Origin of the sequence: Neorhizobium tunisiense, assembly GCF_039631515.1 — a bacterium.
GTDB lineage: Bacteria > Pseudomonadota > Alphaproteobacteria > Rhizobiales > Rhizobiaceae > Neorhizobium.
In genome coordinates, this window is sequence record NZ_JBDIUU010000009.1 from 55,847 (window position 1) to 112,398 (window position 56,552).

A 56,552-nucleotide genomic window follows, 5' to 3' on the forward strand; every position below is an offset into this window, starting at 1 on the left:
CGGGACCGCCGAAACGGGCGCGCACGGCGACGAAATGCTCGGGCGAGACGATCTCCTTGAATTTCTGGAGGTTGACCGAAGGCTTGCGGCCGGCCGAATGTTCGAAGGCCTTGAGGAAGGGCTCGTAGCCGTCATTCGGCAGGTCGCCCTTGGCCGCGACGACGCTCTTTGCTGTTGCTGCGGCAATCTCATGCGCTTCGCGGAATGAAAGGCCTTCGATGCGAACCAGCGAATCGGCAAGTTCGGTAATGGTGATGCAGGACCGGCGGATATTCTGGTCGACCCGCTCCGGATCGATGCTGATCTGGCTGATCAGGGCGGCGAGCAGGTCGAGCACGCGGCCGGCGGAGGCAAACGCCTCGTAGCCCATCCCTTGTGTTTCGCCTTCGCTGTCGTTCATGTCGGTGAAGGGCGTGTTGTGCATCACGTCGAGAACGGTGCGCGCCCGGCCCATCGTCTGGCTGGAAAGATGGCGCAGGTGTTCGATCGGCACAGGATTGCGCTTCTGCGGCATGATCGAGGAGATCTGCACCAGCGCGTTCGGTACGTAGATCTGGCCCACTTCGAAGCTCGTCCAGAACTGGAAGTCCTGGATCAGGCGGCCGAGATGCAGGAACATCAGCTCGATCGCCGAATAGGTCGAGGTCGTGTAGTCCACGGCTGCGATGCAGGAATAGGAATTGCGCAGCGGGCCTGAGAAGCCCAGCAGTTCGGCGACGCGGGCGCGATCGATCGGGAAGCCGGACGTGGTGATCGCGGCAGCGCCCATCGGCGACAGGTCGACGATTTTCCGGGCCTCGGCGAACCGCTCGATATCGCGGATCAGCACTTCGATCGCGGCCGAGAGATAATGCCCGAACGTCGTCGGCTGGGCCGGCTGGCCATGCGTATAGGCAACGATCAGCGTCGCCTTCTCGCGCTCGGCGGCATCGATCATCGTGGCGAGCAGTTTGCGGGCCTTGCCCATCAGCGCATCGATCTTGTCCTTCAGGCCGAGCTTGAAGAGCGTGTGGTCGATGTCGTTGCGCGACCGGGCGGTATGCAGACGTCCGGCGATATCGACGCCGATGCGGGCCTTCAGCTCCTTCTCGATCAGGAAGAAGAAGTCCTCCACCTCGCCGGTATAGACGAGCGTCGAGGGATCGATTTCCGTGTCGATCGCCTCCAACGCGCCGGCGATCTTTCCGGCGATTTCCTTGTCGAGGATGCCGGTCTCGACGAGCATCACGAGGTGGGCGCGGTCGATCCGGCGGAAACCGTCAACGTGGTGGCTCTTGGCGCCGTCGAAGAGCGGCCGGAGCACGGTTTCCTTGTAGACCGGATCGGGGAAGGTGCTGGTGTCGGAAAGGCGCGGGTTGATGTCGGCCATGGCTTTATCCTTTCAGGCCCGCCAGCATCACACCGCGGACGATGTAGCGCTGCAGGACGAGGAAGACGAGAAGAGTGGGAAGGGTGGCGATCGCCGCCCCCGTCATGATCATTTCCCACTGGATGGACTGCTCGACCGCGAAGCTCGAAAGCCCGACCGGCAGCGTATAGAGTTCCTTGCTGGTGGTGACGATCAGCGGCCAGAAGAACGCCGTCCAGTTGCCGAGGAAGGTGAAGATCGCGAGCGCCGAAAGCGCCGGCGTCACCAGCGGCAGGGCCACTTTCCACCAGATCTGGAATTCGTTGAGCCCGTCGACGCGCGCCGCCTCGATAAAATCGTTCGGCACGGTTTCGAAGAACTGCTTCATCAGGAAGGTGCCGAAGGCCGTCATCATGCCGGGAAACATGATGCCCCAGTAGCTGTCCAGCCAGCCGAGCTGGCTCGACATCAGATACCACGGGATGACCAGCATCTCGGTCGGGATCATCAGCGTCGAGAGGATCGCGATGAAGATGAAATAGCGCCCGCGGAACTCGAACTTGGCGAGCGTATAGCCGACGAGGCTGTCGAAGAAGCAGTTCGACACGGTGACGAGGACCGCGATCAGCGTCGAATTGAAGAACCAGCGCATGAACCGCCCGTCGGCAAGCACAGAGATATAGTTCGCAAGCGTCGGCGCGGCGGGGATCAGGCGCAGGTCGTAGATCTGGTCGGCCGTCTTCAGCGATGTCGAGAACATGAAGGCGAGCGGCGAGACCATGATCAGGCCGCCGATGAACAGCACGGTCCAGGTGACGATCAGGCCGGGGCGGATCCTGCCGTGGCTGAGGCGAGTGGCTTCGCTCATTTCTTTTCCCTCAGGATCCAGAGCTGCAGCAATGAGACGATCAGCAGGATGGTGAACAGCACCACCGTCTGCGCCGCGGCGTAACCCATTGCGTAGGAGTTGAAGGCGGTCTGGTAGATCATCAGAACCAGCGGCTTGGTCGATCCGAGCGGCCCGCCGGGATCGTTGGTGGTCATGTTGTAGACCTGGTCGAAGATGCGCAGGAAGCCGATCGACGAGAACACCACGAGGAAGACGGTGGTCGGTTTCAGCAGCGGCAGGGTGATCTTGCGCAGGATCGCCCATTCGCCGAGCCCGTCGATGCGGGCCGCCTCGTAGAACGTGCCCGGAATGGCGCGCAGGCCGGCCATGAAGATGATGATCTGGAAACCGAGGCCCGCCCAGATCGCCGTCACCATGATCGAGAACAGCGCCTGGTCGGTCGAGCGGATGAACGGCTGCTGTGGAATGCCGAGCATGCCGAATACGTCGTTGATGACGCCGATCGGCGGCGGCTGGTAGAACCAGCGCCAGACCCAGGCCATCGCCGCCGCCGTGGTCAGGAACGGCAGGAAATACAGCGCCCGGATGAGATTGTGCATGAAGCGGACGCGATCGAGGAAAAAGGCGATCGTAAACGCGAGCACGAGGCTGATCGGCGTGCCGATGATCAGGTAGGTGAACGTGTTCTTGAACACCTTCCAGAACTGCGGGTCCTTGAAGAGCTTGATATAGTTGGCGAACCACACGAGCTTCGGCGGCCGCACCAGATCCCAGCTTGTGAGCGACAGGTAGAAGGCCTGAAAGGTCGGGTAGAAGCGGATGATCGTGTAGAACAGGATCGGTACCGCCAGAAAGCTCCAGACCCAGAGGAGCCGTTTCGTCCGCATGGACAGTCCGCCACCGGAGCCGGGGCGGCCGGATGCCGCCCCCTGTTGTTCAATCGCTGCCATGACCGGCTCCGCTCGGCTTGATCAAGGGATTACGGCTTGGCCGCGTCGATCATTTCCTGCTCGGCTTCGGCGGCCTGAGCGAGCGAATCCTTGGTCGACTGACCTTCGAGCAGCACGCGGTTGACCATGTCGATCGCGTTCTGGCGCTGACCCTGCTCATCCTTGAAGAGCGTCGTGTGGGCATATTCCAGGCCTTTCAGGAACGGCGCGTAGATCGGGTCCTTCAGGTTGGCGTCCGTGAGCGCGGCAGAGCGCAGCGCCGGCAGCTCGCCGACCGTCTTCAGCCAGATCTCCATGGCGGCAGGCGAGGTGATGTAGGCGAGGAACTTCTTGGAAGCTTCCAGTTCTTCGCCCTTGGTCTTGGCGCTGATGCCGTTGGCGAAATAGCTCGCATAGTTGGAGCGCACGCCTTGCGCATTTGCCGGCAGTTCGGTCACGCCCCATTCGAAGTCCTTGATGGACTTGAACGAACCGAGGCGGAAGGTCCCGTCGATGGTCATGCCGGCCTTGCCGCCGCGGAAGGCGGCCTGGCCTTCGTCCATGAAGCCTGCCTTGCCGATCTTCTTTTCAAGCTGCAGGCTGGTGTAGAAGTTGAGCGCCTTGAGGCCCGCCTCGTTGTTGTAGTTGACCTTGGTGTCGCCGTCCTTGTAGGGCTCGCCGCCGAACTGGCGGATCAGCACTTCGCGCCACCACTGGTGATCCTGGCCGCCCATGTCGACCGTCGAGCCGGCAACCACGATATTGCCCGAGCCGTCGAGCTTGGCGATCTTCTGGCCGGCGGCGACAAATTCATCGAGCGTCTTCGGCGGGTTGTTCGGGTCGAGGCCGGCTTCGGTGAAGAGTTTCTTGTTGTAGAACAGGGCGAGCGAGCGCACGGCCGTCGGCAGGCCGTAATATTCGCCGTCGCGCTTCATGGCGGAAACGATCGGGAAGAAGTCCTTCTCGATCTTGTCATGCGGGAAGGCGTCCTTCGGCAGCGGGGCAAGAAGGCCGCCGGCGACGAATTTGTCGAGCCAGCCGTAGAAGAGCTGCATGACATCCGGGGCGTTGCCGGCCATGTTGGCGGCGATCACGCGCGTCTGGTAGTCGGCATAGGGGAAGGTGACCTGCTTGACGGTGATGCCCGGATTGGCCTTCTGGAACTCGGCGATCAACTGGTCCATCGCCTTCACACGCGTATCGAAGACATACTGCCAGTATTCGATTTCGACCGCCTGCGCGGCATTGAATGCGAACGTGCTGAAACCGGCGACGAGTCCGGCGAACAAAGTTGCCTTGCGCATGTGAGCCTCCATTTGCCCCGCCGGGTGCACCGGTCTTGGGGTCTGATTGTTCCCTGCATTCGGACGCGACCTGCAGCCCGACGCGTTTATTGGTTTCGGGAGACGAACCTCCCTTTCAAGCGCTGCGGCGCTTTGCCCCAGCCCTCCCCTTACGCTTTCCTGAGTGAGGTCGTTTGTCAATAAGATAATTTACTTGAATTATTCTATTGCGGGATGCCGTTTTCCGGCGTTATGAATTCTGCCAACCTAAGGTGGGCGAGATGACCATACACACGATCGGCACACACCCGGTGGCTATCGGCAAGAACCCCGAACGGAGCCGCGAGCATAATCGCCGCGTCGTGCTGGATGTGGTGCGCCGCCACGGTTCGCTCGGCCGCGCCCACATTGCCAAGCTCACCCAGCTGACGCCCCAGGCGGTCGCCAATATCGTCGACGAACTCGCCGGCGAGGGCCTGCTGATGGAAATGGGCCGGCTGAAATCCGGCCGCGGCCAGCCGCCGATCCAGTTCGCGGTCAATCCGGAAGGCGGCGCGACAATCGGCGTCGAAATAGCCGCCGACCACATGGTGACCGTGGCGCTCGACCTGTCCGGCGGGCTCCGGGCAAAGCGCATCACGCCGCTGAAAGATACCACCCCCGGGCACATCCTTACCGCTTTCGCCGCGGAGCTTGCAGCGGTCACGGAACTGGTCGGTGCAAAGCTGCTCGGCACCGGCGTCGTCATGCCGGGCCCGTTCGAGATCGACGGCATGACTTCGGTCGGCCCGACGACGCTGCCGGGCTGGGCAGGGCTCGATGCCGCCCAGGCGCTCAGCGAAGCCTGCGGCCATGCGGTCATCGTTGAAAACGACGCGACGGCCGCCGCCGTCGGCGAGCGGCTGTTCGGCGCGGGTCTGGCGATCTCCAATTTCTGCATGATCTATTTCGGCGTCGGTATCGGCCTCGGCATCATCCAGGACGGCGCGCCCTATCGCGGCGCCTTCGGCAATGCCGGCGAAATCGGCCACGTCACCGTCGTACCGAAGGGCAGGCCTTGTCCCTCCTGCGGCCAGCTCGGCTGCCTGGAAGGTTATGTTTCCGCCTATGTGCTCAAGGAAAAACTGAGCTGCGTCGGCATTTCCGACACTGAGTTTTCCGATCTCGAAAAGCTCCATGCCGACCGCCATCCGGTCGTCGAGGAATGGATCGACGAGGCGGCGACCTATCTCGGCCCGATGGTCGCCATGCTCGAAAACATTCTCGATCCCCAGACCGTCATCCTCGGCGGCGCGCTGCCGGATGCGATCATCGAGGACATCGTTGCCCGCATGGGCAACCTGCCGACCTCGGTCGCCAGCCGCAGGCAGCGCGATCTGCCTCGCGTGTTGCGCGGCCAGACGGGGCAATTGACCGCCGCCCTCGGTGCCGCCGCCCTTCCGCTTTTCGACATGGTGACGCCCAAGCTTGAAACCTCGCTTGCAGCACTCGCCGATATTCCTGCCTGACCTATTGGAGAACCTTTCATGCTGACCGCCCGCGAACGCATCGAACGGCAGATGGCCGATCCCTCGCTCGTTAGGCTCCATCGCAAGCTTTCGCGATTGAAGTCGACGGTCACGATGATGAACACCGGCGCCCATCCAGACGACGAGCAGAACGGCATGCTCGCCTGGTTCCGTCTCGGCCTCGGCATGCGCGTCATCATCGCCTGCTCGACGCGCGGCGAGGGCGGCCAGAATGCGCTGGGGCCCGAACGTCTCGGCCCGCTCGGCGTCATCCGCTCCCGCGAGCTGGAAGAGGCGGCCCGTGCGATCGACGGCGACGTTTCCTGGCTCGGCCACGGCCCCACCGACCCGGTCCACGATTTCGGCTTCTCCAAGGATGGCGACGCCACCTTCACCCGCTGGGGCGAGGCCCGCACAGTGGAGCGGCTGGTGCGCGCCTACCGCATGGAACGCCCGGATATCGTCATCCCGACCTTCCTCGACGTGCCTGGCCAGCACGGCCACCACCGCGCCATGACACGGGCCGCCGAGACGGCGATTACGCTCGCAGCCGACCCCAATGCCTATCCGGAACATTTCACCGAAGGCCTGAAGCCCTGGAAGGTCGCCAAATATTACCTGCCGGCCTGGTCGGGCGGCGGCGATACCTATGACGACGAAGTGCCGCCGCCGGATACGACGGTCACGGTTCTGGCCAAGGGTCGCGACCCGGCCACCGGCGCGGACTATGACCGTATCGGCGAATGGTCGCGTTATTACCACGCGTCCCAGGGCATGGGTCACTGGCCGAAACGCCCGGAAAAGGACTGGCAGCTGCATCTGAAGCTCTCCGCCACGCGCTTGAAATCCGAGCAGTCGGTGCTCGAGGGCCTGCCGGCATCGCTGACCGTGCTTGCCGGTTTCGCCGGCCTGCCCGCCAATGTGGCGGAAGCCCTGCGCTCCGCAGACGCCGCCATTGCCGTGGCCTGCGCGGCCTTCCCGGACCGCGATGCGATCATCAGGGCGCTGACCGAGGCCGCCGGCTGGCTGGACATCGTAGCCTCCGCCGCACCGGAAGAATTTGCGACCCTGCAGGGCCACCGCATCGCCCGCAAACGGACGGAAGTCGATGCCGCGATCCTCGATGCGGCGGCGATCTTCGAACGCGCCTATGCCGATCCCTCCGCCATTTCTCCAGGCGGTGCGGCGGCGCTCACCGTCGAGCTCGGCGAAGGCGCTTCGACCCACAAGGTCGATGTTGTTCCGGTTCTGCCGGCCGGCGTCTCGTCCTCGGTCCAGTCGCTCGCCCATGACCGGGTGTTCGCGCTGATTGCGGCATCGGACGCGCCGCTCTCCGGCCTCTATTTGCCCGCCTGGTCTGCACTCGGCGGCAATGGCCATGCGCATGTAAAAATCTCGGCCGAGATCGGCGGACGTTTGGTCTCCGGCACATTCGATCTCGAAGAGCCGTTTGCCGTAACGCCCGCCCAGTCACTGACCCTGCTGCCGGATGCGCTGCTCGTTCCCCTGGGTAGCAAGCAGACGGAGTGGCCGATCAAGGCCAACGTCTCCGGCGTCAACGCGCCGGTCTCGTTCAAGACGCCTGCCGGCTGGGTGATGAAAAAAACCGATGACGGCTGGACTGCTTCTTCGACCGATGCGGCCAAGCCCGGCCTTGTCGAGCTCGAACCGCAGATCGACGGCCGACCGGCCTTCCAGGTCACGCCGATCGCCTACCGGCATATCGGCCGCACCAGTTTTCGCGCGCCCGCTACCTTAAAAATCCTGTCGGTCGATCTGAAGCTGCCTGAAGGCGCGCGCGTCGGTTATGTCGGCGGCGGTGCCGACCGGGTTGGCCTATGGCTCGCCCGCATGGGCCTCGACGTCACCGAGCTCGATGCACAGGCGCTAACCGGCGATCTCTCACGCTTCACCACCATCGTCGTCGGCATCTTCGCCTTCGGCATTCGCAAGGATCTTGCGGCTGCGACCGAGCGCCTGCACCGTTTCGTCGAAGAGGGCGGTCACCTCGTCACCCTCTACCACCGCCCGACCGATGGCTGGGACCCGAACGGGACGCCTGTCCGCCGCATCGAGATCGGCTCGCCGTCGCTGCGCTGGCGTGTCACCGATCCGAGCGCCGAGGTTACCGTGCTTGCACCCGACCATCCGCTGCTCAAGGGACCGAATGTCATCGGGCCGGAAGACTGGCAGGGATGGGACAAGGAACGCGGCCTCTATTTCGTCTCCCGCTGGGACGATGCCTACGAACCGCTTCTGGCCATGCACGATGTCAACGAACAGCCCCTCAAGGGCGCGCTGATCTCCGCTGCCATCGGCCGCGGCCGCCACACCCATACCAGCCTTGTGCTGCATCACCAGCTCGACAAGCTGGTTCCCGGTGCCTTCCGGCTGATGGCGAACCTCGTGCAGCCGGCGTGAGCACGGAGGCAGCGCCAGAACCGGAAGGCGTGCGGGCCTCGAATGCCCGCACCGGCATCGGCTGGCTGCTGCTCGACATGACGCTGGTTTCCGGCGGCATGACGGCGCTGGTGAAAGCGCAAGGGGCGACCTATCCCGCCTTCCAGCTCGTCTTCATCCGGGCGATGATCGGGCTCCTGTTCATCCTGCCGCTGATCTGGCAGCACCGCGCCGAAATGCGCCGCGTCAAATACCCGTGGCGCAACATTTTTCGCATTTCCTGCAATGCCGTGGCGCTCACCAGCAATTTCCTCGCCATCACCATGCTGCCGCTCGCCATGGTCAATGCAGTCGGTTTCTCCCGGCCGCTGATCACCATGGCCATGGCGGTCGCGATGCTCGGCGAAACGGTGAGCCGTATCCGCTGGCTCGGCGCCGGTTTCGCCTTCATCGGCGTGCTGATCGTCATGGCGCCCGGCACATCGAGCTTCGATGTCGAGGTGCTGGTCGTGCTGGTCTCGGTCATCTTCGGTTCGCTGGCGATCATCCAGACCCGGGCGCTGAAGGACGAGAACACCACCGTGATGATGGTCTTCTACACGGTCGGGCTCGCGGTGATCACCGCAGTTCCTGCGGCCTTCACCTGGCAGCCGGTTTTGCCCTTCGACTGGATACCGCTTCTCGGCATCGGCTTCCTCGCCCAGCTCGGCCAATACTGCTTCCTGCGGGCCTATCGGATCGCCGATGCGAGCGTGCTTGCGCCTGTCGGCTATCTCTCGATCGTCTTCGTGACCATCACCGGCTACGTCTTCTTTGGCGAGGTGCCCGAGGTGAGGGTGGTGATCGGCGTGCTGATCATCCTGGCGGCGCTGCAAGGCGCAGCCTGGCTCGACCGCCGCCGCGCCCAGCTTTGATGGCGATATGGCGCAAACGCCGAGCAGACGTTCTGGCTCGGGCGATCAACTTCTACATGTTCGGAGAAAGTTTGGTGGAGCTAAGCGGGATCGAACCGCTGACCTCTTGCATGCCATGCAAGCGCTCTCCCAGCTGAGCTATAGCCCCATCAGGGTGGTCCGGTATTTGCCGGTCCTGGGAAACTCCGCCGGGGGCCTGTAAGGGCTGTCCCGCTGGAGTGGCGGCTTATTACTTCCGGTTTACGGAGAGTGCAAGCCGAAATTTGTCCGCCCGGCAATTTTTATTGAATTGCCGGGCTTTAACTTGGGTAGCGGATCAGACTTCGTCGTCGTCGCCGGTCACGCCGATGATGCCCGACATGTCGTCGTCATCTTCGTCTTCGTCGGCTTCCAGGAAGGTATCGTCGTCGTCATCGCCGATATCGACATCGTCGTCATCGCCGATATCCGGGATATCGTCACCGCTGGCCGCCTCGTCGCCCTCTTCGAGCGAGACGAGTTCGACTTCCGGATTTTCGGTATCGACTTCCTGGACGTCTTCTTCCTCGGCCTGTTCCATCTTCTTGGCGGCGCTGTGCTCCTCGAAGAAGGACAGCGGCCAGGATTTGCCGGAATAGGGAGAAACGACCGGATCGCGGTTCAGGTCGTAGAATTTCTTGCCGGTATCGGGGTCGGTTCGCTTGGTTCCGAGTTCCGCTTTTGCCACAGTCAGAGCCTCATGGGATGGCCGAATAGTTCGGCGCGCCGCTTGTATCGCGGCTTTATAGGGTGAAAATCTAAGCCGGTCCCCATAAGGCCTGCGCTCTTTGTTGTCAAAGACAAACTTTTCATGGACCCCATAAGGGCGAAAGCGGTGACCGATCCCGGGCTTTATGTTAGTCAGGACGGCGAAATTCCACCACGACGGGCAGGCCCCGCCGCCTGCCGCGGGCGGAAGCGACAAGAGGTCGAGACCATGTACCAGCCGCCGCATTTTCGCGAAGAAGATCTGCGAACCCAACACGCGCTGATCCGCGCCCATCCGCTCGGTCTGCTGGTCACATCCGGCAATTCCGGCCTGCTTGCCAATCCGGTGCCGTTCCATCTGGATGCCGAGGCTTCGGCAAAAGGAACGCTCCGGCTGCATCTGGCCCGCGCCAACGGCCAGTGGAAGGACATTCGCGATGGAGCGTCGGTTCTGGCCGTCTTCCAGGGCGCGGAATCCTACGTCACGCCCTCCTGGTACCAGACCAAGCGCGAGACCGGAAAGGTCGTGCCGACCTGGAACTATGCAATCGTCCAGGCCAGGGGTCCGGGGCGCATCGTCGAGGATGCCGACTGGCTGCTGTCGCAGATCAACGCCATCACCAGCCAGCATGAGGGGAGCCGCGCCATGCCCTGGGCCGTCACGGACGCGCCCGACGATTTCATCCGGGCCCAACTGAAGGGCATCGTCGGCGTCGAAATCGAGATCGCCGAGATCGAAGGCAAATGGAAGGTCAGCCAGAACCGTCCGGTCGGCGATAGGGAAGGCGTTGCGGCAGGGCTTGATGAAATGCCAGGCCAAGGCGATATGGCAGATCTCGTCCGCCAGTATGGGGCTATGCGGGAAGCATGAGTTTGAATTCGAAACCTGCAATCGTCATCGCCATCGACGGTCCCGCCGCAGCCGGCAAGGGCACGTTGTCGCGCCTGATTGCCGACGCCTATGGTTTTCACCATCTCGATACCGGGTTGACCTATCGCGCCACCGCCAAGGCGCTTCTCGATGCGGGCCTGCCGCTCGATGATGAGAAGGTCGCCGGGAAAATGGCGCGTGAGATCGAACTCGCAGGGCTCGATCGTGATATATTGTCCGCCCATGCGATCGGCGAGGCAGCCTCGAAGATCGCGGTCATGCCGTCGGTCCGCCGCGCGCTGGTCGAAGCGCAGCGTGCCTTTTCCCTGAGGCGGCCGGGCACGGTGCTCGACGGCCGGGATATCGGCACTGTCGTCTGTCCCGATGCGCCGGTGAAGCTTTATGTCACCGCATCCGCGGATGTCAGGGCGAAGCGCCGTTACGACGAGATCGTCGGCAAAGGCGGCGAGGCGGATTACGGCGCGATCTTCGCAGACGTGAAGAAGCGCGACGAGCGCGACATGGGCCGGGCCGACAGTCCTCTGAAGCCCGCCGACGATGCGCACTTGCTTGATACCTCGGAAATGAGTATAGAGGCCGCGTTTCGGGCAGCGAAGACCATCATCGACGCCGCCCTGAAGAGACAATCGAAATAGAATAGTCCGAAGTTCAAGTCCCCGCGCCGGATTGCCTCCCACGGATAAGCCCGATGAGAGAGGCGGACTTGAACCTTTGGGCATGTGCAACACGAACCACCGGCGCTGTATGGGCCCGTATCGGGACCCTCAGGAGATTTCATGGCAGTATCTAACCCCACGCGGGAGGACTTCGCAGCCCTCCTCGAAGAATCCTTCGCTTCCAACGATCTGGCCGAAGGTTATGTCACCAAGGGTCGCGTCACCGCGATCGAAAAGGACATGGCCGTCGTTGACGTCGGCCTCAAGGTCGAAGGCCGCATCGCGCTGAAGGAATTCGGCGCCAAGGGCAAGGACGGTTCGCTGAAGGTCGGCGACGAAGTCGAAGTTTACGTCGAGCGTATCGAAAACGCGCTGGGCGAAGCAGTTCTGTCGCGCGAGAAGGCTCGCCGCGAAGAGAGCTGGGTCAAGCTCGAACTCAAGTTCGAAGCTGGCGAGCGCGTCGAAGGCGTTATCTTCAACCAGGTCAAGGGTGGCTTCACTGTCGATCTCGACGGCGCCGTTGCCTTCCTGCCGCGCAGCCAGGTCGACATCCGTCCGATCCGCGACGTCACCCCGCTCATGCACAACCCGCAGCCCTTCGAAATCCTCAAGATGGACAAGCGTCGCGGCAACATCGTCGTTTCGCGCCGCACGGTTCTCGAAGAGTCCCGCGCCGAGCAGCGTTCTGAAATTGTTCAGAACCTCGAAGAAGGCCAGGTTGTTGACGGCGTCGTCAAGAACATCACCGATTACGGTGCGTTCGTTGACCTCGGCGGCATCGACGGCCTCCTGCACGTCACCGACATGGCATGGCGCCGTGTGAACCATCCGTCGGAAATCCTGTCCATCGGCCAGCAGGTCAAGGTACAGATCATCCGCATCAACCAGGAAACCCACCGCATCTCGCTCGGCATGAAGCAGCTCGAGTCGGATCCGTGGGATGGCATTGCCGCCAAGTATCCCGTCGGCAAGAAGATTTCCGGTACCGTCACGAACATCACCGACTACGGTGCATTCGTCGAGCTGGAGCCGGGCATCGAAGGCCTCATCCACATTTCCGAAATGTCCTGGACCAAGAAGAACGTCCATCCCGGCAAGATCCTGTCCACGACGCAGGATGTCGACGTGGTCGTTCTCGAAGTCGATCCGTCCAAGCGCCGTATCTCGCTTGGCCTGAAGCAGACGCTCGAAAATCCGTGGCAGGCATTTGCCTACAGCCATCCGGCCGGCACTGAAGTCGAAGGCGAAGTCAAGAACAAGACCGAATTCGGCCTGTTCATCGGCCTCGAAGGCGACGTTGACGGCATGGTCCACCTCTCCGACCTCGACTGGAACCGTCCGGGCGAACAGGTCATCGAGGAGTTCAACAAGGGCGACGTCGTCAAGGCTGTCGTTCTCGATGTGGACGTCGACAAGGAGCGCATCTCGCTCGGCATCAAGCAGCTCGGCAAGGACTCGGTCGGCGACGCCGCCGCTTCCGGCGAACTGCGCAAGAACGCTGTCGTTTCGTGCGAAGTCATCGCCGTCAACGACGGTGGCGTGGAAGTGAAGCTCGTCAACCACGAAGACATCACCTCCTTCATCCGCCGCAACGACCTGGCACGCGATCGCGACGATCAGCGTCCGGAGCGTTTCTCGGTCGGCCAGGTCTTCGATGCCCGCGTCGTCAACTTCTCCAAGAAGGACCGCAAGGTCATGCTGTCGATCAAGGCTCTCGAGATCGCGGAAGAGAAGGAAGCAGTCGCTCAGTTCGGTTCGTCCGACAGCGGCGCTTCGCTCGGCGATATCCTTGGTGCGGCTCTGAAGAACCGCGGCAGCAACGAGTAATCGAAGCTTCCTTGAAAATCGAAACCGCCGGATGCAAGTCCGGCGGTTTTTTCATGGGCGGTTTTTGGGAAGGGGAGCTCAGGTCCAGCCGGCCATGCGCCAGTAGAGGTCGTTTGCCCGCTCCGCATCTTCGGCGCCTTCCTTCGAAGCGTCGCTGCTCTCATCTTCCTGGGCGTGGTCCTCGCCCGGACGTTCTTCGCTGAACGCCTGCTCGCCGGCTGAATGCTGCTGTTCGCCGTCTTCGTCGGTTTCCGAAATCGCCTTCGTCTTGCGCTCCTCGGGATCCCGCTCGCGCTCCTCCGGCGGATAAGCGACGTAGGGCAGGGCAACGCCTTCGCGAAAGACATGCGGCATGGCGATCGGGAGCGCGAGCTGCTCGGCGAGTTCCGTCGCGCCCGTGGCTTGGCTACTTGCGTTTGCGGAAAGACCGGTCGTGCTGCCCGTTGAACCGATGCTGGCCGGCTCGTCGGTGGCCGGCGGCGTGGATTTCGCCGTGGCGGCACTCGCGGCCGCGCTCGCCTGCTGGGCGGATTTTCCGATAAGCTCCTTGTCGGTCAGTTCCTGCAGCGCCTGCTGTTCCGGCAATTGCCTTGCCGCAACCGGCAGGCTGTCGAGAAGGTCGCTGGTGGCCTCGGCAAGAACTTCCGCGAGCCATACGGTCGCGGCGCCGTTAGCCATCTTCTCTGCATTGAGCGCGCGGGCGCCGCCTTGTTGTTCGAGGCCGCGCTGGGAAAGCCGGGCCAGTGCCGGACCGTCATAAAAGACCGGCTGAGGCGTGCGCCGATCGCCGGCAGCGGCACTTGCTGTTTGCCGGCCTTCGTGCGGGCGCGCCGCAGTCGGGTCCTCCGGTGCGTCTTCGGTTCGCACGGCTGCAAGCTCAGGCGTCTCGCTTTCGGCGAGTTCGGCCGCCCCCTGCTGCGCGGATGCCGACGCGGCGTCCAGATCGGTCTCGGCGTTCGCCTGCAATGCAATCTCGTCGGCGAAGGTCGCCCAAGCCTCGACTTCCGCGGAAAGCGCGGCCGCATCCTGAGCGGCGCCGGAAACGGTCGTCGCGGGCGGTGCTTCCGCATCCTGCGGAGCGGCTTCTTGGACAATCTCCTCCGGCAAGGCTCCGCCGATCGCTGTTTCCCCGCCGGGCTGCGCGGCCTCGGCCTCAGCTGTTGGCACGGGCGCGGAAGCCTGGCCGGACGCAGACGGTGCCGCATTCGCCGGCTGCGGCAAAGCGCTCTGCCCCTGTTCCGCCCCGGCGTTCTGCCGATAGGAGCTGACGACGGCCTTTGCCACGAGATCGCGCTCGAGCAGCTGCGCGGTCTCCAGCTGTATGGCGACGCGGGCAGCTTCCGGACCTGCCGGATTGTTGAGGATTTCGGTGAGCAGGCGTAGCGAAACGCCTTTGACGAGCTGGTTGAGCGTGCGTTCGAGGGCCGCCTTTTCGGCCGGGTTCATCGCCTTGACTGCCTCGGAAAGGCGCTGGGCATAATCCGCCAAGGCCTCGCCTTCGCGGCGGGGAACCTTGATCAGTCTGCCGATGGTTTCTGCGAAGATGGAAAAACCCTGGGCGAGCTGGAGCTGCGCCGAAAGCGAAAGGATATCCAGCCGCCCCGCCGACATCGGCGAGGAGCCGATCAGCCCGCTGTTCGCCGCGGTATTGGCCACGTCGATCCGCTGGCGCAACATCGGCTGCTGCGACGGTGACTGGTAATCAACGAATGAACTGGTACGAACCGGGGGCAGCATCGTCCGCTCCAATGTCTGATAGAGACGATAGGACAGCTCGGCTGAACGGGTTCTTGTCTTTTCGCAACGAGCGGCGTTGCGACCGGAACGCCTCATGGCGTCGCCAGTGCCGATACACAGATATGACTGTGGGGCAAAAAGGTTAACAACTCGCTAACGGGCTCCGCCTTTCGCTGACGGTTCAGCGAAAATGATCCATTGCGATGCAGATGAGGGTGGGACTGGGGGTTATTGCAGGATCACGCAGCCAACTTCTTCTTCAACAACTCATAGATACCGATCTCGTCCACATGCACCGGCACGATGTCGGCATAGGACTTCTCGGCGTTATCGGCTGTAAGCTCCTCGATCGCATTCGCTGCCATTTCATTGGTCGGCGCTTCGTTTTCCGCCGGGACGGCGTCGGAGGATTCGTCCTTGCTGGAGCTATCGTCGGAAACGAGGCCGTCGGCAGCGTCGTCGGTATCGGAATTGACAACCTGTTCGGCGGCGGCGGCAAACAGGGCCAGTAGCGCTGTATCGTCCACGGATGCCGTGTCGGCCGCGCCATCGGCGGGTTCGGCATTCGCCTTGTCGTTCTTCTTCCCGATGACGTCCTGGATCTTCTGGACGTCTTCGAGTTTTTTTCCGGCTTCGGCCGCCTCGATGTCGGTCCGGCGTTCGGCGCGGGTTTCGGCATCCTCGACCCGGGTCGGATCGTAGCCCTGCGGACCGAGCTTCAGCTCTTCGAGCGTCTTCGGATCGGCGACATCCTTGAGCCGCTGCACGACGCGCTCGACTTCCGTGTCGAGCTTGCCGCCATTGGCCTTCCGGTTGAGGCCGTCCATCAGTCGCTGGTTGTCGTCGCCGTAAGGGTTCTTGATCGCCGAGAGCAGCGTGTCCATCGAGATGCCGATGTCTTCAAGGCCGAGATCTTCGACGAGTTCGCCGATCTCGTCCGGCATCATCTCTTTCAGTGCATCTTCCAGCGCTTTTCCGAGCCTGTAGGACGAACGCGCTTCGTCGGTATCGATGCCGAGCTTGGCAGCCAGCCGGTCGACGAGTTCGATCTTCAGCTCGTTGGGGTCGGTCCTAGTGACGCCGAAAAGGGCGGAGGTAATCTTGTCGCGGGCGCGCCGGGTGTCTTCGCTGGCGCTGATACGGGCTTCGGTAACCGGGTCGTTTTTCTTGCCGGTCCGCTGTTCCTCGTCCTTCTTGCGCTGCTCCTCGATACCGTCGAGCATCGACTGCATCATATTGGTCGCGGCAAGCCCATACGTCTGCTGGGTAGGAAGCAACATGGCCCGAAATCCGGTCTCGTCGAAAGGTACACCGCCAAGCAAAACTAGATTTGAAGGGTTAACGAGACGTTACCGGGCGGCTAGAACTTATGTCACTCCTTATCTATTCGGGCGGCCGCGGTTTCACCACCAGCGTCACCAGTACAAAGCTCACATAGAGAAGCAGATACCAGGACCCGAGCTTGCCGAACGATACGACGTGCCAGGTCTTCTGTGTCGGATAGATCCAGGTGCCCGTCAGCGTTCCGATATTCTCGGCAAACCACAGGAAGGTCGAGGAGAGAAACGCTGCAAGCACCAGCGGCATCCGCAAAGTTGTCTTGTCGGTGGTGAAATGGATGTTCACCCGCCAGAACACGATCACGGTCGCCGCAAACAGAAGATACCGGATGTCCGGCAGAAAATGATGGCTGAAGAAATTGGCGTAAATGGCGATTGCCAGAAGGCCAGTCTGCCACATTGGCGGATAATGGCTGAAGCGCATGTCGAAGATGCGGATCGTGCGCGCCATGAAGGAGCCGACCGCGGCATACATAAAGCCGGAAAACAACGGCACGCCACCGATCTGAAGAAGTGATGGTTCAGGATAGGCCCATGACCCCATATGGACCTTGAATATCTCCATCACTGTTCCCGTGACGTGGTAGACGAGGATGACCCGGGCTTCGTCCCAGCTTTCCATCTTGAAGCGCAGGAACAAGATCTGGATTGTCAGGGCCGCAAGGAATAGGAAATCGTAGCGATGGATCGGCCAGCCCGGTTGCCAGATGACTTTGGTGACGAGCAGCAGCGCCAGCATGATCGCTGCAAACAGGCAAGCCCAGGCCTGTTTCAGCCCGAACAGGAGGAATTCTGAAATCCACCATGGAAGCGGCGCCAGTGCGCTACGAATAAGAATTCGCAGCGGCTCGAGATAAGGCCCTGTCTCGTGGGCCGCCGGACGTTCGCGATAGCCTTGATCCATCCGCCATCAGTCCGTCAGCTATGGGCGAATATATCGGCCTCTTCCCAGCCCAGCAGGTCCAGCTTCGCCCGCGTCGGCAGGAATTCGAAACAGGCCTGGGCAAGTTCGACACGCCTGTCGCGCACCAGGCGGTAGCTCAGCTTGTCGCGCAGCGCATGCAGGTGCAGCACGTCGGAGGCCGCATATTCGAGCTGCGCCGGCGAAAGAACCTCGGCTGCCCAGTCGGATTGCTGCTGCGCCTTGGAAACATCGACGTCCAGCATTTCCTTCAGATTGTCCTTCAGTCCGTGCCGGTCCGTGTAGGTGCGGGTCAGCCGCGAGGCGATCTTGGTGCAGAACACCGGCGTCGTGGTCACGCCGAACGTATGGAAGAGCACGGCGATATCGAAGCGGCCGTAGTGGAAGATCTTCTGGCGCATCGGATCGGCAAGCATGGAGACGAGGTTTGGAGCCTCGTTCTGGCCGGCCGCGATGCGGATCACGTCGGCGGAACCGTCGCCCGGCGAAAGCTGCACGACGCAAAGCCGATCGCGGCGGGGTACGAGGCCGAGGGTTTCCGTGTCGATGGCAATCGCCCCCCTATAACGCGCCGCATCCGCTGCCGGAATATCGCCTTCGTGATACCTGATCTCTGCCATGTCCGCCTCCGTCCGTCCGTCTGTCTTGTCGGAATCGCTATAAACCACGTTTTTCCCGAGCGATATGGTGATCTTGAGAGAGCGGTGCAGGGGTGCCGACAAAGCCTCGCTGAGCGATCGTATAGGCCCGGGGGCATTTGCTCAGCTCTGCGCCCAATGCATTGCTGCATTGCAGCAGGGTGGGTTGGCGTGATTAAACGATTAGCCTATATATTTATTCATCGAGCGACGCACTCCTCCTCCCAGTGTTGCTCGATACGGATCGACAACATCCTCCTCCTCCCAGTTGTCGATCAAGTTTAAAGCCTGGCGCACCCTCCTCCCGCGCCAGGCTTTTTCCGTTTCTGGAGCACGGTTCCCCCTTATAAAGCACTGTTATTCGCCTCACGGCAGCCGAGCTCGTGCGGGTTGCGATCTGTGACTGGCGTCACGTGTGTGTCACGCGGCGCCGATATACGAAACCTCGCCTTCCCTTTGAACTTTTCGTGAGGTTACTATGCGCAAGATTTTTGCCGCCCTGGTCGTTTCGACCGTGCTCGCCGGCGCCGCCCAGGCCGCCACCGTATATCCGCTGGATCGTGCCACGATCCTCGCCGGTTCACCATTCGACTTCAAGGTCGAGTTCAACTCGGTCGTCAAGCCGCAAGACGTCAAGATCACCGTCAACGGTCAGGACTACAAGGCCGTTCTCGGCAAGGAAATCCAGTTCGTCGCGGAAGAAAAGAACAAGGACAAGCTCCTCGGTTCTGCCGTCATTCTGCGCGGCCTGACGCTCGCCAATGCCGGCGACTACAAGGTCGAGATCTCGGCCGGCTCCGAGACCAGGACCGTCACCTGGAACGTCTACGGCACGGGCGCTGCCCCGAAGGCCAGGAACGTCATCTTCCTGCTCGGCGACGGACTGTCGGTCGCACACCGCACCGCTGCCCGCATCATGTCCAAGGGCATGACCGAAGGCAAGGCGAACGGCCGCCTCGCCATGGACGACCTCGATCATATGGCTTTTGTCGGAACCTCGGCCACCAACGCGACCAACACCGACTCGGCCAACACGATGTCCGCCTATATGACCGGTCACAAGACCGCCGTGAACGCGATCGGCGTCTACGCCGACCGTACCCCGGACCCGTTGGACGACCCGCGTGTCGAAACGATCGCCGAAGCCCTCCGCCGCCAGACCGGCAAATCGATCGGTATCGTCGCCACGTCCGAAATCGAGGACGCCACGCCGGCTGCCGTCGTCGCCCACACCCGCAACCGTAACGACAAGGCAGATGTCGTCGGCATGCTTCTCGACGTGAAGCCGGAAGTCGTGCTCGGCGGCGGTTCCGCTTACTTCCTGCCGCAGGCGACTGCCGGTTCGAAGCGCAAGGACGACAAGGACTTTATCAAGCTCTTCAAGGATGCCGGTTACACGCTCGCCACCGACAAGAACGAACTCGCCGCCGGCGCAAATGCCAATGGGCTGCTGCTCGGCCTGTTCCATCCCGGCAATCTGGACGTCACGCTCGACCGCGAGTTCCTGAAGAAGGGCACCGTCGAAAAGTATCCGAACCAGCCGGGTCTCGTCGCCATGACCAAGGTTGCTCTCGATCGCCTTTCCAGGGATCAGGACGGTTTCTTCCTGATGGTCGAAGCTTCCTCTATCGACAAGATGTCCCATCCACTCGATTGGGACCGCGCCGTCGTCGACACCATCGAATTCGACCAGGCGGTCGCGGCTGCCCGCGAGTTCCAGAAGACGCATCCGGACACGCTGATCGTCGTCACCGGCGACCACACCCATGGCGTTTCGATCATCGGCACGGTTGACGACGAAAAGCCGGGCACCGAGATGCGCGAAAAGGTCGGCATCTATGCGGAAGCCGGCTTCCCGAACTACAAGGACGAAAACGGCGACGGCTATCCGGACAAGATCGACGTCTCGCGCCGCCTGTACCTCGCCGCCAATAACGGCCCCGACCACTACGAAACCTTCCGCCCGAAGATGGATGGCCCGTTCGTTCCGGCCATCCAGAACGAGAAGAAGGAATACATCGCCAACGAACAGTACAAGAATGTCCCCGGCGCAGTTTTCGTCCAGGGCAACATTCCGAAAAGTGGCGACAGCGGCGTGCACTCGGTCGACGACGTCGTCCTGCAGTCCTCCGGCCCCGGTTCGGAAGGGTTCAAGGGTTACATGGAACAAAGCGACATCTACAAGGTGCTCGCCGATACCTTCGCTCTCGGCAGCAAGCAGACCAACTAAGGTCTGGCCGCCTGCCGCGCCCGTGGTAAAACAATGTTCCCGGCCGGGACTCGGCCGGGAACACCGTTTCAGGAGGTTTCATGGAAAAGCGTTTTTCCCGGGGTTTCAGCCGGCGCAGCTTGCTCGGCCTGGCTGCCGCCGCTCCGCTGTTGGCGGCAGCCCGTTCCGCTGTCGCTTCCGATGATCTTGGTTTCAACGAACTCTATGGCAAATATGGCGTTCTGGGCCTCGAATTTTCCGACAAGGTGAAGAAGCTGGCGGGCCAGCCGGTGGCGATCCGCGGTTTCATGGCGCCGCCGCTGAAGGCCGAAGCCGCTTTCTTCGTGCTGACCGAAGTCCCGATGGCGCTTTGCCCCTTCTGCTCCTCCGACGCGGACTGGCCCGACAACATCATCGTCGTCTATCTCCACCGCAAGCAGACATTCACCCAGGCGAACGAAACGATCGAAGTGCGCGGCACCCTCGAGGTCGGCTCATGGAAGGACCCCGAGACCGGATTTGTCAGCCTGTTGAGGATCCGAGACGCGGCATATCAGGCCGCATGACCATGCTCTCCCTACGTATCGACACTCTGGCCAAATTCTTCCCCGGCCTGGATAACCCCGTCCTGCTGGTCGATTTCCTGACGATCGCGGCCGGCGAGCGCGTTGCCGTCACCGGCGGTTCCGGGTCCGGCAAGAGCACCTTCATCAACATCATCACCGGGCTCGAACGCCCCACCTCCGGAAATGTCGTCTGGAGGGGCGAGGATATCAGCCGGTTTTCCGAGACGGCGCGTGACCGCTGGCGGGCAGAACATGTCGGCCTCGTCATGCAGGATTTTCATCTTTTTCCCGGCCTTTCGGCGGTGGAGAACGTGCTTCTGCCGGCACGGCTGGCGCGGGTCGCCGATGCCGCCCTGACCGCGCGTGCGCATGATCTCCTGAAGGGCGTTGGCCTTTCCCGCCCGGACCAGAAGATCGAGACCATGTCGCGCGGCGAGATGCAGCGCGTCGCGATTGCCCGCGCCGTCCTGCGAAAGCCAGGCGTGATCGTCGCCGACGAGCCGACAGCCAGCCTCGATGTCGAGGCGGGCGAGGCAGTTGGACGACTGCTGCTCGACATGGCGGCGGAGGCGAAAAGCATGCTGATCGTCGTCTCCCATGACCAGCGGCTGATCGATCGTCTGGATCGCCGCATCACGCTCAGCGCCGGCCGCATCGTCGCCGACAACCTGCGCGAAGAGGTGGCTGCATGATCCGTTTCATCCTCGCGGACCTGCGCCGTCTCTGGGCCGGCGCCGTCGTCGTCGTGCTTCTGGTCACGCTTGCCACCGCTCTTGGCGTCACCGTCACGCTGCAGGAGCGCGCCTTGCGGCTCGGCAGCGCCCGCGCCGCCGACAAGTTCGACCTGGTCATCGGCGCCGCAGGCAGCGAAACCCAGCTTGTGCTCTCGTCGATCTTCCTGCAGCCGGCGCCGCTGCCACTGATGTCGGGCGAGGTGCTGGCAAGGCTCTCGAAGGATCCGCGCGTCACCTGGGTGGCGCCTGTCGGTTTCGGTGATTCCTTTGCCGGCTATCCATTGGTCGGCACCACGCGCGCACTGATCGGCAGCACCGTTTCCGGTTTTGCCCAAGGCCGCATGTTCGAGAAAGAGGGCGAGGCGGTGGTCGGCGCGGCGGTGAAGCTGCCGCTTGGCGCCGAGATCAAGCCCATGCACGGCACGGCGCAGACGGGCGGCGAGACCCATGCGGGCGTCGTGTACCACGTGACCGGTAAACTGCCGCCGACGGGAACACCTTGGGATCGCGCCATTCTGGTGCCGATCCAGGCCGTCTGGCATGTCCATGGCCTCGGCCGCGATCATGGGCATGAGGAGGAAGAGCATCACGAAGGCGAAGCACACGTGACGCAGGCGGCCGCCGCCACGGATGAGCACGGCCACACACCGCTGGAAGCGATGCGCGAACGTGCCGAAGATCATCAGCACGAAGGCGAGGCCGCTGCGGCCGCCGGTCACGACGAGCATGGCGACGAGGATCATGATCATCACGGCGCCATCGACGCCGATGCGCCGATCGACGAGAGTTTCGCAGCCGATGCCCCGGGCCTTCCGGCGGTCCTCGTCAAGCCGAAGACGATTGCCGATGCCTACAAGCTCCGGCAGGAATACCGCAACGGCAATACGCTTGCGGTTTTCCCGGGCGAGGTGCTCACCAGCCTCTATGCGACGCTCGGCGATGCCAGGATGGTTCTGAGCGCCGTCGCGGCCGGCTCTCAGGGGTTGGTGGCGGCTGCCCTGGTTCTGGTCACCGTCACCCATATCGGCCAGCGGCGGCGCCAGATCGGCGCGCTGCGGGCTTTTGGCGCGCCGCGGCTCTCGGTTTTCGCGATTGTCTGGCTCGAACTTTTCCTGCTGGTGGCTGCCGGCATCGGCCTCGGCTTCCTGGCCGGCCTTGCCGCCGCCCGGCTGATTGCCGATGCGTTTACCGCCAGGAGCGGCATCATCCTGCCGGTCGGCTTTACCGGCGAAGATTGGCGTATGGCGCTGATCCTGCTCGGTGCAGCGGCGGTCTTGTCCGCCGTGCCGGCCATTCTCGCCTACCGCCAGTCGCCGGCAGCGGCGCTTCGCGCCTAAATCAGCGCCTTTATCGCTGAAATCACCTCGTCCTCGACATCGAGTCCCTGCTCGATCGCCTTCCGGCGCGCGTTCTGGCCGCGCCGGCCCGGCAGACGCACGCCTTCCTCGGAGGCCATCTCGCGGGCGAGTTCGGCGATCCGCTCAGCCGCCGAAGCAGTGCTCGCGGAGGGATCGATGACGATCAGCGTCTGGCCGACCGATGGCGGCGGGCCTTTCTCGTCCATGAACGAGCTTGCCTCGTAGGAGAAGTTCGATCCGGTGAGGCCCGCCGAGAGGATTTCCACCATCAACGCCAGCGCCGCCCCCTTGGCGCCGCCTGAGGGCGCCATCAGGCCCTTGTGAGCCGCGTGCGGATCGGTGGTCGGCTTGCCGTCGGCGTCGAAGGCCCAGCCTTCGGGAATACTCTCGCCCTTCTGGCGCGCCGCCATGATCTTGCCGGCGGCGACGGTCGACAGCGCCAGGTCGATCACCAGCGGATCCTCGCCGGCAACCGGCGTCGCGAACGCGATCGGATTGGTGCCGAACAGCCGCTTCCTGCCGCCCCAGGCGGCCATGGAGGCCGGCGCATTGGCAAACATCAGCGCGACGAGGCCCTGCTCGGCAAACCGCTCCACGGTCAGCGCCATCACGCCGGCATGATGCGACCGATGGATGGCGCCAAGCGCGATGCCTTGTTCCCGGGCGATCTTCGGAAGCTCGGCGACTGCGATATCGAAGGCCGGGTAGGCGTAGCCGAGCGCCGCATCGACGAGAAGCACGGCCGGACGCGGCCGGGTAACGATGGGTCTGGCCTTGCCATCCACCTTGCCGGTGCGGGCCTGGCCGATATAGGCGGGAACACGGCGCAGGCCATGACCGTATTGCCCGGCAGCTTCCGCATGCACGAGCGCATGGGCGACGGATCGGGCGGTATCGGCAAGAACGCCATTGGCTTCGAATACGCTCTGAACGAGCGTTTCGGCGGCTTCGAGGGTCATGTGCATTGGGTAAATCCGGAGAGCTGCTGTGGGCGGTTGCCATACCTATGCCCGCAGCCTGAAACGCAATCAAGTTTCTACCGGTCACATGGGTGAACCATCAAGGCGCTGGGGCGTGCTGTTCACTCGCACTCAATCGGTTGGTCAAGGTGGCGGAGGGTGACAATGGAAGGCGGAGCCGGGATCGGGGAAGCGCGTTGCACGGCGGAAAGGATATATTCGTCTATCCTCGCATTACCGGAAGAGCGCGAAAGTGATACGCTGGTTATGTTGCCGCTGCCATCGAAGTTAAAACGTACCGACGCCCTGCCCTTATCGTTGCCGGGGCAGCGACGGACAGATCTGGCCAGCTTCCCCTCCACGCGAGATCTCCACTTGGCCGGTGAGACGGAGGGCGAGAAGAAACCGGTGGAATTCTGGCTCGCTGCCGTCCGCTCAGATTGTTTGACCTGCACCTTCGCCTCGGCCATGTCCGGACGGGCCTGCTGCTGCTCTTGCTTCGGCTTTTGGACCTTCTTCACCGGCTCTTTTCGGGGCTCTGGTTTTTTTGGCTGTTCCGGCGGCTTTTCCGCGACCGGCGGCGGCAATGGCCGCATCGCCGGCAACGGCACTTCGACATTTTCGAGCGCCGCCGTCATTTGCTCGTCGACCGGCTTGATCTCCTCGATCGGTTCCGGCGGCGGCTCGGGGATGGTTTCGGTAACCTGGGGCTCCGGCTCCGGCGGCGGTTCCACCACGGGCGGCTGTACCGGTTCAGGCTCGACCGGCTCGGCGACTTCCTGCGGCGGCGGTTCGATCGGCTGCTCGACCGGTTCGGTAACGGGCTCTGGCTGCGGTTCCTCGACCGGCTCAGGCTGCTCGCTCATCACCTGTTCCTGCTCCTGCATCTCAGGAGAGATCTGTTCTTCCTCGGTATTGGCGGCTTCCGGTTCCGGCGCGAGTTCGATCATGATCGCTGCCGGCGGTGCGTTGTCGGCGGGCACCTCCGGTTGTTCGCGCATCAGATAGGCCGCGGCGCCAAAATGCACCGTCAGCATCAGCAGTCCAGCAGCGCCCCACAGCGCCAGCTCGCCGACGCGTCCGCCCGGACCTGCCTGCGAGACGACGAGGCTCATGGATTGCCTCCGGTTGCCGGAACGGCGAGTGCTGCCGCAGGAGCATTTCCACCGGTTGCCGCCGCCGGTGCCGGCAGCGTTTCAAGCCCGACCAGCGCGATCTTGAGATAGCCGGAATCGCGCAGCAGGTTCATGACTTCCATGAACTGGCCGTAGTCGACCGCCTTGTCGGCCCGCAGGAACACGCGGGTGTCCTTCTTGCCTTCCGTGACGCGGTCCAGGGTCGCGGCAAGCTGCTCGCGCTGCACGGCGTCATTGCCGATATTGAGGCTCAGGTCCTCCTTGACCGTCAGGTAGAGCGGTTCTTCCGGCCGTTCGGCGGGTTTTGCGGTCGAGGCGGGCAGATCGACATTGATGTCGACGGTCGCCAGCGGCGCCGCCACCATGAAGATGATCAAAAGCACCAGCATGACGTCGATGAACGGTGTCACGTTGATCTCGTGGTTTTCGGAAAGCTCGTCGCCGTGCTGTTCGCGGATGCCGCCGGCCATGTCAGCCTCCTGCCACCAGCGAGACCGGCGCCTTGCGGCTGCCCGGGGGAACCTTGCGGAAATCGAGGTCGCGGCTCACCAGCCGCTCCACACCCGCCGCGGCGTCCGCCAGCAGCTGGCGATAGCCGGTGATCGAACGCGCGAAGACGTTGTAGATGACAACCGCAGGAATGGCCGCAACAAGGCCTATCGCGGTCGCCAGCAGCGCTTCGGCGATGCCCGGCGCGACGACGGCAAGGTTGGTGGTTTGCGATTCGGAAATGCCGATGAAGGCGTTCATGATGCCCCAGACCGTGCCGAACAGGCCGACGAAGGGCGCGGTGGAGCCGATCGTCGCAAGAACGCCGGTGCCGCGCGACATGCGCCGGCCGGCATAGGCCTCGATGCGTGAAAGCGCCGAGCCGACCCGTTCCTTCACGCCGTCGCCATGGGCATGGTCGAGGGCTGCTTCGGAGAGCTGCATTTCTTCCGCCGCGGACCGCAGCATCAGCGCGGCGGGGCCACCGCGGCCACCGGCGATGCCGACGGCTTCCGAAAGCGTGCGGGAGGTGCGGATGACCTTCAGCGTCCGTGCGGCGCGGGCGCGGGCGCCAGCAAGCTCCAAGGTCTTGGCGAGCCAGACCGTCCAGGTCACCAGCGAGGCAAACGCAAGCCCGATCATCACGCTTTTGACGACCCAGTCGGCCGCCATGAACATGCCCCAGGGCGAAAGGTTGTGCGGGAGGTCCGAACGCTGTTCAGGCTCCAGGAACTGCGTGAACATATCGATCGGCTGGCGCGCCGCCGGTGCCGGTGCCTGGGTCGGGCTGGGAGGCGCACTGATGCTCACCGGCGCATCCGCCGGCGCGGCGGGTTGCGGAGCGGAAGCTTCCGGCTGCGGGGCAGCGGGGTTGGTCGGCTGTGCGGCGGCCGGTACCGTAGCTGACGAAGCTGCGGGCTCGTTCGGCGCCGTGCGGGAAGTTGTCGGCGCTGCCTGTGCGGCGGGAGCGGGAGCCGCCTGTGCCGGGTGCGCACCGGAAGGTGAGGCCGCCTGCGGCGCGGGCGGTGCTTGCGTCGACGCATCCGGTGCCTGCACCTGCGCCATCACCGTCGAAGCCGTCAGTGCCAAGGCCGCGAGAACGAGCGGGAGCCGGCTCCTGATTGGCTGGCGCATCGGAAAAGCGGGCTTCAGGGCAGCGGTCATGGCAGGCGATACTCCGGACTATTCGGCATGGCGGACAGCGCTGAAGCGCTCGTCGGCAATGACGGAAACGGGACACCGGAACGCCGCCGGCCACTGCCGCCGGGTTCGCGATGTTGCAGCTACCGGATAATAAACATGAGTGGAATTGGCAACTAATAAATCTACGGTATGCCGATCAAATTCACGCGTGTCGGGGCATTTGCCCCGTTTACGCGTGGATGAGTGTTCCGTTGCCTGGAAGACCGGGCGGTCGGACGAGCCTAACGCGCCAGCCAGCCGCCATCGACCGGTAGAACGACACCATGCACATAGTCGGATGCCGGCGAGGCGAGGAATACGGCAGCCCCGCCGAGTTCTTCCGGCTGGCCCCAGTGCCCGGCGGGAATACGGCTGAGGATCGCGGCGTTGCGATCGGGATCGTCGCGCAGCGCCTCGGTATTGTTGGTCGAGAAATAGCCGGGCGCAATGGCATTGACGTTGATGCCCTTGGACGCCCATTCGCAGGCGAGCAGCCGGGTCAGGCCGGCGAGGCCGCTCTTGGAGGCGGTATAGGAAGGGATGCGGATACCGCCCTGGAAGGAGAGCAGCGAGGCGATGTTGACGATCTTGCCGCCCTTGCCCTCGGTGATCAGCCGGCGTGCAAACGCTTGGGAGAGAAAGAACACGGTCTTCAGGTTGACGTCCATCACCGCATCCCAATCGGCCTCGCTGAAATCGATCGCGTCGGCCCGGCGGATGATGCCGGCATTGTTGACGAGGATATCCGCACGTCCGGTCCATGCGACCGTTTCGCTGATGATCCGATCGATCGGTTCGAGCGTCGAAAGGTCCGCCTGGATCGACAGGCTGCGTCCGCCTGCCGCGCTGACCGCTCTTTCCGTCTCTGCCATCGAGGAGCGGCCGACCAGTGCCACGTCCGCGCCGGCCTGTGCCAGCGCTACGGATATTGCCTGGCCGAGGCCCGTATTGGCGCCGGTGACGATGGCCGTCTTGCCCGTCAGGTCGAATGAAATCGGCATGGTGTCCTCCTCCGAAACTGGAAAATGCGGATATGGGTAGATGCTTACCGTCGCGAGCTCTCCGTTAGAAGCTGAAAATTTTTGTCAGAGCCAGGCCAGCCTCCGATGGAACATGGATTCAGAGATCCGAGGAGATCAGTGATTTCCTCAAAACCCGTCGCATCGAGTTCCTCGGTCATGTCGTCGGCTTGGAGCCGCAGTCGGATCTGTCGTTTGCCTTCCAGTGCCGGATCAGAAATTCAGTCCCCGCAGCCAGCTCCTCACGAGAAACCGAATACTCAAAATGCCAGGAGCCGCCCGTGAAGGTCACGGACGGCTCCTGCAATTGTTCGGGCTGTTGGCCGGAGATCACAGCGTACGCGTGATATGCTCCACGCGGAAGCATTCGATCGTATCGCCGACGCGCATGTCTTCGTAGTTCTCGAAGGCCATGCCGCACTCCTGACCCATCGGCACTTCGCCGACTTCGTCCTTGAAGCGCTTGAGCGTCTTGAGCTTGCCTTCGTGGACAACGACGTTGTCGCGGATAAGGCGCACGCCCGCCCCGCGCTCGACCTTGCCTTCGACGACGCGGCAACCCGCGACCTTGCCGACCTTGGTAATGTTGAACACTTCCAGGATCTCGGCATTGCCGATGAAGGTTTCGCGGCGTTCCGGCGAGAGCAGGCCCGACATCGCCTGTTTCACGTCATCCACCAGATCATAGATGATGTTGTAGTAGCGGATCTCGATGCCGTTGCGCTCGGCGACCGTACGGGCCTGGGCGTTGGCGCGCACGTTGAAGCCGATGATCGCCGCGTTGGATGCCTCGGCAAGCGAGATATCCGATTCGGTGATGGCGCCGGCGCCTGAGTGAACGATGCGGGCACGGACCTCGTCGGTGCCGAGCTTGTCGAGCGAGGCGATGATCGCTTCGATCGAACCCTGCACGTCACCCTTGATGACCAGCGGGAATTCCTTGAAGCCGGTATCCTGCAGCTTGCTCATCATCTGTTCGAGCGAACCGCGCTGACCGGACTGGCGGGCAGCCGCCTTGTCGCGGGCAAGACGCTGGCGATATTCGGAAATCTCGCGAGCGCGGCTTTCGTTTTCGACGACTGCGAACTTGTCGCCTGCAGCCGGCGTGCCGGAAAGACCGAGCACTTCGACCGGGGTCGCCGGCCCGGCTTCCTTGACGTGGTCGCCCTTGTCGGTGACGAGCGCGCGAACGCGGCCCCACTGATCGCCGGCAACGATGATCTGGCCCGGCTTCAGCGTACCCTTCTGGACCAGGACGGTCGCAACCGCACCGCGGCCGCGGTCGAGCTGGGCTTCGATGACGGTACCCTCGGCAGTACGGCTCGGGTCGGCCTTCAGGTCGAGGATTTCGGCCTGCAGCAGCACGGCTTCGAGCAGCTTGTCGAGGTTCGTCTTGTTCTTGGCCGAAACCTCGACGTCGAGCACTTCACCGCCCAGAGATTCAACGAAGACTTCGTGCTGCAGAAGCTGCTGGCGGACCTTGTCCGGCTTGGCCTCGTGCTTGTCGATCTTGTTGATCGCCACGATGATCGGAACACCGGCCGCCTTGGCGTGGTTGATGGACTCGATCGTCTGCGGCATCACGCTGTCGTCGGCCGCGACCACCAGGATCGCGATATCCGTCGCCTGGGCACCGCGGGCACGCATCGCCGTGAAGGCGGCGTGGCCGGGCGTGTCGATGAAGGTGATCTTCTGGCCGTTCTGTTCGACCTGATAGGCACCGATATGCTGGGTGATGCCGCCGGCTTCGCCGGAGACAACGTTGGCATGGCGGATGGCGTCGAGCAGCGAGGTCTTGCCGTGGTCGACGTGACCCATGATGGTAACGACCGGCGGGCGCGACACCATTTCGCCGGCGTCGTCCGACTTGTTGAAGATGCCTTCTTCGACGTCGGATTCCGAGACGCGCTTGACGGTATGGCCGAATTCGCCGGCGATGATCTCGGCGAGGTCGGCGTCGATGACGTCGCCCGGCTTCATCATCTGGCCTTCCTTCATCAGGTACTTGATGACGTCGACGGCGCGTTCGGACATGCGCTGCGACAGTTCCTGAATGGTGATGGTTTCCGGCAGGATGACTTCGCGCATGACCTTTTCGCGCGTTTCCTGCATCTGGCTGCGGCGGAACTTCTCCTGCCGGCGGCGGGTCGCGGCCATCGAACGGCCACGGGCATTGCCGTCCTCGTCCGTGCTGACCGTGGTCACCGTCAGCTTGCCGCGGCGGCGTTCGTCTTCGGTCTTCGGGCGGGCGGGAACCTTGGCGGGAGCAGCGACGGGCACTCGGCCACGGCCGGGTGCGCCACGCGGCGGGCCGCGATCTTCGTCTTCCTCGTCAGCACCCTTGCGGCGGCCGGCAACCGGCAGTGCCGCCGGTGCGGCGCCGGGTGCTGCAGGCCGGGGAGCCTGCGGACGTGCTTCGCCCGGACGGCCGGCAGGGGCTCCAGCGGCGCGTTCGGCCGGCCTTTCGGCAACCGCGGGTGCAGGTATCTCCGCCGGGGTGGGGGCCTCGACCGGCTCGACCTTTGGTTCGGCAGCACGGCGGGCAGCCTCGGCGGCTTCCTCGATCTTGCGGCGTTCTTCCTCGATCTGGCGACGTGCCTCGTCTTCGGCGCGCTGCTTGGCCTCGATGACTTCGCGCGCCTGCGCTTCCATCAAAGCGCGACGACGGGCTTCCATCTCGCCGGCGGAAAGGTCGTGCAACACGGCCCCGCCCTGACGCTGCTGCGGACGCTGCGGCTGGCTGGATTGCGGGCGCTGCGGCTGGCCGGACTGCTGCGGACGATTGGATTGCGGCGGGCGCTGGCTGTTTTGCGGCTGTTGCGGCCGCTGGTTCTGCGAAGAACCCGGCTGGTGGACGCGTGCTGCGGGAGCAACCGCCTGCGGCTGGGGCTGCGGCGGGCGCTGGGGAGCGACCGGCTGCTGTGCGACAGCCTCGACCACCCGCGGTGCGGGCGCAGGCGCCACGACAGGCGTGATTGCCGGCTTCTCGTCCAGCGGCCGGGTCGGCCGCCGCTTCACTGTTTCGACGACGACGGCCTTGGTGCGGCCGCGACCCATGTCCTGCCGGACGGTACCCTGGCTCATCCCAGATGGCTTCAGTGTAAGAGTCTTCTTTACGCCGAGTGTCTTATCGTCTTTGTTGTCGGTCATTCCGTTCCTGTTCCTTCGGACAGGAACGGATGGAAGCCATCAGAACCCGTCGTTTAATCCGTGCATATCGATGTGCGTCCGGCTAAAGCCGGTGACCGCGTCATTGTTTCGGCATGTCAGCGACACCTTTTGTCTGGGACAGACCGCCCATGCGGTACTGTTCAAGTAGGTTTGCGCGCTTCACTACACCCTCACCCGCCTGCCCCGCAAGCGCGCAAGCATGGATAAAAGCATTCTGGCCCATCACTTCGTCCAATTCAGCGCTCGTGAACAGCGAAAAGGACGGAATGTCTTCCCCGGTATTCGAACCGAGCTTCCAGGCCTTGCGGGCCTGGTCTATTTTCCTCACTCCATCGGCGGCCGCATCGGCCGCGTGGAACACTGCGAGTGCCGCACCCGAGCGCACGGCGGCATCCACCTTCGTGGCGCCGGTGACGAATTGGCTCGCCTTGCGCGCCATGTTCATCATGCCGACGAGATCGGCGGCGAGCAGGCGATCGACAAGCGCGCCGAGATCCGCATCCGCCTTCGCCTCGGCCTTGAGGGCCCGGGCGAAAAGCTTTTTCTGGACTGCCCGGTCGACAAGCGACCGTTCAGCCTTGATCCAGCAGCCGCGCCCCGGAAGCTGGCGTTTCAGGTCGGGCACGACCTCGCCGTTCGGACCAGCCACGAAGCGGATCAGCGTTTCCGGCGATCCCGCCTCGCGGGTGACGATGCAGGTACGGTCGTTCACGACGATCTCGTCCAGGTCATCATCAACAGGTCCGTTTTCGGTTGCGTCCGGCTCATTCGCGAGCGGGATCATTCCTGCTCTACGGCGTCTGCCTCCTCCGCTTCAGCGTCCGGCTCGGCGCCCTTTGCGAGATCTTCCTCGGTGATCCAGCCTGCGGACAGGCGGGCCTGGACGATCATGTTTTCAGCCTCGACGCGGGAAACGTCGAATTTCGAGAACAGGCCTTCGAACTTCTTCGTCACGCCGTCCTTGCGTTCGCTCCAGCCAACCAGGTCGTCGGCGGCGCAGCCGGCAAAGTCCTCGATCGTCTTGATGCCGTCCTCGCCGAGCGCCACGAGCATCTGGCCGTTCAGGCCGTCGATCTGGCGCAGTTCGTCCTGGACGCCGAGTTCCTTGCGCTTGGCATCCATCTCGGCCTCGATCCGCTCGAGGTATTCGCGGGCGCGGGTCTGGATTTCGGTGGCGGTATCTTCGTCGAAACCGTCGATCGAGGAGATTTCGTCGAGATCGACATAGGCCAGTTCTTCGACCTGCGCGAAACCTTCCGATGCCAGCACCTGGCCGACCATCTCGTCGACGTCGAGCGCTTCCATGAAGAGGTTGGTGCGCTCGTTGAATTCCTTCTGGCGGCGCTCCGACTCTTCGGCTTCCGTCATGATGTCGATGTCCCAGCCGGTCAGCTGCGAGGCGAGGCGGACGTTCTGGCCGCGGCGGCCGATGGCGAGCGACAGCTGTTCGTCCGGAACCACGACTTCGATGCGCTCGGCATCCTCGTCGAGAACCACCTTGGCGACTTCGGCCGGCTGCAGCGCGTTGACGATGAACGATGCCGGATCTTGGCTCCACGGAATGATGTCGATCTTCTCGCCCTGCAATTCGCCGACGACGGCCTGGACGCGCGAACCGCGCATACCGACGCAGGCGCCGACCGGATCGATGGAGCTATCGTTCGAGATGACGGCGATCTTGGCGCGCGAACCCGGATCGCGGGCGACCGACTTGATCTGGATGATGCCGTCGTAGATTTCCGGCACTTCCATGGTGAACAGCTTCACCATGAACTGCGGATGGGTACGCGACAGGAAGATCTGCGGGCCGCGCTGTTCGCGGCGGACGTCATAGACATAGGCGCGGACACGATCGCCATAACGCATGTTTTCGCGCGGGATCATTTCGTCGCGGCGGATGATGCCTTCGCCGCGGCCGAGATCGACGATGACGTTGCCGTATTCGACGCGCTTGACGGTGCCGTTGATGATTTCCCCGACGCGGTCCTTGAACTCGTCGAACTGACGGTCGCGCTCGGCTTCACGCACCTTCTGGACGATCACCTGCTTTGCCGACTGGGCGGCGATGCGGCCGAAATCCATCGGCGGCAGCGGATCGGCGATGAAGTCGCCGATCTTGGCATCGACGTTGCGGTCGAGCGCCAGAGCCAGCGGGATCTGCGTGCCGTAGTCTTCGGCATGCTCGACGACCTCAAGCAGACGCTGGAGGCGGATCTCGCCGGTCTTGGAATTGATGTCGGCGCGGATATTGGTTTCCGAGCCGTAGCGGGAGCGGGCAGCCTTCTGGATGGCGTCGGCCATCGCAGCCAGCACGATCTCGCGGTCGATGACCTTTTCGCGCGCCACTGCATCCGCGATCTGCAGAAGTTCAAGCCGGTTCGCACTCACTGCCATTGTCGTTGGTCTCCGTAGGTCAAACGATGAGGCCTTTCCTGGGAAAGGCACAAGTCTCTGTTCGGTTTATTCGTCTTCTGCTTCTTCGTTCTGGTTCGCGGCCTGCGCCTTGGCGAGCTTGTCGGCCCGAAGCGCGTCGCGGATCAGATCGTCGGTCAGAATGAGCTTTGCTTCGGCCAGCGCCGAAAACGGGATCGTTACCCGTGGTTCCTCGCCATAGGCGACCTGATCCCGCTCGATCGTGAAACCGTCCGCATCGCTTTCGGTAATCCTGCCGCGGAACCGCTTGCGATTGTCGATCATGATCGATGTTTCGCATTTGACCAGATGGTTCAGCCAACGGGTGAAATCCGACTTGCGCACCATCGGGCGGTCGATGCCCGGCGAGGACACTTCCAGATGATACTCCCGATCGATGGGATCTTCTACATCTAGAACCGGCGAAATCGCCACGGATACGGCTTCGCAGCCCTCCACATCCATGGTCCCGTCGTTGCGCTCGGCCATGATCTGCAGCGTCGCGCCGTTCTGGTTCAGCATCCGCACGCGCACCAGGCGATAGTCCATGGCGGTGAGGACCGGCTCGATGATTTCGGCGACCCTGAGGTCGAGCCCGGTCTCGATGATGAGCCGCGGCTCGTGTTCGGTTTGCGGCATAAGCTCTCCGGCAATCATTGCCCCATAGCTGGGCCCAATGTCTGGGTTACAGTGATCGCCTAACAAAAAAGAGCGGGTCCGGTGGGGCCCACTCTTCATCGGACGATCAAGAATATGGGGTGCATATACGCTTTCAGCCCCCCGAATGCAAGAGTCGCATATTCTGAGGCTTGAGCGGCTGGAATTTGGTTCCGCCGGGTCTATAACCTTTGAAAACGACGCATGAAAAGAACGAGGACAAAGTGCCCGATCGGATATCGACCCTGGCTCCCTTCAGGCACCAAACCTTCAGAACCATCTGGATCGCCAGCCTCGCCTCCAATTTCGGCAGCCTGATCCAGGCGGTCGGCGCGGCGTGGATGATGACCTCGATCACCGATTCCGAGGACATGGTCGCGCTGGTCCAGGCCTCGACGGCGCTGCCGATCATGCTCTTCTCGCTGATCGCGGGCGCGCTTGCCGACAATGTCAACCGCCGGACCCTGATGCTGACGGCGCAGTTCTTCATGCTCACCGTCTCGATCACCCTGACGGTCTTTGCCTATCTCGATCTGCTGACGCCCTGGCTGCTTTTGACATTCACCTTTCTACTCGGCTGCGGCGTGGCGCTCAACAATCCTGCCTGGCAGGCCTCGGTCGGCGACATGGTGCCCCGCGAGGTGCTGCCGGCGGCGGTGACGATCAACAGCGTCGGTTTCAACATCACCCGCAGCGTCGGCCCCGCGATCGGCGGGGCGATCGTCGCGGCAGCGGGCGCGGCGGCCGCGTTCGCCGCCAATTCGATGAGCTACTTCGCGCTGATCTATGCATTGATCCGCTGGAAGCCGGAAGGCCGCGACAATGCGCTGCCGCGCGAGACGCTTATGCGGGCGCTGTCGGCCGGCCTCGGCTACGTCGTCATGTCGCCGAACATTCTCAACGTGCTGTTCCGTGGCCTTGTTTTCGGCCTTTCGGCGAGTGCCGTCCTGGCGCTTCTGCCGATCGTCGCGCGCGATCTGGTCTCCGGCGGCCCGTTGACCTACGGCATCATGCTCGGAGCCTTCGGGGTAGGCGCCATCGCCGGCGCAATGGGCAATTCGCGCCTGCGCGAAAAGCTGTCGAGCGAGTCGATCGTCCGCCTGTCGTTTCTGGGTTTTGCTGCGAGCGCCGCGATCATCGCCATGAGTTCAAGCACGCTGCTGACCGCGGTCGTCCTGCTCGTGCCCGGCGCCTGCTGGGTGCTGGCATTGTCGCTGTTCAACACGACGGTGCAGCTTTCGACGCCGCGCTGGGTCGTCGCCCGCGCCCTGTCCTTCTACCAGACGGCAACTTTCGGCGGCATTGCCGGCGGAAGCTGGGTATGGGGCATCCTGTCCGATACGTTCGGGGTTTCGATCGCGCTGACATTGTCGAGCCTTGTCATGCTGCTGGGCGCCGTGATCGGCATGCGCCTGCCGCTGCCCCAGTTCAGCGACGCCAATCTCGATCCGCTCAACCGTTTCAACGTGCCGATGCTGAGCCTTGACCTGCAGCCCCGCAGCGGACCGATCGTCTCCCTGGTGGACTACACCATCGCCGACGAGGACGTACCGGAGTTCCTGGCGCTGATGTCGCAGCGACGCCGTATTCGCATCCGCGATGGCGCGCGGCAATGGGCGCTGATGCGCGATCTGGAACATCCGGAAATCTGGACCGAGACCTATCACACCGCCACCTGGGCCGACTACGTGCGCCACAACCAGCGCCGCACTCAGGCCGATGCCGAGACCTGGGATGCGATCCGCAGTCTTCATCGCGGCGAAGAAGGCCCGCGCGTCCACCGGTTGATCGAACGCCAGACGATCCCGCCGAGCGACGACATTTTCCACAAGTCGCCGCCCGACCTGCACCACTGACGCCAATGATTTCCTTCCGAAAAGCCCATCGTTCCGATCTTCCCGCCATCATCGACCTGCTCGCGGACGATATGCTGGGCCAGTCTCGCGAAGTCGTCTCCGATCCCGTCGATCCACGCTACGAACAGGCCTTTGCGGCGATCGAGGCCGACGGAAACCAGCTTATGGCGGTCGCCGTAGACGGAGAAGGCAAGGTCCTCGGCTGCCTGCAGCTTTCCTTCATCCCCGGCCTGTCGCGCACCGGCATGTGGCGCGGCCAGATCGAGAGCGTGCGGATTGCCGCAAGCCAACGCGGCACCGGGCTGGGGTCGCGGTTCATCGAATGGGCGGTGGAAAAGGCAGCCGAGCGCGGCTGCCAACTGGTGCAGCTCACCTCCGACAAGGCGCGGCCGGACGCCATCCGTTTCTATGAGAAGCTCGGCTTCATCGCGAGCCACGAGGGGCTGAAACGCAGCCTCTGACTACCTGATCTTGCCCTTGAGCGATGGATCGGGAAAACACGTTGGAGCAAGGCCGTTCTTTGCCTGCCAGTCGCCGAGCGAGCGGCGGGTCTTGTAGCCGGGCAGGCCGTCGACATTGCCGACATCGTAGCCCTTGGCGACCAGCGCTTTCTGCATGGCGAGAACGTCGGAGCGTAGCATCTTGCCGACATCGCCCCAGGGTGCCTGGAACGGACCTGCGCCCGAGGCGATCCGATCGGCGAGATTGCCGATGAACAGCGCATAGAGATCGGAATTATTGTATTCCTTGATCACGTAGAAATTCGGCGTCACCACGAATTCCGGTCCGTTGCGCCCCGCCGGCACCAGCATCATGCCGTTCGCCTTGAGATCTGCCGCGGGAAAGGCCTTGCCGGAAATCCGGGTGATGCCGGTTGCCACCCAGGCCGAGATCGGCTTGGCGAGATCCGGCCCTTCCTGCGCGCAGGAGACCTTTGCCGGGATCGTCACCTCGAACCCCCAGTCGCGGCCGCGTTGCCAGCCTTCCTTCTGCAGGTAATGGGCGATCGAGGCGAGCGCATCCGGCACCGAATTCCAGATGTCCGGACGGCCGTCACCATCGAAGTCGACGGCATATTTGAGGTAGCTCGACGGCATGAACTGCGGCTGGCCGAGCGCGCCGGCCCAGGAACCCTTCATCGTCGCCGCATCCACATCGCCCCGTTCGATCATCTTCAAGGCCGCGATCAGTTCCTCGCGGAACATCTCCTTGCGGGTCGACATGAAGGCCTTGGTCGCCAGAACCTGCACGGCCGAATAGGGCATCCGCGCCTTGCCGAAACCGGATTCACGGCCCCAGATGGCAACGACGATCTCGCCCGGCACGCCATAGGCCGCCTCGATCTTCTTCAGCGTCGCCGAATAGGTCTCCGCCAGCCCGCGGCCGGTGGCGGCCAGTCCCTGCAGCCGCTTTTCGGAAAAATAGGCGCCGGGGGAGGAAAATTCTGCCTGGCTCTGGTCCTGCTGCTTGGGCGGTTCCGAACCCGGGGGCACCAGGTCCGGCAGGTCCCAGTTCAGCGTCACGCCCTGGAAGGCGGTCTTCAGCGTCCTCTCGGAAATACCGGCCTTTTTGGCTGCCGGGCCCAGATCGCCGTCGATCCATCGCTGGAACTGCTTTTCGACGTCGGGACGGTTCTGGGCGAGGGCGGGGAGGGGGAGGAGCGCTGTCACTATGAGAAAAAGAAAGGCTGCGATGTGCAGGAAGGCACCCCCCTCTGCCCTGCCGGGCATCTCCCCCCCAAGGGGGGAGATCGACCTGTTGCAGCGCCTCGCCAACCTTGAGCGCTGTGATTGGAGCAATGTCGGAGCCTCTGGCCGATCTCCCCACCCGTGGGGGAGATGCCCGGCAGGGCAGAGGGGGGCGAGCTTGCTCATCGTTATCCTCTTCAAACGCTAAATCGCCGTCCGCGCCCGAAGCGCTGCCGTCAGCGTACCCTCGTCGAGATAGTCCAGCTCCCCGCCCACCGGCACCCCATGCGCCAGCCGGGTGATCTTCACGTCGATGCCGGAGAGCTGGTCGGTGATATAGTGCGCCGTCGTCTGCCCCTCGACGGTCGCATTGACGGCGATGATGATCTCGCGGATGACGCCCTCGTTGACCCGGTCGATCAGCCCGCGAATGTTGAGGTCGTCCGGGCCGACACCGTCGAGCGGCGAGAGCGTGCCGCCGAGCACATGATAGGCGGTGTTCATCGCGCCCGTCCGCTCCAGCGCCCAGAGGTCGGAGACGTCTTCCACGACGATCAGCATCGTCTGGTCGCGGCGGATATCGGTGCAAACGGTGCAGGGATCGACGGTATCGACATTGCCGCAGCGCGAACAGATCTTCACCTTGTCATAGGCCTCGCCCATCGCGCTCGAAAGCGGCCCGAGCAGCTGTTCCTTCTTCTTGATCAGATGCAGCGCCGCCCGGCGCGCCGAGCGTGGCCCAAGCCCCGGGACTTTTGCCAGAAGCTGGATGAGTTTTTCGATTTCGGGGCCGGTGACTCGTTTTGCCATGTTCTCCCTTTAGCCCATATGCTTGAAAAACGGAATCGCGGAAGGACCGCTGATGAAACTTCTCGCCATCTGCCTCGGCCGCCCGGAAAAGCTGCCGGGCAAGAGTTTCAAGACCGGCATCTACAAGTCGGCCGTCAACGCCGCCGTCATGATCGACAGGCTCGGCCTTGTCGGCGATGCCGTCTGCAACACCAAACACCACGGCGGCGAGGACCAGGCGATCCTGCTCGAAGGTTCGCTGACGCTGGACTGGTGGGCCGCCCGGCTCGGCCGCGATCTTGCACCCGGCACGTTCGGCGAGAACCTCATCGTCGAAGGCCTCGACAACCGCGATGTCGCCGCCGGCGATCGGTTTCACATCGGCGAAGTCGTCCTCGAAGCCAGCTGCGCCCGCTCCCCCTGCAACACGTTTGCGGTGAAGATGGGTGACCCGACATTCGTGAAGACCTATAAGGACGGCGGTCGCCCCGGCATCTATTGCCGGGTTATCAAGCCCGGCATGGTCTCGCCCGGCGATCCCGTCCGCCACGAACCCTATGCCGGCGAGCGGGTCATGATCGCTGAAATGCTGGCGGCTCTCGGCAAAAGCCTCTCGGACGCTGAAAAGGCCCGCTTCCTCGGCGCTCCCATCGGCAGCCGCTGGCGGCCGACATTCGAAACCTAGCGCGTCGCGATCGCCGCCGCCGCACTCGCCATCGCGCCGGCCGAAACCCGGTTGGCGATCTGCACCGCGCGGCGGCTCTTCAGGAAGCCGCGTGCCTTTCCGGCAAGCAGCATCCAGGAAATATTGACCGTCATCAGCACGAAGAACTGGCAGGCGACGAGCATCGCCCAGCCGCCGATCGTCACCGCATGGACGTCGATGATCGCGGGCAGCAGCGCGATGTAGAACATCATGATCTTCGGATTGCCGAGCGCCACCGAGAGCGCCGCGAAGAACAGTTTCAGGCTCGACCGCGCCTCCGGCAGCTCGGCCTGCGAGGTCTCCGGCGAGGCCGTCCACATCTTGAATGCGAGATAGAGAAGGTAGAGAACGCCGAGCCATTTGATGGCGACGAAGACCTGGTGGAAGCTGTCGGCGATCGCCGACAAGCCCGCAACCGCAAGCGTCAGCCACGCCGCATCGCCGATCCACATCCCGAACAGGAACGGAAACACGCCGCGCGTGCCCTTGGCGATCACCCGCGCGACGAGCGCCGCGATGCTGGGACCCGGCGTGCCGGCGGCGACGAACAGCGCGCCGACGAAGACGATGAGAGACGTAAGCGTCATCGGAACCTCCCTATTCCATCAGGCGATAGTCAGAACGGCATCTTGAAGCCGGGCGGGATCGGCAGGCCGGCGGTCAGTTCCTTGGTCTTTTCGGCGGCGATCGCCTCGGCGCGCTCCTTGGCGGCCTTGTGGGCGGCGACGACCAGGTCCTCGAGGATCTCGACATCGTCTTCCTTGAACAGCGACGGATCGATCTTGAGGCCGAGCATGTCGCCCTTGCCGTTGAGCCGCACGGTCACCAGCCCGCCGCCGGATGTGCCTTCGACGTCGAGAGCGGCGATTTCCGCCTGCATCTGCTCCATCTTGGCCTGCATTTCCTTGACCTTGCCCATCATGCCCATGATGTCGCGCATCTCAACTGTCCTCTTCTCTTATAGCTCGATGTCGTCGCCGGGCAGGATGTCGCCCTCTTCGGATTCCGCGGTCGCCGCTGCCGGCAGGTCCTCGGCCTCGTTGTCATCCTCTTCCGTCACCCGGATGCGCACGTCGGTGATCCTGGCGCCCGGGAACTGGGCGAGGATCGCCGCCACGTCGGGATCGGCGCGGGCGTCGGTAAACTGCGCTTCCCGCACGCTCTTTTCGGATTCGACCAGCGTCGGCTCCCCGGCCTCGTTGCTGAGCGTCACCCACCAGGTAATCCCGGTCCATTCCTCCAGCCGCGCCTTCAGGTCGCCGGCAATGGTTTTCGGTGCATCGCCGGAAAGGTTGATCTCCAGCCGGCCCGGTTCGATCTTCACCAGCCGCACGAAATTGCGCAGCAGCGCCTTCAGCCGCGGATCGCGGTTCCTGGAGCAGAGATCGGCGATATCCGATATCGAATTGACCGGAACCTTCGGCACCGGCTTTTCAGCCGGCTGTTCTTCCACGCGGCCGACGGGGATTTCCCGCGGCATGGTGTTCGGCACGGCCTGCAGCATGGCGGTCGGCCCACCGGCCGGAATGCGCGGGGCCGACATCTCGGTGCCGCGCGCATTGACCGGCGACTGCGGCGGCGAAACGGGACGCCCGCCGCCATTGCCGTTCGGAACCGGCGCCCGCTGGCCGTCGCCATTGGAGAAATCGGCAAGCCTGCGGGCGGCATCTTCCGGCGAGGGAAGGTGGGCCGCATGCGTCAGCCGGATCAGCACCATTTCGGCCGCACCCGCCGGGCGCGAGGAGTTTTCCGCTTCCGGAATACCCTTCAGCAGCATCTGCCAGATGCGCGACAGGGTGCTCACCGCCACGCCGTCCGCAAATTCCCGGCCGCGCACGCGCTCCACTTCGCTGATCGAAGGATCGTTGGCGGCGTCGGGGATATATTTGAAACGGGTGGTCAGATGGGTGAAATCGGCAAGGTCGGTCAAGACCACGACCGGATTGGCGCCGGCCTCGTATTGCGCGGTGAATTCCGAAAGCGCGGCCGTCACGTCGCCGCGCAGGATATGTTCGAAAAGATCGACGATGCGGGCGCGGTCAGCCAGTCCCAGCATGCCGCGCACGGTTTCCGCGATCACCTGGCCACCGCCATGGGCGATCGCCTGGTCGAGCAGCGACAGGCCGTCGCGCGCCGAACCTTCCGCCGCACGCGCGACCATGGCGAGCGCCTCCGGCTCGGCCGGAATGCCCTCCTTCTCCAGAATCGTCGTGAACAGTCCGACCAGATCGGCGGCACTGATGCGGCGCAGGTCGAAGCGTTGGCAGCGCGACAGCACGGTGATCGGAACCTTGCGGATTTCGGTCGTCGCGAAGATGAACTTCACATGTTCCGGCGGCTCTTCGAGCGTCTTCAGCAGGCCGTTGAAGGCCTGTGTCGAGAGCATGTGCACTTCGTCGATGATATAGACCTTGTAGCGCGCCGAGACCGGGCGGTAGCGCACCTGCTCGATGATCTCTCTTATATCGTCGATACCGGTATGCGAGGCGGCGTCCATCTCGATCACGTCGACATGCCGGCCTTCCATGATCGCCTGGCAATGTTCGCCGGGGATCCTGAGATCGATGGTCGGCTTGTCGATGTCCGGCGTCTTGTAGTTCAGCGCGCGGGCGAGGATGCGGGCGGTCGTCGTCTTGCCGACCCCGCGAACGCCGGTCAGCATATAGGCTTGGGCGATGCGGCCGGTCTCGAACGCGTTGGTCAGCGTGCGGACCATCGGCTCCTGGCCGACCATCAGGTCGGAAAAATCCTTGGGACGGTATTTGCGGGCGAGCACGCGGTACCCGCTGCCTGCGGCGGGATTGGCGGCGGAGGTGCTTGAAGATGTGGGCCGGGTATCGCTCATTCAGTCCTGCCAGCCTGCGCGGGCCAATCCTGAGCACGGTCTTGACCGGGCCGGAAGCTGACCAAGATGGTAGTACAAGTAAAAGGGTGGGAGGCTGGCACGGCGACCCGTGCCTGGCTCGTTAGGGCTGCTTCCTTCCGGACCTGACCCGGTTGGCGAGTGGCTCGTCCACCACCAACCTCCCGCTTCCCATATCGTCAATAACGCTTCCAAATGCAAGCCAACCCTGTAAAAAACTGCTATCGAACAGAAAAACAAGGGAGGAAAGTTTGAGCGAATTCGAACTGGACGGCAGGATTGCCCGAGATTCCGATCTTGTGACGGAGCTCACCCTCTGCCAGCTCCGCATCCAGAACGACCGCCGCTGGCCCTGGCTGGTCATGGTGCCGCAACGCGCTGGCATGACCGAGATTTTCGAGCTTTCGCCGGAAGAACAGGCGCTGCTCTCCGCCGAGGTCAACAAGGTGGCAACGGCGCTGAAGACGGTGACCGGCGCCACCAAGATCAATGTCGGCGCGCTCGGCAATATCGTCCGCCAGCTGCATGTCCATGTCATTGCAAGGTTCGAAGGCGACCCGAACTGGCCCGGCCCGATCTGGGGTTTTGGCCAGGCAGAGCCCTATGGCGAATCACAGAAACAAGATTTCCTCAACAAACTGGTTGAAGCGCTTTCATGACCGTGACCCTTTTCGACACCGACGCACCCCATCCCGAACCGAGCACGCTGACGGCGTTTTCCGGCAACAAGCTGGATCGCCGGGCCGAATACAGAGAAGACGACTGCGTCGAAAAGGCGCTTGCCGTGGAAGGCGCCCATATCCTCGCCTTCACCGGCAGCCGGGTCATCCTCAAGCACGACAGCCAGATACTCGATCCGCTGTTTTCGCCTTATGAGCTTGCGGAGCTGAAGCCGGATTTCGACAATGCCGTGCTGCTCGGTTATCACGAGACCGGCGAGCCGCGTATCGCCGTCCCGGTGCTGATCCCGGCCGAGGAACTGGCAGGCCACTACAAGCCGACCGAGGCCCGGGCGCTTTTCCGCGACCAGCTGATCGAAGGCGAGTTGCAGGGCGAGATCGCCCAGGCCGTTGCGCTGCTCAACTGGAATGCCGCCAACAGGTTCTGCGGCAAATGCGGGTCGCCGACCGAAACCAGGATCGGCGGTTACAAGCGGGTCTGCACCCAGTGCCAGCACATGACCTTTCCGCGCACCGACCCGGTGGTGATCATGCTCACCATCGATACCGAGCGCGACCGCTGCCTGCTCGGCCGCAGCCACCATTTCCAGGAGGGCATGTATTCCTGCCTCGCCGGCTTCGTGGAACCAGGCGAGACGATCGAGGATGCGGTTCGCCGCGAGACGTTCGAGGAGTCCGGCATCGAGACCGGCCGGGTGCGCTACCACGCCTCGCAGCCCTGGCCGATGCCACATTCGCTGATGATCGGCTGTTACGCCGAGGCGAAATCGACCGAGATCAATATCGATCCGCAGGAAATGGCGGATGTCCGCTGGTTCGAGCGGGCCGAGGCCGAGGCCATGCTCGATGCCGGCCCGGACGCTCCGGTTTTCGCTCCGGTCAAGGGGGCGATCGCCCATCGCCTGCTGCGCGACTGGATCGAATGGGTGAGGAGCGATCAGGCGTAGCCTGAGCAATCGATCCAGTGAATCGATTGCAGCGTCGAACGCCCTGAGCCCAAGCGAAGGGCCGGGCGAGCGGGCCGAATCGAGCTCGACTTCATCATGGGGCCGGAGGGTTTCAGCAAAATGACCGTTGCTCGCTCCGAGCGCCTGCTGGCTCTTCTCCAGACGCTCCGGCGCTACCGCCAGCCTGTCAGCGGCGCGAAACTCGCCGCCGAGACCGGCGTCAGCCTGCGCACGCTCTATCGGGATATCGCCAGCCTCCAGGCTCAAGGCGCCTTCATCGAAGGCGAGGCGGGTCTCGGCTACGTGCTGCGGCCCGGCTTCATGCTGCCGCCGATGATGTTTTCGGAAGAAGAGATCGAGGCGCTGGTGCTGGGCTCCCGCTGGGTGGCGAAGACCGCCGATCCGCGCCTGGCCGCCGGCGCCATCGATGCGCTCGCCAAGATTGCCGCCGTCCTGCCGGCAGATCTCAGGCAGGAACTCGACAACTCGACGCTGCTTGTCGGCGCCCCACGACGAAGCGAGGACAGGGCCGATCTCGCCCTGATCCGCAGGGCGATCCGCGCCGAACATATCCTCGAACTCGCATATGAGGATGAAAAAGGCGTGCTGACCCATCGAAAAGTCTGGCCATTCGCCCTCGGCTTCTTCGACAGCGTCCGGGTCATAATCGCCTGGTGCGAACTGAGGCAGGACTTCCGGCATTTCCGCACCGACCGCATTTCCTCCGCGGCTTGGACAGAAACGCGTTATCCGCGCCGGCGGCCGGTCTTGCTCAAGGAGTGGCGAGAGGCTGAAGGAATTCCGCCCCAGCCATGAACGCTGCTGCCATTATCTGACAGTAGGCTGCGATAATCTCCGGTCAGTCCCAACCAAAGGAGAACTGACATGGTCCACCCCGATTTCACCATCCTCTTCGTCGACAATCCGCTCGCCAGCGCCGATTTCTACCAGTCCCTCTTCGGCGTCGAACCCGTGGAAAAGTCCCCGACCTTTTCTCTCTTCGTGCTGAACACCGGCATGAAGCTCGGCCTGTGGTCGCGCCACACCGCCGAGCCCTCGGTAACGGCCAGCACAGGCGCCTCGGAGATCTGCTTCAAGCACGGCGATGCCGCCGGCGTCGACAAGACCTATGCCGACTGGACGCGCCGCGGCCTGCGCGTGCTGCAGACGCCCGTAGAGATGGATTTCGGTTATACGTTCGTCGTCACCGATCCGGACGGGCACCGGCTGCGGGTCTATGCGATGAGCGCCGCGTAAGCGCGAAAGGCGGTCGGCAGCGGTGGGTGTCACACCCCCCTCTGCCCTGCCGGGCATCTCCCCCTCAAGGGGGATCACAAGTGGCACGACCGTCACTTCCAGATGGATCTCGTGCAGCTGGATAGCGCAGTCGTAGGCGCGGGATAGGAAGCGGTGAGCAGGCCCCCAGCCGATCTCCCACCTGAGGGGGAGATGCCCGGCAGGGCAGAGGGGGGCTTGCTTAGGCAAATCAGTCACTTGAGAAACAAAAGCATAAAATTCAGCCTTCTTTCATCCCCGCCCACCAAATCCATGACTACAATTCTCCCGTCCCGTTTCGGCTACACCGGCCTGCGGGGACCGGTGCCTTGGTGACCTGCCGTCATGCAGGCGGGTTGTCAGGGGCTGCGCAGAAAATGGTCCTCCTCTCGCCTTGAGGCGGGGCGTGCGTGTGTCGCACACAACCCGGTATGGCATCCGCAAGGACGTAAGCCCATGCCGCCGCAGAGGGACCGGAGTTGCGCGGAAAAACACGCCGAACGGGACACGTCGCATGTCACCTAACTAATTTCAATCGAGGCACACGACGTGTCCCGGCCGATCCTCGCGGTAAGCCCGAGGAAAAAACGCCAGCAGCGCCAAGGGGGTAGTGTGTCCAGTTCCGGCGGTCGTTCTAAGCTTCGCCTGTCAGTTCTTCTGCAGCGCCCCGCGCATCGGGTGGCCTTTGTACGTGCCCAGAACCCTGACCTTCTCCGAGAAGAACCGCAGCTCTTCCAGAGCGCGGCGCACCGGCGCATCGTCCGGATGGCCTTCGATATCCGCATAAAACTGGGTTGCCACGAACTTGCCGCCGAGCTGGTAGCTTTCGAGCTTGGTCATGTTGATGCCGTTGGTCGCAAAACCGCCCATCGCCTTGTAGAGCGCGGCCGGAATGTTGCGGACGTTGAACACGAAGGTGGTGACCAGCACCTCGTCGGGATTGTTCCGCTGCACCCATTTTTCGTCGCGGGAGAGCACCACGAAACGGGTGACGTTGTCGTCCCGGTCCTCGACATTTTCCGCCAGGATCTCGAGACCATAGAGATCGGCCGCAAGCCGCGGCGCGAGTGCAGCCATGGTGCGGTCGCCCTTCTCGGCCACCATCTTGGCGGAGCCGGCCGTATCGCCCGCGACGACGGCCTTCCAGCCGTTCGAGCGGATGATCTTGCGGCACTGGCCGAGCGCATGGATATGGCTGTGGACGGTGCGAATCTCCTCGTGTGTCACGCCGGGCAGCACCATCAGCTGGAAGCGGATCGGCATGAAATATTCGCCGATGATATGCAGCCGCGATTCCGGCAGGAGGTGATGGATGTCGGCGACGCGACCGGCGATCGTGTTCTCGATCGGGATCATCGCCAGGTCCGCATCGCCGTTTTCGAGCGCCTGGAAGGCGTCTTCGAATGTCGGGCAGGGGAGCGGTTCCATGGTCGGGAACATGTCGCGGCAGGCCATGTCGGAATTGGCGCCGAAATCACCCTGGAAGGCGATGCGATTGGTGAGTGCGTTCATGGGGTTATCCGTTACGAGGAGGCACGGGCAAAGAGGATCGCACGGGCCTTTTCAAGGTCGGCGGGAGTATCGACGCCTAAGGGAACCGAGTCAACGATCTCGGCATCGATGCGCATGCCGGCTTCGAGCGCCCGCAGCTGTTCGAGCGATTCGCGCTTTTCGAGCACGGATGGCCCGAGCGACACGAACTTTTCGAGCGCCGCACGGCGATAGGCATAGAGGCCGATATGGTGATAGAGCGGCCCATTGCCGTAGGGCGCGGTGGCGCGGGTAAAGTAGAGGGCCTTCAGCCGCGTGGTGGAAATCGGCGAACCGACGATCTTCACCACGTTCGGATTGGTCTTTTCGTGTTCGTCGGTGATCTCGACGGTCAGCGTCGCGATGTCGGTCGAGGGATTGTCGAGCGGCTTGAGCGAAGCACGCACCGCTTCCGGCTCGATCGTCGGCAGGTCGCCCTGAACGTTGATGACAAAATCCATTTTTGCGTCGGGATCGGCCTTCTGGACGGCTTCGAAAATGCGGTCCGAGCCGGATTGATGGTCCTGCCGGGTCATCACCACGTCGAAGCCTGCGGCGGCCACGGCGTCATAGACGTCCTGATCATCGACGGCGACGATGATTCGTCCGACCTGCGCTTCCTCGGCTCGTTTTGCTACCTGCACGATCATCGGCAGGCCCGCAATATCAGCCAGAGGTTTCCCGGGCAGGCGGGTCGATGCCATTCGCGCCGGGATCAACACCAGCGTCCGGTCAAAAGCCGAATTCTTCATGGAAAGACCCTTCTATTCCCGCGTAAACAGTGTCAAAAAGTCTCATGCGCGGGACGATAATCGTGTTGCAACAACCATGCAAAAGACATAGGTTCCGCGCGATTTCAAGATGGTCCGCTTTCTCATGAGGCGGTTGCGAAGGAGCTTTTGCGGATGAACCCCTATGTCAACATGGCGGCAGGCGCCCTGCTTGCTACTGTTTTCGTCTTGATGTCGGTGTCCATTGCCTCGGAAGGCATTTTCCACTCGGAGGTGCCCGAGAAGGCAGGTTTTGCCATCGTCGCCGCCGAAGAGCCCGCAGCCGGTGAAGCCGCAGCACCCGCTGCCGCCGCCGTTCCGATCGCCCAGCTGCTGGCCAAGGCTGATGCCAAGGCTGGCGAAGCCGCATTCAAGAAGTGTCAGAGCTGTCATTCCGGTGAGAAGGGCGGACCGAACAAGGTCGGCCCCGATCTCTGGAGCATTGTCGACCGTCCGGTCGCCGGGCACGAAGGCTTCTCCTATTCGGCCGGCATGAAGGAATTTTCCAAGGGCGGCGCAGAGCACTGGACCTTCGACAACCTCAACCACTTCCTGGCCGCTCCGAAGGCTTTCGTGAAGGGTACGGCGATGGGCTTCGCCGGTCTCAAGAACGATGCCGAGCGCGCCAACCTGATTGCCTATCTGCGCACGCTGGCTGATTCGCCGGTTCCGCTTCCGGACCCGAATGCAGCCGCTCCGGCGCCCGCCACCAACTGATCGGCAAGTCCAGGAATCCCAATTGAAATGCCCGGCGTCAGTCGGGCATTTTTTGTTTCGGCCTTGGTGAGCGGGGTGCGGCCGGTTCAGCCGAGCAGCCAGGCCCAGAAGCCGACGGTGAAGACCCCGAATGCGGTGGTCATGCTGATCACCGAGGCTGCAAGGCTGTGGCCGGAGCGGAAGCGCTGGGCGATCAGCCAGGCATTGATGCCGGTCGGCACCGAGGCGGTCAGCACCAGCGCCGCGGTCCAGTCCTTCGGCAGGGCAAACAGATAACTCATCAGGAAGACGAGCGCCGGCAGTACCAGTAGTTTTAGCACCGCAGCGGCGCCCGAAAGGCCGATATCGCCGCGGATCGGATATCTCGTCAGCGCCATGCCGATCGATATCAGGGCGACCGGGCTCGCCGCGGCGGAAATCTGATCGACGACGATGGCGATCGCCGACGGGAGGTGCAGGCCGAGGAAGTTGAAGGCGACGCCGATGATAAGCGCGATCACCAGCGGGTTGCGGGCAAGGTTGGAACCCACCTGCCTGAGGACCGCCAGGATGCCGCGCTTTTCGCCGCCGTCGACCTTGGCGGCCGCGCCCTCCATCAGGATCGTGCCGGCCACCATCATCAGCGGCAGGTGGATGGCAAGCAGGATGGAGATCGCCACCAGCCCATCCTTGCCGACGACATGGGCGACCAGCGGCAAGCCGATGAAGACGTTGTTGGCAAACGAGCCGGACATGCCGGCGATCACGCCGATCTTCGCATCCCTGCCGAAAACGCGGGTGGTGAGGAGATGGCCGATCGTCCAGGTCATGGCGACGCCGAGGAAATAGGCGGTCCACAGCCGGAACGGCGAGGCGCCTTCGAAATGCGCATCCGCCAGCGTCCGGAAGATCAGCATCGGCACGGCGATCTTGAAGACGAATTCGCCGAGCGCGTCGCCGGTCTCTTCTTTCAATATCCCGGTCTTCGCCGTCATCCAGCCGATCAGGATCAGGATGAAGAGGGGCACGACATTCAGGAAGACGGAGGACAAGGGGGCGGGCTTTCTGTGGAAACGTTTTTATGCGTCTAACGCATGTCGCGGCTTGCGACAAATGCGTTTCGTGCAGAGGAGCTGTTTGGAAGGGAGGCGTGGCGGCGGGCGTCCGGTAAACAGGCGCCCAACAAAAAAGCGGGGCAATCCCCGCTTTCCCTCCTGGTCTCGTCCAGGACATCCGGTGGTCGGCCGCCAGTTCATCCGTGGTCGGCAACACAACCGGATCGCCAGATGTATAACCTGTGATCGTGACAGCAAAGTGACGACCCAGTGTCGACCTAGTCAGAGTTGGGGCAAAACGCCCCGGATTGCCGGCATCGCGGTTATTTTCCCTTCCAATCGGTCAAAAACCCGAATACCGGTTTTCGCGACAAACTGTTTCCCAAGAGGATCAAGACCGGATGCCCAAGTTCGACGTGCTCACCATCGGCAATGCCATCGTGGATATTCTCGCCCGCTGCGACGACGATTTCCTGAGCGACAATGCGATCACCAAGGGCGCGATGAACCTGATCGATGCCGAGCGCGCCGAACTCCTCTATTCGAAAATGGGTCCGGCGGTGGAAGCGTCCGGCGGTTCGGCCGGCAACACGGCGGCCGGCATTGCCGGTTTCGGCGGCAAGGCCGCCTATTTCGGCAAGGTTGCGGAAGACCAGCTAGGCCAAATCTTCCAGCACGATATCCGCGCCCAGGGCGTCCACTACCAGACCAGGCCGGAAGGCGTCCATCCGCCGACCGCCCGTTCGATGATCTTCGTGACGCCGGATGGCGAGCGCTCGATGAACACCTATCTCGGCGCCTGCGTCGATCTCGGCCCGGAACATGTCGAGGAGGATGTCGTCGCAGAGGCCAAAGTCACTTATTTCGAGGGCTATCTCTGGGATCCGCCGCGCGCCAAGGAAGCGATCCGCGAATCGGCCCGCATTGCCCATGAACATGGCCGCGAAGTGTCGATGACGCTGTCCGACCCCTTCTGCGTCGGCCGTTACCGCGCCGAATTCCTCGACCTGATGCGTTCCGGCACGGTCGATATTGTCTTCGCCAACAAGCAGGAAGCGCTGTCGCTCTACGAGACCGAGGATTTCGAACTGGCGCTGAAGAAGATTTCTGAAGATTGCAAGCTGGCGGCTGTGACGCTCAGCGAAGAAGGCGCGATCATCGTGCGCGGCAACGAACGGGTGAAGGTCGCGGCCTATCCGATCAGGGAACTGGTCGATACGACCGGCGCCGGCGATCTGTTCGCGGCCGGCTTCCTGTTCGGCTATACGAATGACCGCTCGCTCGAGGATTGCGGCAAGCTCGGCTGCCTTGCGGCCGCCATCTGCATCCAGCAGATCGGCCCGCGCCCGATGGCGTCGCTTACCGAAGCTGCGAAGAAGCAGGGCCTCATTTGAGGCCTTGCAGGGAAGAGTTTATTTAAAGGCCTCGCCGGGATAGGCGCCCCAGATTTCGGCCTGGGCGATCCAGCCCTCTGTGCCGTTGGTTTCGGCGCGGCACCAGTCGCCGTTGCATTCCTTGATCTGCAGCACGACACCCGGCTCCAGCTTGGCGAGGATGGCGGCCGTGCCCTGCGGGTCGCGGCGCATGTTGACGTAGATATCCTTGCCCTTGCCGCGCATCCAGGGGGCCGCGACTGCAGTCCGGTCACCTGAGAGCAGGGCCTGGTTGACCCAGCCCTCGGTGCCCTCGGCATCGCGAACCCGCCGCCAGTTTTCGTATTCCTGGATGATCTCCATCGGCGTGCCGGACTTCATGTACATCCAGGAGACCGCATAGTCGGTGCTGGGGCCGATGCGGATATTGACCTTCCTCGACTTGAGGCTGACGAAACGCGGCAGCGGCAGGCCGCTCGGACCCTTGGCCGCGCCCTGCGCAAAACTCGGGGCGGTTGCAGATAGGGAGGCGACAAGTCCGAAGGAAAGAGCGATGAAGGAGCTGAGAATGGCGCGACGCATGTGTTTGGTTCCGGCTGAGCGATCTCGGGCTTTCGGGAACCTCGCGAGGTTTTGTTTGTCTTCGCTGACGGGTCTGGTAGAAAACGCCCTGGATGAACTGAATATCGCGCGACTTGGTTAAGGACCTCCTAAAGCAGGCCGCCTGAAAGTGGGTACCGGTTTCGGGATAACGGCAAGCGTCGAACAAAAACCTGAAGCGTGAGGCCCGGATACGTTCAGGTTTCGCGCTTCAAGGCGTCAGGCAGAGAGTTTCATGACGGCGAAGAAGAAACCCAAGGTCTATATCACCCGTAAGCTGCCGGATGCGGTGGAAACCCGCATGCGCGAGCTGTTCGAGGCCGAACTCAACATCGACGACACACCCCGTTCGCGCGACGAACTGGCAGCGGCGATGAAATCGGCCGACGTGCTGGTGCCGACCGTGACCGACCGCATCGACGAGGCGCTGATCGAGGAGGCCGGCCCGCAACTGAAGCTGATCGCCAGCTTCTCCAATGGCTTCGACCACATCGATGTCGATGCCGCCGCCCGGAAGGGCATCACCGTCACCAACACGCCGAACGTGCTGACCGAGGACACGGCCGACATGACCATGGCGCTGATCCTCGCCGTCAACCGCCGGCTTGCGGAGGGGGCACGCATCCTCACCGAAAAGCCCGGCGAGTGGACCGGCTGGAGCCCCACCTGGATGCTCGGCCGGCGGATCTGGGGCAAGCGCATCGGCATCGTCGGCATGGGCCGCATCGGCACCGCCGTCGCCCGCCGGGCCAAGGCCTTCGGCCTGTCGATCCATTACCACAACCGCAAGCGTGTCAGCGCGGCGACGGAAGAGGAGCTCGAGGCGACCTATTGGGACAGCCTTGACCAGATGCTTGCCCGTGTCGATATCGTCTCGGTCAATTGTCCCTCGACGCCGGCGACGTTCCATCTCCTGTCGGCGCGGCGCCTGGCGCTGATGCAGCCGGGCTCGATCATCGTCAACACCGCCCGCGGCGACATTATCGACGAGGCGGCGATGATCCAGCTTCTGCGTGACAACAAGATCGCCGGTGCCGGCCTCGACGTCTACCAGAACGAGCCGGCGGTAAACCCGAAACTCGTCAAGCTCGCCCATCAGGGCCGCGTCGTGCTGCTACCGCATATGGGCTCGGCAACGATCGAGGGCCGGATCGACATGGGCGACAAGGTGATCATCAACATCCGCACCTTCTTTGACGGCCACCGTCCGCCGAACCGGGTGCTTCCGGGCCGCAACTGATCAGTCGAGACGCTTCTGCATCTCGATGGAGGTGGTGCGGGTAAAGCCGGGATGGGCGTTTTCCGCCGTCTTGGCAAAGCCCCATCTTGCGAAGGTCGCGTGATTGCCGGCGAGTTCGATGCGGGTTTCGAGCCGCAGTGCCGGCAAGCCTTTTTCCCGCGCAATCTCCTCCGCGACCGAAAGCAGCCTGCGGCCGATGCCCTTGCCTTGGCTGGCCGGGGCGATGGCGAGCTTGCCGATATAAAGGAAGCGGGGCTCCGGCTTGCAGAAGACGCAGCCGATGAGCTTGCCACCTTCAATTGCCGCAAATGCGATCTCCTCGCGAGCCTTCTGCGCAAGCGAGGCGAGTGTCAGCCGATGTGCGGAAGAGGGCGGATCGATGACGTCGTCCATATAGGCGAAGGACGAAAGGATGAGGGCCAGGAGTTCGTCCCAGCGCCTGAAATCCTCGCCGATCCGGCTAATCTCGATCGCCACCGGCTCGCTCACTCGGCGGCGGCCTTGGCCGTGCGGCGCTTGTATTTGATTGTGTCGAAGCGGGCCGATAGCGAATCGTAGAGCATCAGCCGCCCGACCAGCGGTTCGCCGATGCCGGTCACCAGCTTGATCGCTTCCATGGCCATCAACGTACCGATGACGCCGGTAAGAGCGCCGACGACGCCGGTCTCGGCGCAGGACGGAATCAATCCCGTCGGAGGCTTTTCCGGAAAGAGATCGCGATAGCCGGGATAAAGGACACCGTCCGGGCCCGCCTCATAGGGTTTCATCACCGTCACCGACCCGTCGAAGCGGCCGACGGCACCTGTCACCAGCGGGATCCGGGTGATTTCCGCGGCATCCGCGGCTGCATAACGGGTATCGAAATTGTCGGAACCATCGATCAGCAGATCGAACAGGGCAAGCTTCCGGGCGGCCCATTCTGCGGAAAAGCGTTCCTCGAAATCGACCACACGGACATGCGGGTTGAGACGGGCGATTGCCTCGCGGGCGCTCCGCGTCTTCAGCTCGCCGATCGTGCCGGTATCGTGGATGACCTGCCGCTGCAGGTTGGAAAGGGAAACCCGGTCGTCGTCGATTATCCCGAGCGTGCCGATGCCGGCGGCCGCCAGGTATTCGAGGATCGGCGCGCCGAGCCCGCCGGCGCCGATCACCAGCACCCGGGCATTCTTCATCCGCTGCTGTCCCGCGCCGCCGATTTCCGGCAGCAGGATATGGCGGCGGTAGCGCTCGATCTCGTCTTGGCTCAGTTTTTCCGGGGTCAGGCTTTCCATGTCGCAACCATATCACCGGCTGCCAAGCCGCGTAAGATGGATTTCAATTGCCGATGCCACCATGCGCGACGGTAAAGAACTGTGCCCGGTCGGCCAGCGCGGAAAACATTCCCCGATCGGTGCCGGTCATGAAGGACTGGCCGCCGAGGCCGTGAACGAGATCGAACAGAGCGGCCCGCCGGCCTTCGTCGAGATGGGCGGCGATCTCGTCGAGCAGCAGGATCGGCGCGTAGCCGGTCATGTCGGCGGTCAGCCGCGCATGGGCAAGCACAAGGCCGATCAGCAGGGCCTTCTGTTCGCCGGTCGAGCAGCGCTCGGCCTCCATGTCCTTCTCGCGATGGCGAACCAGAAGGTCGGAACGGTGCGGACCGTCCAGTGTGCGGCCCGCTGCGGCATCGCGGCCGCGGCCATTGCGCAGCATCTCGAGATAAGCCTCTTCGAGATCGGCGGCCGGGCGATCCATCGCGCCGTCCATGAAACCTTCGAGCGTCAGGACCGGCGTCGGGAACGGCGTCTCGCCGGAATTCGCCGACAGTCTCCGCAGCAGGCCGAGCATTTCCTGCCGGGCAGCAGCCATGGCGATACCGAGGCCGGCCATCTGCGCCTCGATGGCCGACAGCCAGGAAGGATCGAAGCGGCCTTCCGAAAGCAGCCGGTTACGGCTTCTCATGGCGCGCTCGAAATCGCTCGCCCGGCGGCCGTGGGCAGGATCGAGCGACAGGACGAGTCGATCGAGGAAACGCCGCCGGTCGGAGGATCCGCCGGTGAACAGCCCGTCCATCGCCGGCGTCAGCCACAGCACGCTCAGGTGGTCGGTAAGCTCCTCGGTGGATTTGGCCGGCGTGCCGTTGATCCTGAGTTTTCGCGCGACGCTTTCGCCTTCGCCAAGCTCGATGCCGGTGCCGATAGAAACCTCGCCGTCCATGCCATCGACATCCGCAAAGATGGTGAACCCGCCGGCGGCGCCGACGCGGGTGACATCGGACAGCACGGCGCGGCGCAGGCCGCGGCCGGGCGACAGGAAGGAAACGGCTTCCAGCAGATTGGTCTTGCCCGCGCCGTTCTCGCCGGTCAGCACCACATGCCGCCCGTCGAGCGGCAGCGCCGCTTCCGCATAATTGCGGAAATCGGTGAGCTTCAGCCGGGAAAGGGAGGTTTTCTGCGCCATCGGGAATCTTAAGGTTTCGTGAAACAGGAGCTAAGGGCTCGAAGCCCGGATGGCAAGCTCTTGCTTGGAGCAGATCGATACCCCCTCGGCCCCCTGTTCGCCAACGTTCCGTGAGGTCTCCCGCCCCAAGGCCGGTTTCAATGCACTCTAATTTATAATTATTCAAAAACTGGAAGGCATGGCTAACAGGGCGTTAAAGCTTCACTCCTAGAAGTGCCTATGCACGCATACGCATCTCATATCCGGATGGCGTGTGGATCCCTTCAATCTCCGGAGACCACCATGAAAGACCAGAACCACAAAGCCGATCTCGCCGAGCGCCTTGAATTCATTGGCCTCGGCCAAGAGCAGCGCCGGTCTCTGGTCGAGATTCGGCCCCTCATCAAGGACACGATCGGCGGCGCGCTCGATGCTTTTTACCGCAAGGTGAAGAGCAACCCGCACACGGCCAAGTTTTTCTCCAACGATGCCCATATCGCCCATGCCAAGAGCCGCCAGGCTGCCCATTGGGAAGGCATCGCATCCGGCAAATACGACGGCGATTATGTGGACGCGGTGTCGGCGATCGGCCGCACCCATGCCCGGCTCGGTCTCGAACCACGCTGGTATATCGGCGGTTACGCCCTGGTCCTTGACGGCATCATCCGCGCCGTGGTCAGCCGGGAGATGAGTGGCTTCTTTCAGGAAAAGAAGGCGAAGGTGCTTTCCGAACATCTCTCCTCCGTCGTCAAGGCCGCCCTGCTGGACATGGACTACGCCATCTCGGTCTATCTCGATGCGCTGGGCGACCAGCGTAAGCAGGTCGAAGCCGAACGGGAAAAGGCCAAGGTCGAGCAGGACGCAGCGCTTGCGGCGCTCGAAGCGGCACTGACGAGCCTTGCCGGCGGCGACTTGACATCCGAACTCTGGCAGGAGTTGGCGCCGAACTTCGCCAGGCTGCAGCAGAATTACAACGCCTCGATTTCTGAACTCAACGCGGCGATGCGCGAGATCAGTAATTCGGTGGAACAGGTGCGCGCCGAAGCGGACGGCATTTCGTCGGCTACCGAAAACATGGCCAAGCGCACCGAACAACAGGCTTCCGCACTCGAACAGACGGCGGCGGCACTCGAAGAGATCACCACGATTTCCGGCCAGGCCGCGCAGCGGACCCGCGAAGTGCAGGTGATTGCGCGCGAATCCGCATCGGAGACGGTCCGCTCCGGCAAGGTGGTCGAAGAGGCGATCGCCGCCATGGGCGATATCGAGCAGTCCTCGCAGAAGATGACCCAGATCATCGGCGCGATCGACGAGATCGCCTTCCAGACCAACCTTCTGGCGCTGAACGCGGGCGTGGAAGCGGCCCGCGCGGGCGAACAGGGCAAGGGTTTTGCCGTCGTCGCGCAGGAAGTCCGCGAACTGGCGCAGCGCTCCGCCGCGGCCGCCAAGGAGATCAAGGAACTGATCGACCAGTCTTCGACGGACGTCCACCGTGGTGTCGAACTCGTCAACAAGACGGGGCAGGCGCTGGTCGGCATCGGCGATCGCGTGAAATCGATCGACGACCATATCGGCTCGATCGCCCGTTCGGCCCAGGAACAGGCATCCGGCATCGAGGAGATCAATTCCGCGATCCGCAGCATGGACCAGATCACCCAGCAGAACGCCGCGCTGATGGAAGAGACCAATGCCTCGACGCGGAGCCTCGTCGGCATCAGCGGCCGGCTGGCGTCGCTGCTCGGCCGCTTCAACACAAGGGCTGCGCGCGAGACCCGCACGGAGCGCCCGCGCCTGCGCGCCTGATCTTCGACCCGAAACATGGACCGGGCGGTTCCGGTCGGCTAGTGTGCGGGCTCCAAAAGGAGCCGCGACATGACCGATCCGACCCGTGACGAGGACCGCCCTTCCTATATCCGCCACTGGACCGAGGTGGAAAAGCCCCAGGAGAAACACTATCGCGGCGATGACGAGCTGATGGGCTTCGGCGCCGCGCTCGCCCGGCAGTTCGGCCTCACGCGGCTCGGCATTCATCACCATCGCCTGCCACCCGGCCGCCGCACCTCCTTTCCGCATGCAGAGGAACTCGAGGAAGAATTCATCTACGTGATCGAAGGCAATCCGGAGGTCTGGCTGGATGGCGAGGTCTATCCGCTGAAACCGGGCGACTCGGTCGGCTTCCCGGCCGGCACGGGGATTTCGCATAC

General features: G+C 63.2%; 52 protein-coding genes, 1 tRNA gene and 1 other RNA gene (2 of these 54 running past the window's edge). 22 read left to right on the plus strand and 32 right to left on the minus strand.

Translation table 11 applies throughout. From position 1 onward, the window contains the following. The 4 genes in view from argH to ABCW43_RS23295 are tightly spaced (at most 29 nt apart) and all read right to left on the minus strand, a layout consistent with a single transcriptional unit that may run on beyond the window. Positions 1-1,369, minus strand: partial view of an argininosuccinate lyase gene (gene argH, locus ABCW43_RS23280; RefSeq protein ID WP_345928872.1) — the 5' portion only. 146 nt of this gene lie to the left of the window's left edge; only the first 1,369 of its 1,515 coding nucleotides appear in the window; its start codon is at positions 1,367-1,369; its stop codon lies off the left edge, out of view. A 4-nt stretch (positions 1,370-1,373) separates the two neighbouring features. Further along, positions 1,374-2,216 (minus strand): carbohydrate ABC transporter permease, encoded by an 843-nt coding sequence (locus ABCW43_RS23285; RefSeq protein WP_345928874.1) that lies wholly within the window; start codon positions 2,214-2,216, stop codon positions 1,374-1,376. Further along, complete coding sequence (locus ABCW43_RS23290; RefSeq protein WP_345928876.1) at positions 2,213-3,148, minus strand: carbohydrate ABC transporter permease; 936 nt, start codon at positions 3,146-3,148, stop codon at positions 2,213-2,215. Before ABCW43_RS23290 ends, ABCW43_RS23285 begins: the two co-directional genes overlap by 4 nt. 29 nt (positions 3,149-3,177) lie before the next feature. Further along, on the minus strand, positions 3,178-4,443 hold the full coding sequence (locus tag ABCW43_RS23295) for a sugar ABC transporter substrate-binding protein (protein ID WP_080955779.1): 1,266 nt from the start codon (positions 4,441-4,443) through the stop codon (positions 3,178-3,180). 248 nt (positions 4,444-4,691) lie between these two features. Here ABCW43_RS23295 and ABCW43_RS23300 point away from each other — a divergent pair, with 248 nt between their 5' ends. The 3 genes from ABCW43_RS23300 to ABCW43_RS23310 are packed head-to-tail and all read left to right on the plus strand — an operon-like array spanning position 4,692 to position 9,232. Next, on the plus strand, positions 4,692-5,918 hold the full coding sequence (locus ABCW43_RS23300) for an ROK family protein (protein ID WP_345928880.1): 1,227 nt from the start codon (positions 4,692-4,694) through the stop codon (positions 5,916-5,918). Between the two features lie 18 nt (positions 5,919-5,936). After that, positions 5,937-8,339 carry a PIG-L family deacetylase gene (locus tag ABCW43_RS23305; protein WP_345928882.1) on the plus strand — a complete coding sequence of 801 codons (2,403 nt, stop codon included), beginning with the start codon at positions 5,937-5,939 and terminating at the stop codon, positions 8,337-8,339. Then, positions 8,336-9,232, plus strand: coding sequence for a DMT family transporter (locus tag ABCW43_RS23310; RefSeq protein WP_345928884.1), 897 nt, complete (start codon positions 8,336-8,338; stop codon positions 9,230-9,232). Before ABCW43_RS23305 ends, ABCW43_RS23310 begins: the two co-directional genes overlap by 4 nt. 72 nt (positions 9,233-9,304) lie before the next feature. Here ABCW43_RS23310 and ABCW43_RS23315 read toward each other — a convergent pair. Together ABCW43_RS23315 and ABCW43_RS23320 are read right to left on the minus strand one after the other, a co-directional pair. Further along, positions 9,305-9,380 (minus strand) — tRNA-Ala (locus ABCW43_RS23315). A 168-nt stretch (positions 9,381-9,548) separates the two neighbouring features. Continuing rightward, positions 9,549-9,938, minus strand: coding sequence for a TIGR02300 family protein (locus tag ABCW43_RS23320; protein ID WP_037080075.1), 390 nt, complete (start codon positions 9,936-9,938; stop codon positions 9,549-9,551). Between the two features lie 249 nt (positions 9,939-10,187). On the opposite strand from ABCW43_RS23320, the gene ABCW43_RS23325 reads away from it, so the two are divergent. The 3 genes from ABCW43_RS23325 to rpsA all read left to right on the plus strand — a co-directional run bounded on the left by ABCW43_RS23325 (position 10,188) and on the right by rpsA (position 13,333). After that, complete coding sequence (locus tag ABCW43_RS23325) at positions 10,188-10,829, plus strand: FMN-binding negative transcriptional regulator (protein ID WP_345928887.1); 642 nt, start codon at positions 10,188-10,190, stop codon at positions 10,827-10,829. Then, positions 10,826-11,485, plus strand: coding sequence for a (d)CMP kinase (gene cmk, locus ABCW43_RS23330; RefSeq protein WP_345928888.1), 660 nt, complete (start codon positions 10,826-10,828; stop codon positions 11,483-11,485). The genes ABCW43_RS23325 and cmk overlap by 4 nt, the downstream gene beginning before the upstream one ends. A gap of 141 nt (positions 11,486-11,626) precedes the next feature. Continuing rightward, a complete protein-coding gene (rpsA, locus tag ABCW43_RS23335; protein WP_345928889.1) occupies positions 11,627-13,333 on the plus strand; it encodes a 30S ribosomal protein S1 in 1,707 nt (568 codons plus the stop codon). Positions 13,334-13,411: 78 nt separating this feature from the next. Here the strand turns inward: rpsA and ABCW43_RS23340 are convergent, their stop codons facing one another. The 4 genes from ABCW43_RS23340 to ABCW43_RS23355 form a co-directional block, all read right to left on the minus strand. Then, entirely contained in the window at positions 13,412-15,070 is a 1,659-nt protein-coding gene (locus tag ABCW43_RS23340; RefSeq protein WP_345928891.1) for a hypothetical protein, read from the minus strand. Positions 15,071-15,309: 239 nt separating this feature from the next. Beyond that, the gene (locus ABCW43_RS23345) at positions 15,310-16,350 is read right to left on the minus strand and encodes a hypothetical protein (protein ID WP_345928893.1); all 1,041 of its coding nucleotides are present in this window, start codon (positions 16,348-16,350) and stop codon (positions 15,310-15,312) included. 103 nt (positions 16,351-16,453) lie between these two features. Further along, on the minus strand, positions 16,454-17,314 hold the full coding sequence (locus tag ABCW43_RS23350; RefSeq protein WP_345928895.1) for a DUF817 domain-containing protein: 861 nt from the start codon (positions 17,312-17,314) through the stop codon (positions 16,454-16,456). A gap of 14 nt (positions 17,315-17,328) precedes the next feature. Beyond that, positions 17,329-17,952, minus strand: a complete 624-nt coding sequence (locus ABCW43_RS23355; RefSeq protein ID WP_345928897.1) for a ribonuclease D — start codon at positions 17,950-17,952, stop codon at positions 17,329-17,331. Positions 17,953-18,448: 496 nt separating this feature from the next. Here ABCW43_RS23355 and ABCW43_RS23360 point away from each other — a divergent pair, with 496 nt between their 5' ends. The 4 genes from ABCW43_RS23360 (at position 18,449) to ABCW43_RS23375 (ending at position 22,816) form a co-directional block, all read left to right on the plus strand. Next, the gene (locus ABCW43_RS23360; RefSeq protein ID WP_345928899.1) at positions 18,449-20,200 is read left to right on the plus strand and encodes an alkaline phosphatase; all 1,752 of its coding nucleotides are present in this window, start codon (positions 18,449-18,451) and stop codon (positions 20,198-20,200) included. 80 nt (positions 20,201-20,280) lie between these two features. Then, positions 20,281-20,745, plus strand: coding sequence for a hypothetical protein (locus ABCW43_RS23365; RefSeq protein WP_345928901.1), 465 nt, complete (start codon positions 20,281-20,283; stop codon positions 20,743-20,745). A 2-nt stretch (positions 20,746-20,747) separates the two neighbouring features. Continuing rightward, positions 20,748-21,437 carry an ABC transporter ATP-binding protein gene (locus ABCW43_RS23370; RefSeq protein ID WP_345929397.1) on the plus strand — a complete coding sequence of 230 codons (690 nt, stop codon included), beginning with the start codon at positions 20,748-20,750 and terminating at the stop codon, positions 21,435-21,437. After that, positions 21,434-22,816 (plus strand): ABC transporter permease, encoded by a 1,383-nt coding sequence (locus tag ABCW43_RS23375; RefSeq protein WP_345928903.1) that lies wholly within the window; start codon positions 21,434-21,436, stop codon positions 22,814-22,816. Before ABCW43_RS23370 ends, ABCW43_RS23375 begins: the two co-directional genes overlap by 4 nt. Here ABCW43_RS23375 and ABCW43_RS23380 read toward each other — a convergent pair. The 9 genes from ABCW43_RS23380 to rimP form a co-directional block, all read right to left on the minus strand. Beyond that, positions 22,813-23,802 (minus strand): Ldh family oxidoreductase, encoded by a 990-nt coding sequence (locus tag ABCW43_RS23380; protein WP_345928905.1) that lies wholly within the window; start codon positions 23,800-23,802, stop codon positions 22,813-22,815. The two genes, ABCW43_RS23375 and ABCW43_RS23380, sit on opposite strands and share 4 nt — an antisense overlap. A 116-nt stretch (positions 23,803-23,918) precedes the next feature. Next, the gene (locus ABCW43_RS23385; RefSeq protein WP_345928907.1) at positions 23,919-24,911 is read right to left on the minus strand and encodes an energy transducer TonB family protein; all 993 of its coding nucleotides are present in this window, start codon (positions 24,909-24,911) and stop codon (positions 23,919-23,921) included. Then, positions 24,908-25,402 (minus strand): TonB system transport protein ExbD, encoded by a 495-nt coding sequence (exbD, locus tag ABCW43_RS23390; RefSeq protein ID WP_345928908.1) that lies wholly within the window; start codon positions 25,400-25,402, stop codon positions 24,908-24,910. The genes ABCW43_RS23385 and exbD overlap by 4 nt, the downstream gene beginning before the upstream one ends. A 1-nt stretch (position 25,403) precedes the next feature. Next, positions 25,404-26,555: a tonB-system energizer ExbB gene (gene exbB, locus ABCW43_RS23395; protein ID WP_345929400.1), complete on the minus strand. Its 1,152-nt coding sequence runs from the start codon at positions 26,553-26,555 to the stop codon at positions 25,404-25,406. 290 nt (positions 26,556-26,845) lie between these two features. Further along, a complete protein-coding gene (gene kduD / locus ABCW43_RS23400) occupies positions 26,846-27,604 on the minus strand; it encodes a 2-dehydro-3-deoxy-D-gluconate 5-dehydrogenase KduD (RefSeq protein ID WP_345928910.1) in 759 nt (252 codons plus the stop codon). 348 nt (positions 27,605-27,952) lie between these two features. Next, positions 27,953-30,772, minus strand: a complete 2,820-nt coding sequence (infB, locus tag ABCW43_RS23405) for a translation initiation factor IF-2 (protein WP_345928912.1) — start codon at positions 30,770-30,772, stop codon at positions 27,953-27,955. A 100-nt stretch (positions 30,773-30,872) separates the two neighbouring features. Then, positions 30,873-31,577 carry an RNA-binding protein gene (locus tag ABCW43_RS23410; protein ID WP_445738995.1) on the minus strand — a complete coding sequence of 235 codons (705 nt, stop codon included), beginning with the start codon at positions 31,575-31,577 and terminating at the stop codon, positions 30,873-30,875. Beyond that, positions 31,574-33,187: a transcription termination factor NusA gene (nusA, locus tag ABCW43_RS23415; protein ID WP_345928914.1), complete on the minus strand. Its 1,614-nt coding sequence runs from the start codon at positions 33,185-33,187 to the stop codon at positions 31,574-31,576. The genes ABCW43_RS23410 and nusA overlap by 4 nt, the downstream gene beginning before the upstream one ends. Before the next feature lie 66 nt (positions 33,188-33,253). Next, positions 33,254-33,844 (minus strand): ribosome maturation factor RimP, encoded by a 591-nt coding sequence (gene rimP, locus ABCW43_RS23420; protein ID WP_345928916.1) that lies wholly within the window; start codon positions 33,842-33,844, stop codon positions 33,254-33,256. A 242-nt stretch (positions 33,845-34,086) separates the two neighbouring features. Between rimP and ABCW43_RS23425 the strand changes: the two genes are divergently transcribed. Together ABCW43_RS23425 and ABCW43_RS23430 are read left to right on the plus strand one after the other, a co-directional pair. After that, positions 34,087-35,718: an MFS transporter gene (locus ABCW43_RS23425; protein WP_345928918.1), complete on the plus strand. Its 1,632-nt coding sequence runs from the start codon at positions 34,087-34,089 to the stop codon at positions 35,716-35,718. Between the two features lie 5 nt (positions 35,719-35,723). Continuing rightward, complete coding sequence (locus ABCW43_RS23430) at positions 35,724-36,179, plus strand: GNAT family N-acetyltransferase (protein ID WP_345928920.1); 456 nt, start codon at positions 35,724-35,726, stop codon at positions 36,177-36,179. On the opposite strand, the gene ABCW43_RS23435 is transcribed toward ABCW43_RS23430, so the two are convergent. Together ABCW43_RS23435 and recR are read right to left on the minus strand one after the other, a co-directional pair. Beyond that, positions 36,180-37,448 carry a lytic murein transglycosylase gene (locus tag ABCW43_RS23435; protein ID WP_345928922.1) on the minus strand — a complete coding sequence of 423 codons (1,269 nt, stop codon included), beginning with the start codon at positions 37,446-37,448 and terminating at the stop codon, positions 36,180-36,182. 162 nt (positions 37,449-37,610) lie between these two features. Continuing rightward, positions 37,611-38,216: a recombination mediator RecR gene (gene recR, locus ABCW43_RS23440; protein WP_345928924.1), complete on the minus strand. Its 606-nt coding sequence runs from the start codon at positions 38,214-38,216 to the stop codon at positions 37,611-37,613. A gap of 52 nt (positions 38,217-38,268) precedes the next feature. Here recR and ABCW43_RS23445 point away from each other — a divergent pair, with 52 nt between their 5' ends. Next, complete coding sequence (locus ABCW43_RS23445) at positions 38,269-38,880, plus strand: MOSC domain-containing protein (RefSeq protein WP_345928926.1); 612 nt, start codon at positions 38,269-38,271, stop codon at positions 38,878-38,880. Here the strand turns inward: ABCW43_RS23445 and ABCW43_RS23450 are convergent. The 4 genes from ABCW43_RS23450 to ffs form a co-directional block, all read right to left on the minus strand. Further along, a complete protein-coding gene (locus tag ABCW43_RS23450; protein ID WP_345928928.1) occupies positions 38,877-39,488 on the minus strand; it encodes a LysE family translocator in 612 nt (203 codons plus the stop codon). The two genes, ABCW43_RS23445 and ABCW43_RS23450, sit on opposite strands and share 4 nt — an antisense overlap. A gap of 29 nt (positions 39,489-39,517) precedes the next feature. After that, a complete protein-coding gene (locus tag ABCW43_RS23455) occupies positions 39,518-39,841 on the minus strand; it encodes a YbaB/EbfC family nucleoid-associated protein (protein WP_345928930.1) in 324 nt (107 codons plus the stop codon). Positions 39,842-39,859: 18 nt separating this feature from the next. Continuing rightward, positions 39,860-41,746, minus strand: coding sequence for a DNA polymerase III subunit gamma/tau (locus ABCW43_RS23460; protein ID WP_345928932.1), 1,887 nt, complete (start codon positions 41,744-41,746; stop codon positions 39,860-39,862). Positions 41,747-41,832: 86 nt separating this feature from the next. After that, positions 41,833-41,929, minus strand: an RNA gene (gene ffs, locus ABCW43_RS23465) — signal recognition particle sRNA small type. An 86-nt stretch (positions 41,930-42,015) separates the two neighbouring features. On the opposite strand from ffs, the gene ABCW43_RS23470 reads away from it, so the two are divergent. The 4 genes from ABCW43_RS23470 (at position 42,016) to ABCW43_RS23485 (ending at position 44,648) form a co-directional block, all read left to right on the plus strand. After that, positions 42,016-42,423, plus strand: coding sequence for an HIT family protein (locus ABCW43_RS23470; RefSeq protein WP_345928934.1), 408 nt, complete (start codon positions 42,016-42,018; stop codon positions 42,421-42,423). Next, complete coding sequence (gene nudC, locus ABCW43_RS23475; RefSeq protein WP_345928936.1) at positions 42,420-43,391, plus strand: NAD(+) diphosphatase; 972 nt, start codon at positions 42,420-42,422, stop codon at positions 43,389-43,391. Before ABCW43_RS23470 ends, nudC begins: the two co-directional genes overlap by 4 nt. A gap of 120 nt (positions 43,392-43,511) precedes the next feature. Next, positions 43,512-44,207 carry a helix-turn-helix transcriptional regulator gene (locus ABCW43_RS23480; RefSeq protein ID WP_345928938.1) on the plus strand — a complete coding sequence of 232 codons (696 nt, stop codon included), beginning with the start codon at positions 43,512-43,514 and terminating at the stop codon, positions 44,205-44,207. Positions 44,208-44,276: 69 nt separating this feature from the next. Beyond that, positions 44,277-44,648: a VOC family protein gene (locus tag ABCW43_RS23485; RefSeq protein ID WP_345928940.1), complete on the plus strand. Its 372-nt coding sequence runs from the start codon at positions 44,277-44,279 to the stop codon at positions 44,646-44,648. 666 nt (positions 44,649-45,314) lie between these two features. Here the strand turns inward: ABCW43_RS23485 and ABCW43_RS23490 are convergent. Further along, positions 45,315-46,178 carry a prephenate dehydratase gene (locus ABCW43_RS23490; protein WP_046639620.1) on the minus strand — a complete coding sequence of 288 codons (864 nt, stop codon included), beginning with the start codon at positions 46,176-46,178 and terminating at the stop codon, positions 45,315-45,317. An 11-nt stretch (positions 46,179-46,189) separates the two neighbouring features. Further along, on the minus strand, positions 46,190-46,948 hold the full coding sequence (locus ABCW43_RS23495; RefSeq protein ID WP_345928944.1) for a 3-deoxy-manno-octulosonate cytidylyltransferase: 759 nt from the start codon (positions 46,946-46,948) through the stop codon (positions 46,190-46,192). 153 nt (positions 46,949-47,101) lie between these two features. On the opposite strand from ABCW43_RS23495, the gene ABCW43_RS23500 reads away from it, so the two are divergent. Continuing rightward, complete coding sequence (locus ABCW43_RS23500) at positions 47,102-47,683, plus strand: c-type cytochrome (RefSeq protein ID WP_345928946.1); 582 nt, start codon at positions 47,102-47,104, stop codon at positions 47,681-47,683. 86 nt (positions 47,684-47,769) lie between these two features. Here ABCW43_RS23500 and ABCW43_RS23505 read toward each other — a convergent pair whose 3' ends face one another. Continuing rightward, on the minus strand, positions 47,770-48,714 hold the full coding sequence (locus ABCW43_RS23505; protein WP_345928948.1) for an AEC family transporter: 945 nt from the start codon (positions 48,712-48,714) through the stop codon (positions 47,770-47,772). Between the two features lie 404 nt (positions 48,715-49,118). Between ABCW43_RS23505 and ABCW43_RS23510 the strand changes: the two genes are divergently transcribed. Then, the gene (locus ABCW43_RS23510; protein WP_345928950.1) at positions 49,119-50,111 is read left to right on the plus strand and encodes an adenosine kinase; all 993 of its coding nucleotides are present in this window, start codon (positions 49,119-49,121) and stop codon (positions 50,109-50,111) included. A gap of 18 nt (positions 50,112-50,129) precedes the next feature. On the opposite strand, the gene ABCW43_RS23515 is transcribed toward ABCW43_RS23510, so the two are convergent. Continuing rightward, on the minus strand, positions 50,130-50,672 hold the full coding sequence (locus ABCW43_RS23515; protein WP_345928952.1) for an SH3 domain-containing protein: 543 nt from the start codon (positions 50,670-50,672) through the stop codon (positions 50,130-50,132). A gap of 253 nt (positions 50,673-50,925) precedes the next feature. On the opposite strand from ABCW43_RS23515, the gene ABCW43_RS23520 reads away from it, so the two are divergent. After that, complete coding sequence (locus tag ABCW43_RS23520; RefSeq protein ID WP_345928954.1) at positions 50,926-51,930, plus strand: 2-hydroxyacid dehydrogenase; 1,005 nt, start codon at positions 50,926-50,928, stop codon at positions 51,928-51,930. Here ABCW43_RS23520 and ABCW43_RS23525 read toward each other — a convergent pair whose 3' ends face one another. Genes ABCW43_RS23525 through recF form a run of 3 tightly spaced genes read right to left on the minus strand, consistent with a single transcriptional unit; the run spans position 51,931 to position 54,369 of the window. Beyond that, complete coding sequence (locus tag ABCW43_RS23525) at positions 51,931-52,401, minus strand: GNAT family N-acetyltransferase (protein ID WP_345929404.1); 471 nt, start codon at positions 52,399-52,401, stop codon at positions 51,931-51,933. It abuts the gene before it with no gap. 14 nt (positions 52,402-52,415) lie between these two features. After that, positions 52,416-53,201 (minus strand): molybdopterin-synthase adenylyltransferase MoeB, encoded by a 786-nt coding sequence (locus ABCW43_RS23530; RefSeq protein WP_345928956.1) that lies wholly within the window; start codon positions 53,199-53,201, stop codon positions 52,416-52,418. A gap of 43 nt (positions 53,202-53,244) precedes the next feature. Next, entirely contained in the window at positions 53,245-54,369 is a 1,125-nt protein-coding gene (recF, locus tag ABCW43_RS23535) for a DNA replication/repair protein RecF (protein WP_345928957.1), read from the minus strand. Between the two features lie 282 nt (positions 54,370-54,651). Here recF and ABCW43_RS23540 point away from each other — a divergent pair, with 282 nt between their 5' ends. Then, positions 54,652-56,151 (plus strand): globin-coupled sensor protein, encoded by a 1,500-nt coding sequence (locus ABCW43_RS23540; protein ID WP_345928959.1) that lies wholly within the window; start codon positions 54,652-54,654, stop codon positions 56,149-56,151. Positions 56,152-56,220: 69 nt separating this feature from the next. Then, positions 56,221-56,552 carry the 5' portion of a cupin domain-containing protein gene (locus ABCW43_RS23545; protein ID WP_345928961.1) on the plus strand. It continues 223 nt past the right edge of the window, so the window shows 332 of its 555 coding nt (coding positions 1-332); the start codon lies at positions 56,221-56,223; its stop codon lies beyond the right edge, outside the window.

Coding starts and splice junctions, on each gene's coding strand:
- ABCW43_RS23285 (WP_345928874.1), bottom strand. CDS start 2,216: ATGAGCGAAGCCACTCGCCTCAGCCACGGCAGGATCCGCCCCGGCCTG.
- ABCW43_RS23290 (WP_345928876.1), bottom strand. CDS start 3,148: ATGGCAGCGATTGAACAACAGGGGGCGGCATCCGGCCGCCCCGGCTCC.
- ABCW43_RS23295 (WP_080955779.1), bottom strand. CDS start 4,443: ATGGAGGCTCACATGCGCAAGGCAACTTTGTTCGCCGGACTCGTCGCC.
- ABCW43_RS23300 (WP_345928880.1), top strand. CDS start 4,692: ATGACCATACACACGATCGGCACACACCCGGTGGCTATCGGCAAGAAC.
- ABCW43_RS23305 (WP_345928882.1), top strand. CDS start 5,937: ATGCTGACCGCCCGCGAACGCATCGAACGGCAGATGGCCGATCCCTCG.
- ABCW43_RS23325 (WP_345928887.1), top strand. CDS start 10,188: ATGTACCAGCCGCCGCATTTTCGCGAAGAAGATCTGCGAACCCAACAC.
- cmk (WP_345928888.1), top strand. CDS start 10,826: ATGAGTTTGAATTCGAAACCTGCAATCGTCATCGCCATCGACGGTCCC.
- rpsA (WP_345928889.1), top strand. CDS start 11,627: ATGGCAGTATCTAACCCCACGCGGGAGGACTTCGCAGCCCTCCTCGAA.
- ABCW43_RS23340 (WP_345928891.1), bottom strand. CDS start 15,070: ATGCTGCCCCCGGTTCGTACCAGTTCATTCGTTGATTACCAGTCACCG.
- ABCW43_RS23345 (WP_345928893.1), bottom strand. CDS start 16,350: ATGTTGCTTCCTACCCAGCAGACGTATGGGCTTGCCGCGACCAATATG.
- ABCW43_RS23350 (WP_345928895.1), bottom strand. CDS start 17,314: ATGGATCAAGGCTATCGCGAACGTCCGGCGGCCCACGAGACAGGGCCT.
- ABCW43_RS23355 (WP_345928897.1), bottom strand. CDS start 17,952: ATGGCAGAGATCAGGTATCACGAAGGCGATATTCCGGCAGCGGATGCG.
- ABCW43_RS23360 (WP_345928899.1), top strand. CDS start 18,449: ATGCGCAAGATTTTTGCCGCCCTGGTCGTTTCGACCGTGCTCGCCGGC.
- ABCW43_RS23365 (WP_345928901.1), top strand. CDS start 20,281: ATGGAAAAGCGTTTTTCCCGGGGTTTCAGCCGGCGCAGCTTGCTCGGC.
- ABCW43_RS23370 (WP_345929397.1), top strand. CDS start 20,748: ATGCTCTCCCTACGTATCGACACTCTGGCCAAATTCTTCCCCGGCCTG.
- ABCW43_RS23375 (WP_345928903.1), top strand. CDS start 21,434: ATGATCCGTTTCATCCTCGCGGACCTGCGCCGTCTCTGGGCCGGCGCC.
- ABCW43_RS23380 (WP_345928905.1), bottom strand. CDS start 23,802: ATGCACATGACCCTCGAAGCCGCCGAAACGCTCGTTCAGAGCGTATTC.
- ABCW43_RS23385 (WP_345928907.1), bottom strand. CDS start 24,911: ATGAGCCTCGTCGTCTCGCAGGCAGGTCCGGGCGGACGCGTCGGCGAG.
- exbD (WP_345928908.1), bottom strand. CDS start 25,402: ATGGCCGGCGGCATCCGCGAACAGCACGGCGACGAGCTTTCCGAAAAC.
- exbB (WP_345929400.1), bottom strand. CDS start 26,555: ATGCGCCAGCCAATCAGGAGCCGGCTCCCGCTCGTTCTCGCGGCCTTG.
- kduD (WP_345928910.1), bottom strand. CDS start 27,604: ATGCCGATTTCATTCGACCTGACGGGCAAGACGGCCATCGTCACCGGC.
- infB (WP_345928912.1), bottom strand. CDS start 30,772: ATGACCGACAACAAAGACGATAAGACACTCGGCGTAAAGAAGACTCTT.
- ABCW43_RS23410 (WP_445738995.1), bottom strand. CDS start 31,577: ATGATCCCGCTCGCGAATGAGCCGGACGCAACCGAAAACGGACCTGTT.
- nusA (WP_345928914.1), bottom strand. CDS start 33,187: ATGGCAGTGAGTGCGAACCGGCTTGAACTTCTGCAGATCGCGGATGCA.
- rimP (WP_345928916.1), bottom strand. CDS start 33,844: ATGCCGCAAACCGAACACGAGCCGCGGCTCATCATCGAGACCGGGCTC.
- ABCW43_RS23430 (WP_345928920.1), top strand. CDS start 35,724: ATGATTTCCTTCCGAAAAGCCCATCGTTCCGATCTTCCCGCCATCATC.
- ABCW43_RS23435 (WP_345928922.1), bottom strand. CDS start 37,448: ATGCCCGGCAGGGCAGAGGGGGGTGCCTTCCTGCACATCGCAGCCTTT.
- recR (WP_345928924.1), bottom strand. CDS start 38,216: ATGGCAAAACGAGTCACCGGCCCCGAAATCGAAAAACTCATCCAGCTT.
- ABCW43_RS23445 (WP_345928926.1), top strand. CDS start 38,269: ATGAAACTTCTCGCCATCTGCCTCGGCCGCCCGGAAAAGCTGCCGGGC.
- ABCW43_RS23450 (WP_345928928.1), bottom strand. CDS start 39,488: ATGACGCTTACGTCTCTCATCGTCTTCGTCGGCGCGCTGTTCGTCGCC.
- ABCW43_RS23455 (WP_345928930.1), bottom strand. CDS start 39,841: ATGCGCGACATCATGGGCATGATGGGCAAGGTCAAGGAAATGCAGGCC.
- ABCW43_RS23460 (WP_345928932.1), bottom strand. CDS start 41,746: ATGAGCGATACCCGGCCCACATCTTCAAGCACCTCCGCCGCCAATCCC.
- nudC (WP_345928936.1), top strand. CDS start 42,420: ATGACCGTGACCCTTTTCGACACCGACGCACCCCATCCCGAACCGAGC.
- ABCW43_RS23480 (WP_345928938.1), top strand. CDS start 43,512: ATGACCGTTGCTCGCTCCGAGCGCCTGCTGGCTCTTCTCCAGACGCTC.
- ABCW43_RS23485 (WP_345928940.1), top strand. CDS start 44,277: ATGGTCCACCCCGATTTCACCATCCTCTTCGTCGACAATCCGCTCGCC.
- ABCW43_RS23490 (WP_046639620.1), bottom strand. CDS start 46,178: ATGAACGCACTCACCAATCGCATCGCCTTCCAGGGTGATTTCGGCGCC.
- ABCW43_RS23495 (WP_345928944.1), bottom strand. CDS start 46,948: ATGAAGAATTCGGCTTTTGACCGGACGCTGGTGTTGATCCCGGCGCGA.
- ABCW43_RS23500 (WP_345928946.1), top strand. CDS start 47,102: ATGAACCCCTATGTCAACATGGCGGCAGGCGCCCTGCTTGCTACTGTT.
- ABCW43_RS23510 (WP_345928950.1), top strand. CDS start 49,119: ATGCCCAAGTTCGACGTGCTCACCATCGGCAATGCCATCGTGGATATT.
- ABCW43_RS23515 (WP_345928952.1), bottom strand. CDS start 50,672: ATGCGTCGCGCCATTCTCAGCTCCTTCATCGCTCTTTCCTTCGGACTT.
- ABCW43_RS23520 (WP_345928954.1), top strand. CDS start 50,926: ATGACGGCGAAGAAGAAACCCAAGGTCTATATCACCCGTAAGCTGCCG.
- ABCW43_RS23530 (WP_345928956.1), bottom strand. CDS start 53,201: ATGGAAAGCCTGACCCCGGAAAAACTGAGCCAAGACGAGATCGAGCGC.
- recF (WP_345928957.1), bottom strand. CDS start 54,369: ATGGCGCAGAAAACCTCCCTTTCCCGGCTGAAGCTCACCGATTTCCGC.
- ABCW43_RS23540 (WP_345928959.1), top strand. CDS start 54,652: ATGAAAGACCAGAACCACAAAGCCGATCTCGCCGAGCGCCTTGAATTC.